Origin of the sequence: Pseudoalteromonas sp. SG43-8 (genome assembly GCF_014164245.1) — a bacterium.
Lineage (GTDB): Bacteria > Pseudomonadota > Gammaproteobacteria > Enterobacterales > Alteromonadaceae > Pseudoalteromonas > Pseudoalteromonas distincta.
In genome coordinates this window covers 57,672-98,713 of record NZ_JACJEX010000013.1, presented here as the reverse complement: position 1 = coordinate 98,713, position 41,042 = coordinate 57,672, and the positions used below count along the sequence as shown (strand labels likewise).

The 41,042-nt window shown below is 39.6% G+C and carries 46 protein-coding genes (1 of these 46 only partly in view); 32 read left to right on the top strand and 14 right to left on the bottom strand.

Going from position 1 to position 41,042, the window contains the following annotated elements; all coding sequences use genetic code 11:
* Positions 1 to 398: 398 nt before the first annotated feature.
* On the top strand, positions 399 to 992 hold the full coding sequence (locus H5122_RS17485) for a hypothetical protein (protein WP_182682748.1): 594 nt from the start codon (positions 399 to 401) through the stop codon (positions 990 to 992).
* A gap of 2 nt (positions 993 to 994) precedes the next feature.
* On the opposite strand, the gene H5122_RS17480 is transcribed toward H5122_RS17485, so the two are convergent.
* A complete protein-coding gene (locus H5122_RS17480; RefSeq protein WP_182682747.1) occupies positions 995 to 1,375 on the bottom strand; it encodes a hypothetical protein in 381 nt (126 codons plus the stop codon).
* 99 nt (positions 1,376 to 1,474) lie between these two features.
* On the opposite strand from H5122_RS17480, the gene H5122_RS17475 reads away from it, so the two are divergent.
* Positions 1,475 to 1,915 (top strand): TerB family tellurite resistance protein, encoded by a 441-nt coding sequence (locus H5122_RS17475; protein WP_182682746.1) that lies wholly within the window; start codon positions 1,475 to 1,477, stop codon positions 1,913 to 1,915.
* A 17-nt stretch (positions 1,916 to 1,932) separates the two neighbouring features.
* On the opposite strand, the gene H5122_RS17470 is transcribed toward H5122_RS17475, so the two are convergent.
* Positions 1,933 to 2,499, bottom strand: a complete 567-nt coding sequence (locus H5122_RS17470) for an NADPH-dependent FMN reductase (RefSeq protein ID WP_024605004.1) — start codon at positions 2,497 to 2,499, stop codon at positions 1,933 to 1,935.
* Positions 2,500 to 2,618: 119 nt separating this feature from the next.
* Between H5122_RS17470 and H5122_RS17465 the strand changes: the two genes are divergently transcribed.
* Positions 2,619 to 3,518, top strand: a complete 900-nt coding sequence (locus tag H5122_RS17465; protein WP_182682745.1) for a LysR family transcriptional regulator — start codon at positions 2,619 to 2,621, stop codon at positions 3,516 to 3,518.
* 32 nt (positions 3,519 to 3,550) lie between these two features.
* Here the strand turns inward: H5122_RS17465 and norR are convergent, their stop codons facing one another.
* Positions 3,551 to 5,107: a nitric oxide reductase transcriptional regulator NorR gene (norR, locus tag H5122_RS17460; RefSeq protein WP_182682744.1), complete on the bottom strand. Its 1,557-nt coding sequence runs from the start codon at positions 5,105 to 5,107 to the stop codon at positions 3,551 to 3,553.
* A gap of 160 nt (positions 5,108 to 5,267) precedes the next feature.
* Here norR and H5122_RS17455 point away from each other — a divergent pair, with 160 nt between their 5' ends.
* From H5122_RS17455 to hmpA, 3 genes are read left to right on the top strand one after another with little or no spacing between them, the layout of a single operon-like run.
* A complete protein-coding gene (locus tag H5122_RS17455) occupies positions 5,268 to 5,537 on the top strand; it encodes a hypothetical protein (RefSeq protein ID WP_033030275.1) in 270 nt (89 codons plus the stop codon).
* Positions 5,537 to 6,769, top strand: a complete 1,233-nt coding sequence (locus H5122_RS17450) for an NnrS family protein (protein ID WP_182682743.1) — start codon at positions 5,537 to 5,539, stop codon at positions 6,767 to 6,769. The genes H5122_RS17455 and H5122_RS17450 overlap by 1 nt, the downstream gene beginning before the upstream one ends.
* Before the next feature lie 21 nt (positions 6,770 to 6,790).
* Entirely contained in the window at positions 6,791 to 7,972 is a 1,182-nt protein-coding gene (hmpA, locus tag H5122_RS17445; protein WP_182682742.1) for an NO-inducible flavohemoprotein, read from the top strand.
* Between the two features lie 69 nt (positions 7,973 to 8,041).
* Here hmpA and H5122_RS17440 read toward each other — a convergent pair whose 3' ends face one another.
* From H5122_RS17440 to H5122_RS17430, 3 genes are all read right to left on the bottom strand, one after another.
* Positions 8,042 to 8,413 carry a hypothetical protein gene (locus tag H5122_RS17440; protein WP_182682741.1) on the bottom strand — a complete coding sequence of 124 codons (372 nt, stop codon included), beginning with the start codon at positions 8,411 to 8,413 and terminating at the stop codon, positions 8,042 to 8,044.
* Complete coding sequence (locus tag H5122_RS17435; RefSeq protein ID WP_182682740.1) at positions 8,413 to 10,020, bottom strand: S41 family peptidase; 1,608 nt, start codon at positions 10,018 to 10,020, stop codon at positions 8,413 to 8,415. Before H5122_RS17435 ends, H5122_RS17440 begins: the two co-directional genes overlap by 1 nt.
* Positions 10,021 to 10,120: 100 nt before the next feature.
* Positions 10,121 to 10,774 carry an endonuclease gene (locus tag H5122_RS17430; protein ID WP_029753119.1) on the bottom strand — a complete coding sequence of 218 codons (654 nt, stop codon included), beginning with the start codon at positions 10,772 to 10,774 and terminating at the stop codon, positions 10,121 to 10,123.
* Between the two features lie 231 nt (positions 10,775 to 11,005).
* On the opposite strand from H5122_RS17430, the gene H5122_RS17425 reads away from it, so the two are divergent.
* Together H5122_RS17425 and H5122_RS17420 are read left to right on the top strand one after the other, a co-directional pair.
* Positions 11,006 to 11,974 carry a DnaJ C-terminal domain-containing protein gene (locus H5122_RS17425; RefSeq protein WP_182682739.1) on the top strand — a complete coding sequence of 323 codons (969 nt, stop codon included), beginning with the start codon at positions 11,006 to 11,008 and terminating at the stop codon, positions 11,972 to 11,974.
* Complete coding sequence (locus H5122_RS17420) at positions 11,974 to 12,294, top strand: chaperone modulator CbpM (RefSeq protein ID WP_002959626.1); 321 nt, start codon at positions 11,974 to 11,976, stop codon at positions 12,292 to 12,294. Before H5122_RS17425 ends, H5122_RS17420 begins: the two co-directional genes overlap by 1 nt.
* A 62-nt stretch (positions 12,295 to 12,356) precedes the next feature.
* Here H5122_RS17420 and H5122_RS17415 read toward each other — a convergent pair whose 3' ends face one another.
* Complete coding sequence (locus H5122_RS17415; protein ID WP_182682738.1) at positions 12,357 to 13,082, bottom strand: hypothetical protein; 726 nt, start codon at positions 13,080 to 13,082, stop codon at positions 12,357 to 12,359.
* Positions 13,083 to 13,395: 313 nt separating this feature from the next.
* On the opposite strand from H5122_RS17415, the gene H5122_RS17410 reads away from it, so the two are divergent.
* Positions 13,396 to 13,776, top strand: coding sequence for a hypothetical protein (locus H5122_RS17410; RefSeq protein WP_024595094.1), 381 nt, complete (start codon positions 13,396 to 13,398; stop codon positions 13,774 to 13,776).
* On the opposite strand, the gene H5122_RS17405 is transcribed toward H5122_RS17410, so the two are convergent.
* Entirely contained in the window at positions 13,777 to 14,217 is a 441-nt protein-coding gene (locus H5122_RS17405) for a PaaI family thioesterase (protein ID WP_149603343.1), read from the bottom strand.
* A 167-nt stretch (positions 14,218 to 14,384) separates the two neighbouring features.
* Between H5122_RS17405 and lexA the strand changes: the two genes are divergently transcribed.
* From lexA to H5122_RS17380, 5 genes are all read left to right on the top strand, one after another.
* Positions 14,385 to 15,002, top strand: a complete 618-nt coding sequence (gene lexA, locus H5122_RS17400; protein ID WP_182682737.1) for a transcriptional repressor LexA — start codon at positions 14,385 to 14,387, stop codon at positions 15,000 to 15,002.
* Positions 15,003 to 15,486: 484 nt separating this feature from the next.
* Positions 15,487 to 16,629 carry a cytochrome c oxidase subunit II gene (coxB, locus tag H5122_RS17395; protein ID WP_024594300.1) on the top strand — a complete coding sequence of 381 codons (1,143 nt, stop codon included), beginning with the start codon at positions 15,487 to 15,489 and terminating at the stop codon, positions 16,627 to 16,629.
* Positions 16,629 to 18,221, top strand: a complete 1,593-nt coding sequence (gene ctaD / locus H5122_RS17390; RefSeq protein ID WP_007584944.1) for a cytochrome c oxidase subunit I — start codon at positions 16,629 to 16,631, stop codon at positions 18,219 to 18,221. Before coxB ends, ctaD begins: the two co-directional genes overlap by 1 nt.
* Entirely contained in the window at positions 18,221 to 18,751 is a 531-nt protein-coding gene (locus tag H5122_RS17385; protein WP_002959612.1) for a cytochrome c oxidase assembly protein, read from the top strand. Before ctaD ends, H5122_RS17385 begins: the two co-directional genes overlap by 1 nt.
* A 35-nt stretch (positions 18,752 to 18,786) precedes the next feature.
* The gene (locus H5122_RS17380) at positions 18,787 to 19,662 is read left to right on the top strand and encodes a cytochrome c oxidase subunit 3 (RefSeq protein WP_182672559.1); all 876 of its coding nucleotides are present in this window, start codon (positions 18,787 to 18,789) and stop codon (positions 19,660 to 19,662) included.
* On the opposite strand, the gene H5122_RS20300 is transcribed toward H5122_RS17380, so the two are convergent.
* On the bottom strand, positions 19,565 to 19,873 hold the full coding sequence (locus H5122_RS20300; RefSeq protein ID WP_165744785.1) for a DUF2909 family protein: 309 nt from the start codon (positions 19,871 to 19,873) through the stop codon (positions 19,565 to 19,567). The two genes, H5122_RS17380 and H5122_RS20300, sit on opposite strands and share 98 nt — an antisense overlap.
* Positions 19,874 to 19,887: 14 nt before the next feature.
* Here H5122_RS20300 and H5122_RS17370 point away from each other — a divergent pair, with 14 nt between their 5' ends.
* The 13 genes from H5122_RS17370 (at position 19,888) to H5122_RS17310 (ending at position 31,971) form a co-directional block, all read left to right on the top strand.
* A complete protein-coding gene (locus tag H5122_RS17370; RefSeq protein ID WP_182682736.1) occupies positions 19,888 to 20,628 on the top strand; it encodes an SURF1 family protein in 741 nt (246 codons plus the stop codon).
* On the top strand, positions 20,618 to 21,112 hold the full coding sequence (locus H5122_RS17365) for a hypothetical protein (RefSeq protein WP_024595087.1): 495 nt from the start codon (positions 20,618 to 20,620) through the stop codon (positions 21,110 to 21,112). Before H5122_RS17370 ends, H5122_RS17365 begins: the two co-directional genes overlap by 11 nt.
* Before the next feature lie 28 nt (positions 21,113 to 21,140).
* The gene (locus H5122_RS17360; protein WP_182682735.1) at positions 21,141 to 22,130 is read left to right on the top strand and encodes a heme A synthase; all 990 of its coding nucleotides are present in this window, start codon (positions 21,141 to 21,143) and stop codon (positions 22,128 to 22,130) included.
* 12 nt (positions 22,131 to 22,142) lie between these two features.
* Positions 22,143 to 23,072: a heme o synthase gene (gene cyoE / locus H5122_RS17355; RefSeq protein ID WP_182682734.1), complete on the top strand. Its 930-nt coding sequence runs from the start codon at positions 22,143 to 22,145 to the stop codon at positions 23,070 to 23,072.
* Entirely contained in the window at positions 23,069 to 23,686 is a 618-nt protein-coding gene (locus tag H5122_RS17350) for an SCO family protein (protein WP_182672562.1), read from the top strand. Before cyoE ends, H5122_RS17350 begins: the two co-directional genes overlap by 4 nt.
* 151 nt (positions 23,687 to 23,837) lie before the next feature.
* On the top strand, positions 23,838 to 24,110 hold the full coding sequence (locus H5122_RS17345; protein WP_182682733.1) for an STAS domain-containing protein: 273 nt from the start codon (positions 23,838 to 23,840) through the stop codon (positions 24,108 to 24,110).
* Positions 24,111 to 24,118: 8 nt separating this feature from the next.
* Positions 24,119 to 24,481, top strand: coding sequence for a response regulator (locus tag H5122_RS17340; RefSeq protein ID WP_002959593.1), 363 nt, complete (start codon positions 24,119 to 24,121; stop codon positions 24,479 to 24,481).
* Between the two features lie 10 nt (positions 24,482 to 24,491).
* Positions 24,492 to 26,582, top strand: coding sequence for a chemotaxis protein CheA (locus H5122_RS17335; RefSeq protein ID WP_002959591.1), 2,091 nt, complete (start codon positions 24,492 to 24,494; stop codon positions 26,580 to 26,582).
* Positions 26,579 to 27,064 carry a chemotaxis protein CheW gene (locus H5122_RS17330; RefSeq protein WP_002959588.1) on the top strand — a complete coding sequence of 162 codons (486 nt, stop codon included), beginning with the start codon at positions 26,579 to 26,581 and terminating at the stop codon, positions 27,062 to 27,064. The genes H5122_RS17335 and H5122_RS17330 overlap by 4 nt, the downstream gene beginning before the upstream one ends.
* A gap of 45 nt (positions 27,065 to 27,109) precedes the next feature.
* Complete coding sequence (locus tag H5122_RS17325; RefSeq protein WP_182682732.1) at positions 27,110 to 29,416, top strand: methyl-accepting chemotaxis protein; 2,307 nt, start codon at positions 27,110 to 27,112, stop codon at positions 29,414 to 29,416.
* A gap of 83 nt (positions 29,417 to 29,499) precedes the next feature.
* Positions 29,500 to 30,324 (top strand): protein-glutamate O-methyltransferase CheR, encoded by an 825-nt coding sequence (locus H5122_RS17320; protein ID WP_182682731.1) that lies wholly within the window; start codon positions 29,500 to 29,502, stop codon positions 30,322 to 30,324.
* Positions 30,314 to 30,931 (top strand): chemoreceptor glutamine deamidase CheD, encoded by a 618-nt coding sequence (cheD, locus tag H5122_RS17315; RefSeq protein ID WP_039489124.1) that lies wholly within the window; start codon positions 30,314 to 30,316, stop codon positions 30,929 to 30,931. Before H5122_RS17320 ends, cheD begins: the two co-directional genes overlap by 11 nt.
* Positions 30,932 to 30,939: 8 nt before the next feature.
* A complete protein-coding gene (locus H5122_RS17310) occupies positions 30,940 to 31,971 on the top strand; it encodes a chemotaxis response regulator protein-glutamate methylesterase (protein WP_024596107.1) in 1,032 nt (343 codons plus the stop codon).
* Here the strand turns inward: H5122_RS17310 and H5122_RS17305 are convergent.
* Positions 31,961 to 32,998 carry a polysaccharide deacetylase family protein gene (locus H5122_RS17305; RefSeq protein ID WP_182682730.1) on the bottom strand — a complete coding sequence of 346 codons (1,038 nt, stop codon included), beginning with the start codon at positions 32,996 to 32,998 and terminating at the stop codon, positions 31,961 to 31,963. The two genes, H5122_RS17310 and H5122_RS17305, sit on opposite strands and share 11 nt — an antisense overlap.
* Before the next feature lie 42 nt (positions 32,999 to 33,040).
* Here H5122_RS17305 and H5122_RS17300 point away from each other — a divergent pair, with 42 nt between their 5' ends.
* Positions 33,041 to 34,312 (top strand): MATE family efflux transporter, encoded by a 1,272-nt coding sequence (locus H5122_RS17300; RefSeq protein WP_259395786.1) that lies wholly within the window; start codon positions 33,041 to 33,043, stop codon positions 34,310 to 34,312.
* A gap of 9 nt (positions 34,313 to 34,321) precedes the next feature.
* Here H5122_RS17300 and H5122_RS17295 read toward each other — a convergent pair whose 3' ends face one another.
* Both H5122_RS17295 and nfuA read right to left on the bottom strand, forming a co-directional pair.
* Positions 34,322 to 34,591 carry a hypothetical protein gene (locus H5122_RS17295; protein WP_002959572.1) on the bottom strand — a complete coding sequence of 90 codons (270 nt, stop codon included), beginning with the start codon at positions 34,589 to 34,591 and terminating at the stop codon, positions 34,322 to 34,324.
* Between the two features lie 9 nt (positions 34,592 to 34,600).
* Positions 34,601 to 35,176, bottom strand: coding sequence for a Fe-S biogenesis protein NfuA (gene nfuA / locus H5122_RS17290; protein WP_002959571.1), 576 nt, complete (start codon positions 35,174 to 35,176; stop codon positions 34,601 to 34,603).
* Between the two features lie 146 nt (positions 35,177 to 35,322).
* Between nfuA and H5122_RS17285 the strand changes: the two genes are divergently transcribed.
* Positions 35,323 to 37,878, top strand: a complete 2,556-nt coding sequence (locus H5122_RS17285) for a M14 family zinc carboxypeptidase (protein WP_182682728.1) — start codon at positions 35,323 to 35,325, stop codon at positions 37,876 to 37,878.
* A gap of 223 nt (positions 37,879 to 38,101) precedes the next feature.
* Here the strand turns inward: H5122_RS17285 and H5122_RS17280 are convergent, their stop codons facing one another.
* A complete protein-coding gene (locus tag H5122_RS17280) occupies positions 38,102 to 38,779 on the bottom strand; it encodes a ComF family protein (RefSeq protein WP_024596110.1) in 678 nt (225 codons plus the stop codon).
* Positions 38,780 to 38,853: 74 nt separating this feature from the next.
* Between H5122_RS17280 and bioH the strand changes: the two genes are divergently transcribed.
* From bioH to H5122_RS17265, 3 genes are all read left to right on the top strand, one after another.
* Positions 38,854 to 39,591 (top strand): pimeloyl-ACP methyl ester esterase BioH, encoded by a 738-nt coding sequence (gene bioH / locus H5122_RS17275; protein ID WP_024596111.1) that lies wholly within the window; start codon positions 38,854 to 38,856, stop codon positions 39,589 to 39,591.
* A gap of 90 nt (positions 39,592 to 39,681) precedes the next feature.
* Positions 39,682 to 39,990 carry a hypothetical protein gene (locus H5122_RS17270; protein ID WP_002959563.1) on the top strand — a complete coding sequence of 103 codons (309 nt, stop codon included), beginning with the start codon at positions 39,682 to 39,684 and terminating at the stop codon, positions 39,988 to 39,990.
* Between the two features lie 4 nt (positions 39,991 to 39,994).
* Complete coding sequence (locus tag H5122_RS17265) at positions 39,995 to 40,849, top strand: putative metalloprotease CJM1_0395 family protein (protein WP_024596112.1); 855 nt, start codon at positions 39,995 to 39,997, stop codon at positions 40,847 to 40,849.
* Between the two features lie 72 nt (positions 40,850 to 40,921).
* Here the strand turns inward: H5122_RS17265 and H5122_RS17260 are convergent, their stop codons facing one another.
* Positions 40,922 to 41,042, bottom strand: the final stretch of a protein-coding gene (locus H5122_RS17260) for a Tex family protein (RefSeq protein WP_165724173.1). It continues 2,207 nt past the right edge of the window; the window shows 121 of its 2,328 coding nt (coding positions 2,208-2,328); its start codon lies beyond the right edge, outside the window; the stop codon is at positions 40,922 to 40,924.

The following is a 41,042-nucleotide window of genomic DNA, read 5'->3' as shown; positions in this document are numbered from 1 at the left end:
GTAGCATTTCACTGCGACTTTCTACCGCTGTGGGCACTACGACATCCTACTGCGTAGCGCACCGACTTCAAATCGTAGAGAGCCCGACTAGAAATAGTCGGGCTTTTTTACATCTGCAGAAAAGTAAAATGTGCGCAGTTAACACACACTCATACCAACACCCATCATGTAGGTCGGGTGAGCTTAGCGACTCCCGACGTTAAAATCACATCTAGGAGTGTGTAATTAATATTTATAAAAGTAGGATTGTTAATGAGTGCAGAGATATTTAGTCGTTAATCATTACATAAAATTTTATCTAGTTGTCCTGTTCTCATTTTTATATAGATACTTCTAATAAAGTACTTAAGAAAACTGTACTATTACAGGTGTTTTAAAATAACTATAACGAGAAATATATGAAATTATTAACTGCAGTAACTTTATTACTTGCTTCATCGACAGTCTTTGCACGCCCTGCACCGTTAGTGTCTATTCCTACTCATGATGCCTTTTTTAATAGTATTGCAGCGCATTGCGGTAAAGCTTTTGAAGGTGAAGTAGCGGTAGATAACGCGAAAGGCCCAAGCCCATTTACAGATAAAAAACTGGTTATGCATGTACGTAAATGTAGTGAGACTGAGTTACAAGTACCGTTTCATGTAGGAGGCGATGCATCACGTACATGGATCATAACTAAAACGGGTAGCGGCTTGAGTTTAAAGCACGATCATCGTCATAAAAATGGAACAGACGACGCATCAACTATGTATGGTGGCCATACGCTTGATGCAGGGTTTGCGCAAATGCAGTCGTTTCCAGCAGACCAATACTCTAAAGAGTTATTTGTAAAACAAGGTCTTGCGCAGTCTGTAGGTAATACATGGCAAATGTATATTTACCCAGAAGTATTTACTTATCGATTAATTCGTCAAGGACGTGAGTTTAAGGTGGATTTTGATTTAACTAAACCGATTATTCCACCATCAGCACCTTGGGGTTATAAAGACTAAGATTACTTACCCTTACTTGTATCTTCTTTCGTTTCGCATTGGAGTAAAACACTTAAATCTGGTTGGTAAGCACGTGGTTTTGTTGGAAAGCGTTCGTACTCTTGCACGCCTTCAAGTACTTTCAACATAAAGGTATTGCCGCGGCATAGACGGTCAGCATGACGTAACAAAAATACACTTTGATTGGTAAAGTGTTTGTAATCGTCTGACTGGATTTCTATTTTATAGTTGTCTTCGCCAATTTGTGTTTGGTAATAATGTACTTTGTTATCAAAGTCGTAGAGCTTCTCGGTTTCGACTTTTTCAGCAAGTGCAGTATTTGCACCCGAAAGGGCCACCAGCGTAGCGCCTATAAATAAGCGTGGTGTGTTTATTCCTTTCATAAAATGTATCCTTTAATTTGCGAACTTTATACCCATTAACAAGAGTAATAAGGTCGATTTCTTTACGTATTAGTCTAACACCCAAAAAGGGAAAGTGTGATGTTCAAACAAATAAAACAACTTTTTGCTGTATTCGATGAACAGCAGCCAAGTATGCAAGAGCACGATTTAAAAACAGCGGTTGCTGCATTATTAATTGAAGTTATGCGCGCAGATACCAAGCTTGAACATGATGAACAACGAACCCTGACTGTAACCTTAAAAAAGTACTTTAATTTAACAGACACTGAGGTTAATGAGCTTACTAATAACGCGGCAAGCAGCTTAGATGATTCGATAGATTACTTTCAGTTTTCAAAACAGATTAATGAGCATTGCAGCGCGGCGCAGCGAATAGAAATAATAGAGTTATTATGGCGCTTAGCGTATGCCGATGGAGAAATAGATCCCCAAGAAGACTACGTAATACGTAAAGTAGCAGGGCTTTTATATGTAACGCATACCGATTTTATCGCCGCAAAACTCGCGGCGACAAAGTAAGTAGGCGTGCGTACAAGTTATTTTAACTTACTTGCAACGCTTACTAACTGATGAGCGAGGGCTGATACTTTTTCAGCCGTTACAGGTTCATTTATTTGCCCATTTTCATTAAACAATGTGTGCACAGCGGGTACTGCAAGTTGATCGGCAAGTACTAACGATCCAATGCCGCTTAATATATCACGCACATGATTTAAACCGCGTAAGCCGCCAAGCCCACCAGGCGATGCTGCAAACAAAGCAACCACTTTATTACGAAAAGCAGGAACAGCACCTTGCTCTGTGCGCGATGCCCAATCAATCGCATTTTTTAGCGCTGCGGTAATAGAGCCGTTGTACTCTGGGCTTGCTAGTAAAATACCGTCGGCTGTACGTAGCTTGTCTTTTAAAAGCTGTACATCGCTTGGTGTACCTTGCGCTTCAATATCTTCGTTAAATAGTGGGATGTTTAATTCATTTAGTTTTATTACTTCTACTTCAGCACCTGTTTGTAGAGCAAAACGTGCTGCCTCATTAATAATTTTTTGATTAAAGCTTTCTTGGCGAAGGCTTCCAGCTAGGGCGATAATTTTTGGTGCTGACATGGTAGTGGCCTTTTAATGTTTTAAGTTACATGACTAATGTAGCAAAATTTCACTTGTAGAAAACCCTAATAAACGCAACACTTGTGTGCGTATATGCACATAAGTAAAAGGTAGGCAGCATGGCGATAAAATTTGAAGATTGGCAAGACGTTAAAGTTGCGTTTGAAGTGGCACGGTTAGGCACGCTAACAGCAGCGGCCGAGGAGCTTAATGTGCACCACAGCACAGTGCTTAGGCGAATTAATAATCTTGAAAAAAACTTAAATGCACGGCTTTTTCATCGCCATGCTCGTGGCTACAAGGTTACTGAAATTGGCACCAAGTTATTTGCAACAGCACAAACAATCCATAGCTCCTTAGAGCAGTTACATAACGATATAGTAGCGGCCGATAGCACCCTTAGAGGTAGTTTGTTGCTAACGACGGTAAGTGGCTTCATGGATGTCCTTGGTGATGTATGTGAGCAATTTCAGGCGCTACATCCACAAGTGCAGCTTGAGGTTATTTTAGAACAAAAAAGGCTAAGGCTCGATCACGGACAAGCACATATTGCAGTGCGTGCAGGCCCAAGACCTGATGAAGGCGATTATATTGCTCAGCATTTGGCGCAGCTTTCATCGGGTTTATACGCTAATAAACGTTACATTAATAAATACGGTATGCCTAAATTATTAATTGATTTACAACAACATAACTTTGTATCGGGCGTGGCAGGTTTTAATGCCCGCGTGCCTTATTTTGCATGGGCTGATGAGCACATTCCTGCATCGCAAATAAAGCTGCGAGTATCTGAAACTGCAGAAGCGACTCGTGCAATCATTAAAGGGCTAGGCATTGGCGGATTACAACATGACGTAGCGGCGCAATATTCTGATTTAGTACCTATATTACACAGTGAGTTAAGCTGGCCTACCGATGTATGGTTAGTCACGCATCACTTAGTGCATCGCACTGCTAAAGTGCAAGCTTTTGCAGGGTTGCTAAAAACACATTTTAGTAAGTTAGCTGCTAATCAATAGCTTTAGCAGCATTTTAGTTGTTTTTTAAATGATTATAGTGTTTTTTTTACTTCTATCCCTAGGCGTTTAGCCAAGCGTACTAAGTTAGCTCTATCTAATTCAAGTACTCTTGCTGCTGCTGACCAGTTGTAGTTATGCATCTTTAATTGCTCAGTAATTACATTGTATTGCAACGATTCTACAGCTTGTTTTAAAGGTTGGTTGATTAAGGCGTTGGTTGTACTTTGGCTCTCTGCTATAGGGGGTTGCAGCGCACTCGGTGTTAAATCACAGTGCTCGCTTGTAATGGTTATTATTGGATTTTGCCATTGGCTTTGTTTTGCTTTTAGGGCGCTGCGGCTAATGACATGTTCAAGCTCGCGAACGTTACCTGGCCAGTTGTACTGATTAAGCAATGCTTGCGCTTCGGGGCTTAGTTTTAATTGTTTTATCCCTAATTTACGGGCTGTTTGCTCAATAAAATAACCAGCTAAGAGTGTTATGTCGTGCTCGCGTTTACTAAGTGGTGGCACAGTAATAGGGTAGACACTGAGGCGATGGTATAAATCGGCTCTAAAGCGACCTTGAGCTACTTCTTCTTTTAAATTTCTGTTGGTTGCAGCAACGACGCGTACATCTACGTACTTTGGCGTGTCTTCTCCTACCGTTTGTATTTCGCCACTTTGTAGCACTCGTAATAGTTTACTTTGCATGGCCAGGGGCAGTTCGCCAATTTCATCTAAAAATAACGTGCCGCCATCAGCTAATTGAAATTTACCTTGGCGCGAATTTTGTGCGCCTGTAAAAGCCCCTTTCGCATGACCAAAAAATTCACTTTCAGCAAGGCTTTCGGGAAGTGAGGCGCAATTTAAGTGGATAAGCGGTTGATCTTTGCGAGCTGAATTTAAGTGAATATTACGCGCAACAAGCTCTTTCCCTACCCCTGTTTCACCTAATATAAGCACGCTAAAGTTAGATGCTGCAACGAGTTTAATGTCGCTTTTAAGTGTTTGCATTAGCGGACTTTGGCCAATAATTTCACCGCCGTCCCGTGTTAATGCTTCACGATTTAGTTCTTGTACTAATGCACTTGAGTGCTGTGCATGCTGTTTGTAATGGGCAAGTTCTAAGGCCGTTTTAAAGTGCGCGCTACACAGCGTTTGTAAGGTATTGAGTGTATCAGCGTTTATGCTGTTAAATGCATTGGCGTTAAGGCTATCAAACGTAAGTACGCCAAGTAGCGCGTTTTTATCATAAAGAGGTAAACCTAAACATGCATGTACCGGTATGTCGCCGGTTTTAGCTAATAGCAATCCGTCGTATGGATCGGGTAGTGGGCAGTCGTGCGCAAATTGCAGCGCGAGTGTGCTTTTGCAAATAGCTTCTAGGCGAGGGTGTTCTACTATTTTAAATCGTCTGCCTAAACTGTCGGGCATTAATCCTTTAATTGCCAGGGGTTTTAATTGTTCGCCCTGAAGCACTAATAACGCACTTGCATCACTAGGAATAACCCGCTCAACCGTTGCTAGTAATTGATCAAAGCTATGCTCGTGTAGTGTACTTTGAGCAAGCTCTAGAGCAACTTGTGTAAGGTTGAATTGCTGGTTCACGTCAAAATGACCTATTTATGTTTTTATGAGTTAATTTATAGTAGGTCATAAAGACTCATACTGTAAAGTGATTTAATTTAACTTATTGAATTTAATTAATTAAATTTGTTGGCACAGTATGTGTAATAGCTAAGTAACGTAGTTAGTTACAGAGATCGCTATGAACACACTAATGCTGAATAATCTAAATAATCAAACACAGTTTAGTTCACTGTACAAAACCGTATTATTTGCTGCCAATACTGCATTGGCTGTGAGTTTAGTGTGTATTACGGCAAGTATTTTAATTAGCTACCCGTTTGCTGAGTACTTTTCCATGGCGGTGCAAGTATCAGCTCATATTGGGACTATTGTTATTGCTGCTATTTTAAAAGTAAGTTACGTACTGCGCTGTGTTGCACAACATGGTTTAGGGCAGGAGGTACGATAATGCGCCCTATTAACTTAACTGAGCCAATGCCAGCACGCGTTGCTATTCATCAAGTATCTCAATGGCCGTTATGGATGCTAGCTTTTAGGCCTTTCTTTTTAGGCGGTGGCTTATTGGCATTTTTGTCAGTGGGGTATTGGCTACTTATTTTAACAGGCCATACAAGTTGGCACTTATCGATACCTGCGACATTATGGCACGCGCACGAAATGCTGTTTGGCTTTGCAGGAGTTATAGCTGTTGGCTTTTTACTTACCGCAGCACAAACGTGGACAGGCGTGCCGAGCATAAGTGGCAAAGCCCTTATGTGGCTTACGTTTATATGGCTTGCAGCGCGCTTAGCATTTTTTGTAGCACTGCCAGATATTACTCATTTTAATTTATATGCTGCACTTACATTACAAGTTATTTGGTGGCTAGGCGCCATAACCGCGTTGGCTAATATGTTATTAAAAGCCAATAGCAAAAGTAACTATCCGTTTTTAGCTATTTTAGCTGTGCTTTGTGGGCTCAATGTATTGTATTTAATACTTGTTTTACAACAAAACATGCAGCTTGCACTTGGTGTGGTTGATACCGCAGTACTGGTAATTACTTTACTAGTTGGCATTGTTGCGGGCCGCGTTTTACCATTTTTTACCGCTAAAGGTCTAGGTTTAGCCGCACAGGTTCGCACTCCTAAAATAGATAAAGCGGTGATGTATTTATCTATTGTGGCTATCACTTTATTTTTCATCAACAAGTTGTTTTTGAACACGATTAATCCTGCGTTAGTTGTTGCAACTGTTGCTGCGCTTCACCTGCTTAGGGCTGGTTGTTGGTGGGATAGCAAGGTATTGAGAGTGCCGTTGTTATGGTCTTTACATTTTTCCTACTTAGCGTTAGGCGTAGGGTTAATGATGGTTGCATTTAGCTTTTATAGCAGTGCAATGCAATTTAAAGATGCGCTGCACTTAATCACTATTGGCACAATAGGTATGATGATTTTAGCAATGATGACGCGTGTATCGCATGGTCATACAGGGCGTACACTCGCTATTCCTCATTACATGGCTGTTGCTTTTGCACTTGTGTTAGTAGCCGCTATTACTCGCTCATTACTCCCTTTTGTTATTAGGCCTCACCTTGCTTGGCAAATAAGTGCTTTGCTGTGGTTAGTGGCTTTTTCATTATTTTTAATTCACTGCACACCTATATTAACGCGGCGTCGTGTTGATGGGCGCCGTGGTTAGTTTACCTATAGGAAAACACATATGTTATCTGATAAAACCATTGAGATCGTAAAAAGTACTGTTCCGTTATTAGCGCAGGCGGGTACGGTTGTTACCAATCATTTTTATAAGCGTTTATTTAGTCATAATCCTGAGCTTAAAAATATTTTTAATATGGCGAACCAAGATACAGGTCGTCAGCAATTTGCACTTTTTAATGCATTGGCTGCGTATGCACAAAATATTGATAATTTAGTTGTATTAAAAGAAGCGCTAACACGTATTAATCATAAGCATACAAGCTTGAATATTTTACCTGAGCATTACCCTATTGTAGGTGCACACTTAATTGGTACGCTTAAAGAGCTTCTTCCTGAGCAATTTACTCCCGATGTTGAATACGCTTGGCGCGAAGCTTACGGCGTACTTGCTGATATCTGTATAACCGAAGAAGCTGCTTTGTATGAGCACAGTAAAAATAAACACGGTGGTTGGGCGGGAACTCGCCAATTTAAAATAACCAACAAACAGGCTGAATCAGAACTAGTAACAAGCTTTACACTTACGCCAGTTGATGGCGAAGCTGTTATTACACATAAACCAGGACAGTATTTAGGTATTAAAGTTAAGCCAGAGGGCGCTGAATATGAAGAAATTCGCCAGTATTCTATTTCGCAAAAAAGTAACGCTAAAAGCTACCGTATTAGTGTTAAAAAAGAGCTACAGCCAAAGCCTGGTATGGTGTCTAATTATTTACACTCATTAGAGCAAGGCACTATTGTTGAGTTATACCCGCCGGCAGGAGACTTCTTTTTACGCAATAACACAAACCCAGCGGTACTCATTTCAGCAGGTGTTGGGCAAACACCAATGCTGGCTATGCTTGAAACGTTATTAAGTGACAACTCTAATCAAGAGATTATGTATTTACATGCCTGCGAAAATAATCAGCAGCACTCGTTTTCAAAATATTTATATGATCTAACAGCACAGAATAACCGCTTGAAAACAATAACGTGGTTTAACCAAGCGGCAGAGGGCGCTGACTTTACTGGGTTAATGAACCTAAATGCAGTACAAGCACAGCTACCATTAAGTAATGGCGACTTTTACTTATGTGGTCCTGCCGGTTTTATGGCATTTATAAAAAACCAGTTACTTGAACTAGGTGTTAAAAACGAGCAGATTCATTATGAAGTGTTTGGTCCGCATGAAGACTTGTAATAACGCTTTAAAATAGAAAAAGGCGTGCAGCGATATGCTGCACGCCTTTTTTATAAACTTTAAAGTGCCTTATAACTCTTTACAGGTCACACCTTCAAGTACTGTAGTAAGCTCTTTTTTAGGATAGTAAAGCTCGCATTGGTTATTACGTAGTTGCAAAATAAACTTCTCAGATTTTATATTATGCGCGCCCATAATTACTCTGCCATCAGACCCTTTACTCATTGCATGATCAATTAGCAGTTCGCTACGTTTAGTAAATACGGAATCGGCAAGTGTTACTAATGCGCCTCCCTTAGCTTGTTGAATTGCCTGTTGTAGTGTTGCAATAACGCTGGGATTAACGCTCGTTAATATAGCGGGTTTAGCGGGCTCACTATTTACACTTTGGCATCCTCCCAAAGCGAATAAGGTAGCTAATGGGAGTAATAATTTAGCCATTACCTTTCCTCACTCAGTGTTGGCCAAGTTAAGTCCATATTACGCTGGGTAAATTGCTCAGGCATATTTAAAGGAATGAGAGATTCACGAGAGCTTGAAAAATTAGCTGGCTCTGCTTTTGCAGCAGCCGTTCTAATTGGGCAACTGCCATTTTCAACATGAAACAATGCGGTGGCTAAAACGGCCTCGTCACTGTCGCCTAACTGATGATCAAAGTCGTCCTCAATTTCACAACCTTGAACATCAGCATCAAATTGTGGCGTAGGGGTTGGTGTAAAACCCGCAGCGTATTCGCCAAATCCTTTGCTATTTACCCCACTAAATTGAATAGTGTAATAGGTTGTTGCGCAGTTATGAGTTGGGGTAAAGCCATAGGGCTTACCGCAGGTTGTATCGCCAATTAAAATAACTTCTGCGTCTATACCTTTTAAACCATTAATAAAAGCTTCTGATGCCGAACAGGTGCCTGATGTGCTTAATACATAAACCTTCGATAAGTTTAAATCAGGTAGGTTTTCACCTGTGCTAAAAAAAGTAGAGTAATCTATTTCTTCATCAATAAATGGAAAAGGCGAATCAACGGGTTGTTTATCGTTTTGTTGAGTTTGATAATAAAAGCGGTTGTTAACGTTGGCATTACCGGCAACCATATAAGCCAATTGTGCCGACAGTGCTAATAAACCACCACCGTTATATCTAAAGTCGATTACAAGCTCATCAATACCATCGGTTTTAAACTTATTTACTGCATCAATAAGCCCTTCTTGGGCAATGCTTATATGACTATTAAATTGCATGTAACCCACGCTTGAACCATTTGCGGTTGTAATCGTTTTAACATTTTGAACCGGTGTTTGTTCAATATTGCCAGCGGTTACATTAAATGTTTTTTCGGCGCCATCGTTACTGCGTACAACAATAGTATGTGAGTCGCCGTTAGTAGGACTAAATAAGCCTTCGTTAAGCGTATCTACACCCGACTGTGTATTGGTATTAATGCTAACACCGTCAACTGAAAGTACAGTATCACCACGTTGAAAGCCTATTTGGCTTGCAGGTGAATCATCTTCAAGATAAGCGACGCGTAAAATACGGTCGGCTGTATCGCCAATAAACGCCCAATTTATACCGTAACCAGAAGTAACGCCCGATTGCGCTTCTTGAAAGTAATCTTCAGTAGGTTCTGAAAAATGAAAGTTATCTTTTTTTGCCCCTGAGTCGGTAAGCTGCTCTGTTTTTAATTGGGCAAAATAATCGGCTACTGTGGCAAAGCTTTCAGGATCGTTATCGGCAATCTCATCATACCAAAGGTAGGTTTCGTCGCTCCAAGAGCGAAGCCAGAGTTTTTCGTAAAGGGCAGAACCGGCTTGATCTGGGTAAGGCTCGTTGTTATTAAAGGGATCGTTACCCGTACGCGGGGTTTCGCAAAAGTTTTTTAAATCGTTAGAGGGTTCAAATACACCCGCAGTCCATGTTGGACTGCTACTAACAGGTGTTGTAACTACAGGGGCTGAGTCGATGCCGCTACCACCGCCGCCACAACCGGTCAAAGCAAAGCCCGCAAATGCAGTGAAAATGGCAAGCGAGGTTTTATTATTTTTAAACATAGGTAAGGGCTTTTTTGTAAATAAGTTGTTTAAAATATTACAACACTCGCTCGTTTATTCAACATTTATAACTTTGATTTATGTAAATGAGTGTTAAAGCTTAGAGCTTACTCGCACTACTTGTATCTGCGAATGCTTGCTTTTGCCATGCATTAAATAACTTTTGCTGTTTATCAGAGATTTTTAAACCGTATGTTTTTTGCATGTAAGCGTAGGTGTCAGCTATACGTTTTCGTGCATAAACAGGCGGTTCAACTACACGTTGCTTAAAGTTTACTTTTACTTCGCAACGACCATATTGTGTGGCGTTTTCGCTAAGCATACCAAAACGATAATTAGAGCGATCGGCATTAATTTCGCCAATAGCTGGCGCTAAGTTATTTATATCAGCTTCCATTTTTCTAAATTTAGCACTTACTTTACGGCAGTTTTTACGCCCGCCATCTTGCCAGCATTGTAGCTGGTGACCAAATTCCCACGCCGGAACAATGTGCTCCCACTCAATGCGTAGTGCTCGCACATTTACTTTGCCTGAGCGTGTAAGGGTATTTCGAGGAATGTAACCACAGTTAGACGGATCAGGAACGAGTTTTTTGCCTTCTTTTTTAATGTCGCAACCGCAGTAAATGCTTTTGGCGTTGTCAGGTAGGGTTTTAATTAAATGTCTTTTAGCCGTTGAAAAACGGGTAAATTGTTCGGCTGATACCGAAGCGCACACACAACAAGCCAATAAGGCCAGAATAAATCGAGTCATATCCATCACAAATGTGAACTACAGGAATAGGCAGTTTAAAGCCTTGAAGATAAAAGATAAAGTTAACTTAAGGCCTACGCTTATATTACTAAAAAGTGCCTGATTAATTTTTTACTCAAAGTTATTTTCACTATTCATTTATTTCTCACTATTTATCGTATTTTAACCACACAAGGTTACCCGTTAAGGAGTATGCTTAAAGCTTACTCAATATGAGGATTTGGATTGCAAATGAAATTTGTTGATTATTATGCAGTGCTTGGAATATCGCCTGATGCAGATGATAAAGCGGTTAAAGTAGCTTATAAAAAGTTAGCCAGAAAATATCACCCAGATGTAAGCAAAGAGTCTCAAGCAGAAGATAAGTTTAAAGAAATAGCAGAAGCTTACGAAGTCATTCATAACAAAGAAGAACGTGTAAAATACGACGAGTTACGTCGTCACCAACAAAATCGTGCTCGTCAACAGCAAGGCCATTATGGTGGTAACAATGCCTCTTCGCAAAGTAATTACCAGCAAAGCGATCCTCAAACCGACCAAGAGTTTTCTGACTTTATTAATTCAATGTTTGGCGGGGCTGGTGGATTCGATCGTTCTGGGCAAAGCAGAAGTAACGCCGCTCGCGCGCAAAAAGGACAAGATGTGGAAATAGAGTTCCTAATTTTTCTTGAAGAGACTTTAGTTGATACCGTGAAGCCTGTTGAGTTTATGTTACCGCAGCGAGACAGCAGTGGCCGTGTTACTGAAATTAAAAAATCACTTAAAGTGAAAATTCCTGCAGGCTCAGTAAATGGCGAGCGAATTCGACTAAAAGGGCAAGGCGGGTTAGGGTCAGCGAATGGGCAAAATGGCGACTTGTATTTACAAATTAGTTTAGTGCCTCACCCATTATTTGATGTTGAGGGTCATAACCTAAATATAGTTGTCCCTCTTGCACCATGGGAAGCGGCTCTTGGTACAAAGCTAAATTTACCTACGTTGACAGGTAATATCCAATTAACTATTCCTTCTAATAGTCAGTCTGGTCAACGCTTGCGTATTAAAGGTAAGGGATTAATGAGTAAAAAAGCTAAAGGTGACTTATTTGCTGTGCTTAAAATTGTTAATCCAACATCTGTTGATGATACCAGTAAAAAACTGTGGGAAGAATTAGCCGAAAAAGCTCACTTTGATCCCCGTAATAACTGGAGCAAGCCATAATGCAAATTATCGTGACACAAAAAGACGATTTACTTACTAGCAAAGAGCTATGTTTGAGCAGTGATATTAGCGAAGCAATTTTATATGAGCTAGTTGAGCATAATATTGCGGTTCCAATTGAGGGGGAGCATGTTACGCAGTGGCAATTTACGGTATCTGCAGTGACCTTAGTTAAAAAAGCGGCCCGTATCCAGCATGACTTTTCGTTAGATTGGTCGGCAATAGCTTTAGTTTTACAATTGCTGGATGAGCGTGATGAGTTGATTTTCGAAAACGAAATGTTAAAGCGACATTTGAGTCGATTTAAGCACTTGGAATAAAATAAGCCCTAGGCTTATTTACTCTTTGATAAGTGGGCGCTAGCTCTCAAAAACCAATATGACTACTTTGATTTATTCTTATTTTTAATTCGGATAAATCGTTTTAGTCGTATATTTTGTATAAGTAATAATATTCCACTTAAACAAAAAAGTACGCTGGTTGCTGCAAAACTAATAAGCAGCGGATTATTAAAATCCTCTCGCTCATCGTAATCCATAATATGTAACATCCAAAAAAAGTCGAATATTCGCCATAGCGTGCTGCGAACGGTGACAACTTTGCCGTTATTTTCTGACAAGTACAGTGTTGTGTTAAATGTGTCGTCAAATTGTACCTGCCAAACATTGGTTTTATATCCAACTTCTCGCGTACCTTGCTTTAGTAGTACAGCGCTTGTTACTTGAGCATCAATAAGTAAGTGTGCTTTAGCATTTGCGGTAATTTGTATTTTAGTTGGCGGTTCAAATGGTCGGCCTGTTATGCCATTGAAGCTTTGCTGCTCGTTATTACTAAAGACAGTAATAAGTGGTGTAGTTAAGAAGTTCTCAAAAATTATTTGTGTTGGATTAACCACCTGAGAGGCAATATCGTCAAGGGAAGCAATATAATCAGCCTGCGTAAATGGATTATTGAGAGTACGTGTAGCAAGATGCTCCCCATGAACTTTATCAAGAGGGATTGCACTCATAATTAAACCACCTAGTAACCATGCTAAAATTTGTAGTGCTAATAAATAACCTAACCATTTATGTAACTTGCGAGCATGCTTAAATATTTTTTTATTCATGTTTTAGTCTTATTATTTTTAGAGGCTAGTTTATTACATTAATAGGATAAGTTACTGCGACATTTTGTCGCAGTTTAAACTATAGCTTACTGTAATCATTTAAAAATAAAAAAGATTACACTTAAATTCCTAACATGACTTATCTGTTTAATTGAGCTGAATATTTGATATCCAGCTAGCTTTAAATGCTAAAAAATACTTAAAAGCTGCGAAATATCCATATAAAGTGGTTAATAGAGCATAGTTGATTTGGTATAACGGTAAAACTGCGTTAAAGTTTGCAATGAAATTATTAGAGGATAAATACGAAACGATGTCGGAAATTCAATTTTTAAATGTAGATCTTGAGCTTGAATCAAAGCAAGATATTAGTTTGCTAGTGGCGGACTTGAAAAAAGTCGCGACGATTTTACATTATGACAAAGACGAATACCGTCAACTAGCGCGTATTGAAGCTACAGGTGAGGTGAGCACACCTGATAAAGCCATAAACCATATATGTGAGCTTATTGAATCGTGTTCGCGTAATGCGCTAAAGCAATGGTTAAGCTGTTCACGTAGAACGTTTGATATTGGTTTTGAATCAGGGACTTCTCCTAAGTGCTTTAATCAAGCCTTAGATGCAGATACATTATTGCGTATATCTGCGATTGGTGCGGGTATGGAAATTACCATTTACCCAATCGAAAAGTAACTATCTTCGCTCTACGACTGCTGCGGTCATTTTTGATACGCAGCACAGCTCATTGCGGCTATTTGTAATTTTTATTTCCCATACTGAACTACGTTTGCCAATATGAAACGCTCTTGCCGTTGCTGTTAAAGTGCCGTTGCGAGATGCTTTTAAATGACTTGCGCTAATTTCCTGCCCTACACAGTAAAATTTAGTAAAATCGACAACAAAGTTAGCGGCATAGCTGGCAACTGTTTCGGCAAGTACAACGTTAGCACCGCCGTGAACCATGCCCATTGGGTTATGATGCTCAGGAATTGCCGGCATTGTGGCAACCAAATAATCATCGCCAATTTCTGTGACTTCTATCCCCATAGTTTTCATTAATGTTCCTTGGCCATTAATGCCTTGTTCTAACTGCTTGCACAGCTCTAAGGTGATGGGCTGGTACCAAATACTCATAATGTCTCCTTTGCATTTTTAATCATTTATAAACTTAGCTTTAGTTATATCCCTAAAATGTACACAAGTGAAATTACTTTAGCTATTTTAAGGCTTAATTTAAATTTGCGATTTTTATTTAACTGTATATACTCACAGTTAAATGTACTGTATGGAAAACCAGTTGTATGCGACCATTAACGAACCGCCAAGCTCAAATACTCGAACTAATTAAAGTTTTTATTAAAGACACTGGTATGCCTCCTACACGTGCTGAAATAGCGCAAACATTAGGTTTTAAAAGTGCCAATGCTGCTGAAGAACATTTAAAAGCACTTGCTAAAAAAGGCGTAATTAAGATGAAACCAGGTGCAAGCCGTGGTATTCAATTAATTGAAGAAGAAGAGCCAGAACAATTAGGTTTACCGCTTATAGGGCGTGTTGCTGCTGGTTCACCTATTTTGGCGCAAGAGCACGTTGAAAGTCACTGCAAAATCGATCCATTAATGTTTAAACCGGCTGCAGATTTTTTACTACGCGTTAACGGTATGAGCATGAAAGATATTGGTATTATGGATGGTGATTTACTTGCTGTACATCGTACTCAAACCGCTGAAAATGGACAAGTTGTTGTTGCTCGCCTAGACGAAGACGTAACTGTAAAACGTCTTGAGAAAGCGGGTCGTAAAGTATTACTTCATGCTGAAAACGACGATTTTGACTCTATTGAAGTAGATCTTGAGAATGAGTCTTTTAATATTGAAGGCTTAGCCGTTGGCGTTATAAGAAACGCTGATTGGATGTGACTTTAAAAATAGCTTTTAAACAAGCAGCTTTATAAATGCGTACTAATTAGTACGCATTTTTGTTTTAAAATTTGTACTAAAAAATAGGGCGTAAACAGCCCACTGACTATTTAAGCTGTAAACTTTTTTGCACTTATATTTTCCCCCTCCGAATGCGTTAAACCCCTTTGTTTTGCTCATATTTTGAACTTCCTGTTGCCCAGTTGATTACCGATTTTTTATTAATTATTCAATATCACCTGATTGTTTTTTATACTAAAACTTGCTTGTTGTTCGTTTTTTAGCTAATTGTTAATGTGCTGAGCTAATAATAACTCACAGCTTTTTAGTTTTGAGAACACACAATATACACAAACTCGTTGTTGGCGCAGCAAAACCAATCAATATTAAATAAGATTGGCTAAAAAAATAAAAATAACGAATTGGCGTTTAAGCCGTATGCCTCTTCGCTTTGCATTCGCAATAGCATCAAAGGAGCCGTCACATGGGTAAACTGACCTCTACCTTGTGGCTTATATTATGTGTTTTTTCGCACCCAGTTTTGGCTAACAGCCAATACAATATGCGCAAAGGCGTAACCGATATAAGCAATAATGTATATCAGCTGCACATGACCATATTTATAATATGTTGTGTGATTGGGGTGATAGTGTTCGCAATTATGTTTTGGGCACTTATTCATCACCGTAAATCTAAAGGGGCTGTACCTGCCCAATTTCACGAAAGCACTAAAGTAGAAATACTTTGGACTGCAATTCCGTTTGTTATTTTAATTGCTATGGCAGTACCAGCCACTAAAACCCTTATTGCAATGGAAGATGCCAGCAAAGCTGATCTCACTATTAAAATTACGGGTTCGCAATGGAAATGGCATTATGAATATATGGGCGAAGATGTAGAGTTCTACTCTATTTTATCTACCCCGCAAGATGAAATAGCGAATCTTGCAGATAAAAACCCTAACTACTTACTTGAGGTTGATAAGCCTCTTGTACTGCCAATAAATCAAAAAGTACGATTTTTAATGACTTCTGATGATGTTATTCACTCTTGGTGGGTACCTGATTTTGCAGTTAAAAAAGATGCGAACCCCGGCTTTATAAATGAAACATGGACGAACATAAACGAAGAAGGTACTTACCGAGGCCAATGTGCTGAGTTGTGTGGTAAAGACCATGGCTTTATGCCCGTTGTGGTGGTCGCTAAATCTGAAGCTGATTTTAAAACATGGCTTGCAGATGCAAAGCAGGCTAAACAAAAAGCAGCATTAGCAGATGCCGCATTACTTGATAAAACCCTCCCAAAAGAAGAGTTAATGACTTTAGGCGAACAAGTATATATGGCTAATTGTGCAGCGTGCCATCAGCCTACGGGCATGGGGTTACCGGGTGTATTTCCTGCACTTAAAGGCAGCCCGATAGTGCTTGGCGATATAAAAGATCACATTGATGTAGTTATCCATGGACGACCCGGTACGGCAATGCAAGCATTTGCCAAACAGTTATCTATAAAGCAATTAGCTGCGGTTATTACTTATAAACGTAATGCGTGGGGTAATGATACGGGTGATGTTATTCAACCGAGTCAAATACAGGCAGCTCTTGATGCCAAAGTGGAGGCGAACTAATGAGTAGCATAGTAGAACAACCTAACGCCAATGAAGCTCATCATGCTCATCACCCAGCTAAAGGTTTTAAACGCTGGCTTTACACAACTAATCATAAAGATATAGGTAGTTTATATTTAATTTTTTCGCTGACCATGTTCTTAATTGGTGGTGGAATGGCCATGGTGATCAGAGCTGAATTATTTCAACCAGGTTTACAGTTGGTCGACCCTCACTTTTTTAATCAAATGACCACAGTGCATGGTTTAATTATGGTGTTTGGTGCGGTTATGCCAGCCTTTACAGGCCTTGCTAACTGGATGATACCACTCATGATTGGCGCGCCAGATATGGCATTGCCAAGAATGAATAACTGGAGCTTTTGGATTTTACCGTTTGCGTTTTTAATCCTATTGGCATCGTTATTTATGCCTGGTGGGGGTCCTGCATTTGGTTGGACTTTTTATGCACCACTGTCCACAACATACAGTAATGACAATACTGCATTGTTTGTATTTGCCGTACATATTATGGGGATTAGCTCAATAATGGGCGCAATCAATGTGATTGTGACCATAGTGAACTTACGTGCCCCCGGCATGACATGGATGAAGTTGCCCTTATTTGTATGGACGTGGTTAATTACTGCCTTTTTATTAATAGCGGTAATGCCTGTACTTGCAGGAGCGGTAACTATGGTGCTTACCGATAAGTACTTTGCTACCAGCTTTTTTGATGCTGCAGGCGGTGGCGACCCGGTGATGTTCCAACACATTTTTTGGTTTTTTGGTCACCCTGAAGTATACATAATGATTCTTCCTGCCTTTGGCATTATATCTACAATAGTACCTACCTTTTCTCGTAAAAAACTTTTTGGCTATGCCTCAATGGTATACGCCACATCCTCTATAGCACTATTGAGCTTTATTGTTTGGGCTCATCATATGTTTACCACTGGGATGCCGGTCGCTGGCGAGTTGTTTTTTATGTACGCGACCATGCTTATATCGGTACCTACTGGAGTAAAAGTATTTAATTGGGTTGCCACAATGTGGAAAGGCTCAATAACTTTTGAGGTGCCAATGCTTTTTAGTATTGCGTTTATTGTGCTGTTTACCTTGGGTGGTTTTTCGGGATTGATGCTGGCAATTACACCTGCTGATTTTCAATATCACGATACTTATTTTGTAGTGGCGCATTTTCATTATGTATTAGTAACAGGGGCTGTATTTTCGATAATGGCAGGGGCTTATTACTGGCTGCCCAAATGGACAGGCAACATGTTTAATATCACGTTAGCTAAATGGCATTTTTGGCTATCGCTGGTGAGTGTGAACGTACTGTTTTTTCCTATGCATTTTGTGGGGCTTGCCGGTATGCCGCGTCGAATTCCCGATTACGCTCTTCAATTTGCCGACTTTAACGCAATCATAAGTATTGGTGGGTTTGCCTTTGGCTTATCGCAATTGTTGTTTGTAGCTGTGGTAATTAAATGCGCGCGTGGCGGTGATAAAGTGCCTGCAAAAGTATGGGAAGGGGCAGAAGGCCTTGAGTGGGAAGTTGACTCTCCAGCGCCATATCATACTTTTTCTACGCCGCCGGTTATTAAGTAATGACACACGCACCGCTACTCAAACGTTTGGTACTTATTTGCATAGGCATGTTTGCCTTTGCCTTTGCTTTAGTACCATTATATGACGTGTTTTGTGATGTAACAGGGCTTAATGGGAAGCCTTCGCTTGAGCAAGCAGAGCAAAGTACACAAATAGTACAAAACCGAGAAGTTGGCGTTAGCTTTACTACTCACGCACAAAGTGGTGCACCGTTTGAAGTTAAATCAAAAGAATACAGTGTAGTGGTAAAACCCGGTGCAATGCGTGAAGTAATGTTTAGTGCTAAAAATAATAGCAATCTGGATAAAGTAATGCAGGCTGTACCATCAGTCTCGCCAGGTAAAGCGGCAAAGTATTTACATAAAATAGCTTGTTTTTGCTTTGATCAGCAACCTCTAAAAGCAGGGGAAGAGCTTGAATTTAAATTGCTTTTTTATGTTGATACCGCACTGCCAAGCGACATTGAAGAATTAACTTTATCTTATACCGTATTTGATATTAGTGAACAGCTGGTGGCAAGTAATAACTAGCTTTTTAAACTAGTGTGAAACTAGGAGTAAATAAAATGAATCAAGAATCTGAGCATTATTACGTACCAGAGCAAAGCCCGTGGCCTATTGTAGGTGCTGTTGCATTGTTTTTTATTGCAGTAGGGGCAGGCTTGACTGTTATGAGTGTAGGTAAAGAAGGTGGTAGCGGGGTTTATCTGCTTTATGCCGGTATTGCTGTGCTTGTGTATATGCTGTTTAGCTGGTTTAAAAATGTAATTAGTGAATCGGACCAAGGTTTGTACTCAGCACAAATGGATCGCTCTTTTAGACAAGGTATGAGCTGGTTTATTTTTTCTGAAGTTATGTTTTTTATGGCCTTTTTTGGTGCGCTTTTTTATGCACGCGTATTGTCGGTACCTTGGCTTGGAGGTGCAGGCAATAATGCAATGACTAACGAGGTATTATGGCCTACTTTTGAAGCCGTTTGGCCGCTTGTTTCAACACCTGCTGGCGAAACTACTCAAGCTATGGGCTGGCAAGGCTTACCACTTATAAATACCTTAATACTGCTTACCTCCTCAGTTACTTTACATTTTGCCCACGTAGCGATGGAAAACAATAAACGCACTCCACTTAAGGTTTTTTTAGGCGCTACTATTTTATTGGGCGTTTGCTTTTTAGGGCTGCAAGTTGAGGAGTACATGCATGCATATAATGACCTTAATCTAACGCTAGATGCGGGTATTTACGGTAATACGTTCTTTTTATTGACTGGTTTTCATGGCATGCATGTAACGCTAGGAACCGTACTTTTATTTGTAATATTTTTACGGATATTAAAAGGGCACTTTACTAAAGATAAGCACTTTGCTTTTCAAGCAGCTGCTTGGTATTGGCACTTTGTTGATGTGGTGTGGCTGTGTTTGTTTGTATTTGTATATGTGCTGTAGCGTTTATTGGCGAATTATTTGCTTTAATAAAACCAAGTTTAAGCGCTGCAATAACAACAACTAAAACAACGATCGAAAACAATACGCGACGACCTAAAAAGTGAGACATAGGTCGTCCCCCTGTTTTCCCTGACACCATAATAAACAATGCTCTAAATAAGTTAAAAAGTATAAATATTAACAACAGTACGATAATAATTTTAATAATCACTGAGTTGACCCTTTATGCAGTTAGTTTTATGGCACAAACAAAAGCTTAGCTCACTAATCACACTTTGTATGGTTGTGGTTGTTGTACTTGTGTGTGTGCGATTAGGGTTTTGGCAGTTGGAGCGAGGTGAGCAAAAGCAGCAACAGCTAACCGCCATAGCTAAGCAACAGACTCGTGGTGTGATGAGCTGGTCTCAATTACTTAACTTGCCTGATAGCTGGAACAAAACTGGTGTATTGGTTGAGTTAAAAGGGCGGTTTGTACAAAACCAATATTGGCTTTTAGATAATCAAGTTTATAACGGACAAGTAGGGTACGACCTACTTGCTTTACTAAAGCCAGATAGCGAAGAAAAAGTGATTTTAGTTAATTTAGGATGGGTAAAAGCGCCTATATCTAGAGATACACTGCCAAAGGTTACTCTGCCTACAGGTGTTTTTATTCTTAAAGCGCAAATAAAAGAAAATAACCTAAGTAGCTTTACGCTTGAAGATAAAACTACAAATAACGACTTACCTACAAGAATCCAATCTATCGAATTGAATATGCTGAGCACCCAAAGCCAGCAATCATTAATTAATTTTATGGCTTACAGACAAGGTACTGGTGATGAGATTGCAATACCTCATTATGAGGCCGTTGTTATGAGCCCTCAAAAGCATAATGCCTACGCCTTGCAATGGTTTTTAATTGCTGTTGCATGTGCTGTTGTGGCTATTTTTGCGAGTAAAAAAAGGACACATAATGAAAAATAATCCCCTTTTATTGTTTGTGGGTTGCTGCGCTATCCCATTAATTTTGGCATATGGCGCATTAAAGTTTGATTGGTTGCCTACTGCAATTACTAATAATGGCGAGTTTTTAAGCCAAGAAATAAAACTTAAAAATTGGCCGCAAAATAATCCCAAACAATGGACTATCGCACTTAATTATTCAAACGAATGTAACACCCCATGCAGCGAACAACTCAATGCACTTAATAACTTATATGTGGCACTTGGTAAAAACCAAGGCAAGGTTGATATGGCTGTAATGGGAAGCCCCGACAATAAAAATCTACCATGGAAAATTATTACCGAACAACAGAGTTTAAATCCTGCAAGTTTATATTTAATTGATCATATGGGGTTAGTGGTACTTGAATATCCCTTTAAGGTCGAGCCACAAGAAAACCGTTTAGTACAAAAAGGGTTATTAAAAGATCTAAAAAAATTACTTAACTATTCTCGTTCTAGCTAACTAAGTTGAGCTTAAGTTGGAGTATCTGATGTATAAAAATTATAAAAACTTAGTATTAATAACAGGATTACTCGCTTTGATTGTAGTTGCTTTAGGTGCGTACACCCGCTTAAGTGATGCAGGATTAGGGTGCCCCGATTGGCCTGGTTGTTATGGCTTTTTAACGGTACCTAAGCATGAGGCTGACATAGCCTTAGCAACTCAAAGCTACCCCGATATGATGTTCGAAACCGCAAAAGCGTGGAAAGAAATGATTCATCGCTACTTTGCAGGTGCTTTAGGCTTACTTATTTTAGGTTTATTTGTGTTGGCTTTTTTAAAACGCCAATATCCAACTACGCCAGTTAAATTGCCTTTGGCTTTACTTCTACTCGTGGTATTTCAGGCTGCCCTTGGTATGTGGACAGTAACCATGAACCTTCAGCCGCTTATTGTAATGGGCCACTTATTAGGTGGCTTTAGTATTTTGTCACTTATAACGCTTTTATATTTACGGCTAACCGCAAAACCTATTATGGGTGGCGATAGCGGCGCAAAACGCTATTTTGCTTTAAGTTTAGTAGCGCTCAGTGTATTAATTATCCAAATTGCACTAGGTGGTTGGCTGGCTGCAAATTACGCCGCTCCTCATTGTAGTGGTTTGCCATTGTGTAATTACGCACAACCGTTTTCATTGAGTAGCGTATTTCAATTACCACTTGAGCACAGTAATTATGAGTTTGGTGTGTTATCGCAGCAAGCGCGTATGTCTATTCATTTATTACACCGCATTTGGGCACTGGTTACTTGCATCGTTCTGGCGCTAATTATGTGGAAAATATACAGCCAAGCGTACTCTAAAAAAATTAAAAATTGCGTGGTGAGTGTATTACTTGTTCTGCTTTGCCAAATTAGCTTAGGGCTTATTTTAGTACATTGGCATATTCCGTTGGGAGTTGCATTGGCGCATAACTTGATGGCTGCCATACTATTATTAAGCATGGTTAGGTTGTGTTATTACCTAAAATCACGCACATAAAGGGGAAATATAATGGCACTTATAATTGATAAAAAAATACTGCTACCCGTTAATGCTCAATCGCTAATTTCGCGTACTCATAATTTGCTACAAGACTACTTAGCAATTAGTAAATTTAAAGTGGTAGCCATGCTGGTACTAACAGCTTGGGTTGGTTTAGCGCTGGCTCCTGATGTAGGGCGAGGTATGGCTGTACAGTTTATTAGCTTGTTAGGTATAGGGCTACTTTCTGCTGCTGCAGCGGTTATTAATCATGTGGTTGATAGTGAGATAGACTCAAAAATGGCAAGGACTCGTCATCGCCCTGTGGCTAAAGGGCGTTTAAGTAAAACACATGCGCTTTGTTTTGCAGCTGTTATTGGGGTTGCGGGTTTTATTATGCTGATGGTGTGCGCTAATACCTTAACCGCTATATTAACGTTATTTGCATTGGTAGGTTATGCATTTGTTTATACATCATTTTTAAAGCGTGCAACGCCGCAAAATATTGTTATAGGTGGGTTGGCTGGCGCAATGCCTCCATTATTAGGTTGGGTGTCAGAAACAAACCAAATGGCAGCAGCCCCTTGGTTACTCGTAATGATAATATTTACCTGGACTCCGCCACACTTTTGGGCGCTGGCTATAGCACGAAAAAGTGATTATGAACGCGCTAAAATTCCTATGTTACCAGTAACCCATGGAATCGACTTTTGTAAAACGTGCGTCGTTGCCTACTCCGTTTTACTCGCTGTAGTTTGCGTATTACCTTATTTAATTGGTATGTCTGGATTAATATATTTAATAGGTGCGTGTGTATTAAATGCAGTGTTTATATATAAAGCCGTCAAATTAAAAATTGCTGGAAATGATGAGACTGCAATGGACTTATTCCGTTTTTCGATTATTCATTTAATGGTACTCTTTGTAATCTTATTTATAGATAAATGGCTCCCTTTATGAAGCAGTTATGGCTTGGATTAATTGTTGTTTTAGTTTTGTTTTTATCAGCATGCTCAAATGAAAATAGTCCGCCAGATGTAGATGCATTAGTTTACGAAAATGCAAAGCCACTGTCTGATTTTACGTTAAATGATCAGCGTGGTGAATTAGTGACTAAGCAACAATTTGTAGGACAGTGGAATTTAGTATTTTTAGGCTACACAAGCTGTCCAGATATTTGTCCATTAACACTTGCTAAGTTAAATGCTGTTTATAAAAACTTACAGGCAGATTATCCGCTACAAATTTGGTTTTTATCGGTTGATCCAAAACGCGATACACCAGCTAAACGAAAGCAATATATAGATTACTTTAATCCTGACTTTTTAGCTGTATCAGGGGAACATAAACACCTTTTTCCTGTTGTTAGAGAGCTTGGTTTAATTTACGCGATTAGCGATAGTAGTGAATCAGAATATGCAGTTGATCATAGTGCTTCGGTCGCTATGGTTGATCAAAATGGAGCCGTTAGAGCTATTTTTAAACCAGAATTTAAACAAGGTAGTGTGCCATTAATTAACGCGACGATTTTAACGCAAGAGTTTAAAAAAATAGCCGATTACTACAAAAACTAGTTTTTACTTTTTACCAATTTGAAAGGAGCTTTAGGCTCCTTTTTTTGTTTTTTAACGACGATTTAAATTTAATTAAGCATTTTATGGCAATTTTAATAACTAGGGCTAAGCTTTTGTTATGAATTGAATTGACAGGGAATGCACCTACAAAATGCTAAAACTTCCGAGCGAACTTGTTATTACGCAAGTTGAAACACTACATCAAGATTTACTGCACGAACTCAATAGCAACGATGATATCTGTCTTGATATTAACGATGTAATTTCTGCTGATACTGCCTCAATTCAACTTTTATGCGCCTTACAAAAACACCTACTTACCATACAGCACAAAATCATTTGGGTAGGCAGTAGCGAGGCCTTAACACATACAATCAATAAACTTGGCTTAAGCCAATACTTAACAACCGAAAGTAAAAGTTAGGGGTATATATGAAAAGAATTTTAGCGGTTGATGACTCAGCATCGATGCGTCAAATGGTGAGCTTTACATTAAAAACCGCAGGGTTTGATGTAACCGAAGCTAAAGATGGCAGTGAAGCTCTCGCTATTGCCAAGCAGCAAGACTTTGATGCCGTGATCTCAGATGTAAACATGCCAATAATGGATGGAATTACATTAATACGAGAGCTGCGTACTTTGCCTAGTTATAAATTTACACCATTACTGATGCTTACAACTGAGTCGGGTTTAGAAAAAAAAGTAGAAGGTAAAGCTGCTGGGGCAACAGGCTGGATTGTTAAACCATTTAATCCCGATCAGCTACTAGCGGTAATTAAAAAAGTTATTCGCTAAGGAGCGCAGTGTGAGTATAGATTTAAGTCAATTTTTTGAAGTTTTCTTTGAAGAGAGTTTTGAAGGCCTAGATACCATGGAGGCTGAGCTATTAAACTTAGTGCCAGGTGAGGAAGATTTAGAAACTATCAACACTATTTTTAGAGCTGCTCACTCAATAAAAGGAGGCAGTGGGACATTTGGTTTTAGCTCCGTTGCTGACTTTACTCATGTACTTGAAACATTACTCGATCAAATTCGCCAAGGTGAACGAGAGCTTAGTACCGAGCATGTTAATTTGTTACTCAAAGCTGTGGATTGCTTACGCGCTTTACTTGCTGCACTTCAAGGTGAACAAGAGCCAGATTTAACCGAAGCAGATTTGTTAAAAGTACAATTTGAACATGTACTTGGAATGAAAAATGAAACACATGAGAATAAACCTCAAAGCTGTGAAGAGCAAACAAGTAGTAATACCTATCAAATAGACTTTAAACCTCATCATCATTTATTTAAAACAGGAAACGAGCCACTGTATATGATCAGTGAGCTTGAAGAGCTAGGTGAGTTAGAAACCACAGTATTTTACGATGAAGTTCCAGAAATCACCGATTTAAGTAGTGATGAATGTTTTTTACATTGGCGCTTTTTTTTAAGCACTAGCCATGATGAAAAAGCCATAAAAGAAGTGTTTGAATGGGTTGAAGACGATGCCGATATAAAAGTTGAATTATGTGGCGGCTTATTTGGTAATGATGAGCCAATTCCACCTAATCAAGATGAGATACCTAAAGCTGTTGAGCTTGAAGAACCCGATTCAATAAAAGTAGCTGAGTTACCAAGTAAGCCACAGCAACCCGTTGCTAATAAAGATAAAAAACCTGCAAGTACACCAGAGTCTACCTCTATACGTGTTGGCATTGATAAAGTTGATTCGTTAATAAATATGGTAGGTGAACTTGTTATTACACAAGCCATGCTAAATCAACTCAGCGAACAAGAAATCACACCAGCCACAATCACTTTACTACAAGAAGGCTTAGCACAACTTGCACATAATACGCGTGATTTACAAGAAAATGTGATGCGTATTCGTATGCTCCCAATTAATTTTGTATTTAGTCGTTTTCCTCGATTGGTGCGAGATATAGCGCAAAAGCTAAATAAGCAGGTTGAGCTAAAGCTGATCGGAGAGCAAACCGAGCTTGATAAAACAGTAATGGAAAAAATATCTGACCCTATGGTGCATTTAGTAAGGAACTCACTTGATCATGGGTTAGAGACTGTTGAGCAAAGACTGGCGGCAGGTAAAGATCCCGTTGGCACAGTAACCTTAAATGCATTTCATCAGGGTGGAAACATCGTTATTGAAATAATGGATGATGGACAAGGGTTAAATACAAAAAAAATAAAAGAAAAAGCCATCGCTAACGAATTAATCTCAGCTGATAACCATCTCAGTGACGATGAAATAAATGAGCTTATTTTTATGCCGGGCTTTTCGACAATGGATGAGGTAAGTGACTTATCTGGACGTGGAGTTGGGATGGATGTTGTTAAGCGAAATATCCAATCATTAAATGGCTCAGTGGAAGTAACCTCAGCGCCCGGTGTTGGTTCTACGTTTACTATTAGATTACCCCTTACTCTCGCTATTTTAGATGGGCAATTAGTTAAGGTGGCTCAGCATACTTATATTATTCCGCTCATTTCTATTGTGGAGTCACTGCAAATTGATATTGCAAAAGTGAGTCGAGTGGGTAAAAGCCTTGATGTATTGAGGCTTCGAGACGAATACATTCCTATTTTAAGGCTTTACGATATTTTTAATCATAAAAATGCTATTGAATCACTCGATAAAACGCTGCTTGTTGTTGTAGAAACAGATAACCAAAAGGTGGGTTTATTAGTTGATGATTTACTGTCTCAACAGCAGGTTGTTATTAAAAGTTTAGAGGCAAACTACCATAAAGTGGATGGCGTATCGGGAGCCACTATTTTAGGAGATGGGCGTGTATCGCTGATTGTGGACATTAGCGGCTTGATAAAGCTCTCAGGCTTAAAAAAGCCAGGTAGCCAAGAACTAACTATTGAAACGCAAGCCACTTTGGAGGCGTTATGAGCTCAGATCAAAGCCAGTTAAGTAACCAATTAAATCTTCAGCAACAGCAAGGTGTAAAACAGTTTTTAACTTTTATTATGGCTGATGAAGAATATGGCGTTGATATTTTAACAGTACAAGAAATTCGCAGTTGGGAAGAAATTACAGTACTGCCCAATGCACCTGAATTTGTAAAAGGCGTTATTAATTTACGCGGAACAATAGTGCCAATTATTGATTTACGGTTACGCTTTGGATTACCAAGTGTCGACTATGGACCATTAACGGTGGTTATCGTTGTCAAAATAGAATTTGAACTAGGTAGTAAAATTATAGGTGTTGCTGTTGATGCCGTCTCTGATGTTTACAGTATTGCGGAGCAAGATGCTAAAGCAGTTCCTAGTTTGTCTGAATCGAGTAATTGTGAATATGTAGCTGGGTTGGTGAATGTTGGTGAAAAAATGGTAGCGCTAATTGACCTGCAAAAAACAATGAATATTTAGCAAATAGAAACTAAATGAATAATAAACTTAAAGGTGGTGATGAGCATGGGATGGTTTAGTAATCCAAAGCAGTCAAAATCAAGTAATGATTTAATTGTAGACGCATTGAATAAATCATTAGCGGTGATTGAATTTGAACCTAACGGAAAAATAATTACTGCAAATATGAATTTTCTAAACGCGATGGGCTATCGTCTTGAGGAGGTTCAAGGCCAGCATCACTCGATGTTTGTTGACCCAGATGAAGCTCAGGGCAACGATTATAAAAACTTTTGGCAACGCCTGCGTAATGGCGAGTTTATCTCAGATGAGTTTAAGCGTAATGCAAAAGGTGGAGCTGAGGTATGGATCCAAGCAACTTATAACCCAATTGTTGATGAGCAAGGGCAAGTATTAAAAGTAGTTAAGTTTGCCACCGACGTGACTGAGCAAAAGTTAATAACAGCAGAAGCTTCAGGGCAAATTAGTGCTATAAGTAAATCTCAAGCGGTTATCGAATTTAATTTAGATGGCACTATTATTGATGCCAATGATAACTTTTTAAATGCGCTTGGCTATCAACTTAGCGAGATTAAAGGCCAGCACCATAGGCTTTTTATTGATCCCGAACATGCAAATAGTATCGAATATAAAGAATTTTGGGCCAAACTAGGTCGCGGTGAATTTGATTCTGGGGAATATTTAAGAATAGGAAAGCAGGGTCAGGAGGTTTGGATTCAAGCATCTTATAACCCAATTTATGATATGAACGGCAAGCCGTTTAAAGTGATTAAATATGCATCTGATATTACTGAACAAAAAGAGCTTGAAAAAGCATCTCGCAAAGCAGCCGATTTAGCAAATGCGCTTAAAGTTTGCCAAGCAAACGTAATGATTGCTGATGAAAACCTTAAAATAGTATTTGTGAACGACCGTGTTCAGCAAATGCTAAAAGTCCGCGAAAAAGAATTACAAACCGTATTGCCAAGCTTTTCTGTTGATAATTTAATTGGCACCTGTGTTGATGATTTTCATAAGCACCCTAATCATCAACGTGATTTATTAAAAAACCTAGATAAGCCCTATAAAGCCGAGCTACTGTTAGCAGGTGTCACTTTTACCTTGATTGCTTCACCTTGGATCAGTCAAGACGGAAAGCATTTAGGCACCATTGTTGAGTGGGAAGATAGAACCAATGAAGTTGCGCTTGAAAAAGAAATCGCTGAGCTTATTGGCGCTGCAGGTAATGGCGAATTAGATACAAGAGTAGCGGAAGATGGGAAGGAAGGGTTCTTTTTACGTTTGACCCAAGGGTTAAATAGCTTAGTTAAAATAGTTGATGATGCCGTTGCCGACACTGGCAATATGCTCGATGCGATGGCAAGTGGTGATTTATCAAAACGTATTGAAAAAGAATACAAAGGTTCTTTTGATAAGCTTAAACGCGACGCAAATGCAACGGCAGATAAATTAACAGAAGTGATTAATCGCATTAATTCATCGGCAACGTTAGTAGCCAGTGGTGCAGAGGAAATCTCTCAAGGTAATGCTGATTTAAGCCAACGTACAGAAGAGCAAGCCTCGTCACTTGAAGAAACCGCTTCAAGTATGGAGGAAATGACCAGTACCGTTCGTCAAAATGCTGATAACGCAAAAGTAGCAAACGACTTAGCAGAAGAAACCTGTGAAAAAGCGATTCAAGGTGGTGAAGTTGTTAATAGAGCAGTTACGAGCATGTCGGCAATTAATGAGTCGAGCAAAAAAATTGCAGATATTATCGGTGTAATAGACGAAATAGCGTTTCAAACGAATTTATTAGCGCTTAATGCCGCAGTGGAGGCAGCAAGAGCCGGTGAACAAGGTCGAGGCTTTGCGGTTGTTGCAGGTGAGGTTCGTAACTTAGCGCAGCGCTCTGCGGGCGCAGCGAAAGAAATTAAAGAGTTAATACGAGATAGTGTAGGCAAAGTAGCTGATGGCTCTCAATTAGTTAATGAGTCGGGCGCTACACTTAAAGAGATTGTTGTGTCGGTGCAAAGAGTGACGCAAATGATTTCTGATATTACAGAGGCATCTGAAGAGCAAAGTGCAGGTATTGAACAAGTTAATAAAGCTATTTCTCAAATGGACGAAATGACGCAACAAAATGCCGCTCTAGTAGAGCAAGCCTCTGCTGCTGGTGAGTCTATGGCTGAGCAAGCTAATGAGATGCGCCGATTACTTAACTTTTTCTCAGTAGATCAGCAAGAGATGATAATGATGTCATCAACTATGCGAACCCCTGAACTATCTCATGAGCCGCAAAGTCGTTTTGTGAGTAATAAGCCCAGGGGCGATAACTTTGTAGACTCAGCTGATGAGTGGGAAGAGTTTTAATATTTAGCCTTTTTATGCCTCGTCTAATAAATAGTTACAGCGAGGCACTACTTGTTAGCGTTAGGTTTAATTGAGAGCGAACAATGAAAGAGTTTTTGTGTACCGACCGCGACTTTAAGGAAATTGCCAGCTTAGTTTACAGCGCATGTGGAATTGTATTAGGGGATCATAAGCGAGAGATGGTTTATTCACGCTTAGCAAGACGTATTAGGGAGCGTAAATTAACTGATTTTAAAGATTACTTAGAGTATCTGAATAGTCATAAAGATCAGGAGTTTGATGCCTTTATTAATGCGATAACAACGAACTTAACGTCTTTTTTTCGTGAAATACATCACTTTGAATTTATAAAATCTGAGCTTGTTCCTGCTCTTTTAAAGGCAAATAAAAACAGTAAGCGAGTAAGAATCTGGTCTGCAGGTTGCTCCACAGGGGAAGAGCCTTACAGTTTGGCGATGACTTTAAATAACGCATTTCCGAGCAATTGGGATGTAAAAATACTAGCAACCGATTTAGATTCTAATGTATTGGCAAAAGCACAAAAAGGTATTTACACCGCAGCGAATGTTAATGGCTTAGATGACGTGCAACTTAAGCGTTGGTTTTTAAAAAGCAAAGACGGTGAAAATTATAAAGTTAGAGATAAACTAAAAGAGTCTATTTCTTTTAAGCGTTTAAACTTATTGCAAGACTGGCCAATGAAAGGATCATTTGATCTTATTTTATGTCGTAATGTTGTTATTTACTTTGATAAAGAAACAAAAGATCAGCTTTTTAAGCGCTACGCTAATATATTAAATGAACAAGGTTATTTGTTTTTAGGTCACTCAGAAAGTATGGGTAAAGAGCATTCACAATTCAAAAACTTAGGGAAAACTATGTACCAAAAGGGACAAAATGCACGCTGAGTTTAGGCCGGTATTACCTAACTTTGAACACATTAAACGATATTGGGATTCGGGCCGAGGTAGCGTTGTAGCTAAAGTACTTCCGGGTGAGTTTTATGTTTCTAAAAATAATGAACTGATCTCTACAGTTCTGGGTTCGTGTATTGCGGCTTGTGTATACGATGAAGTACTTGGTATTGGCGGGATGAATCACTTTATGTTACCAATTCAAAAGGGAGTAGAACTTAAAAATGCGCATAGTTTAAGTTGTCGGTACGGTAATTGGGCTATGGAGTATCTTATAAACGAAGTTTTAAAAAATGGCGCGTCTCGGTGTAACCTAAAAGTAAAACTTTTTGGCGGGGGGAAAATTATTAGTGCGATGACTGATATAGGGTTGGGTAATATTAGTTTTGCAGCAGCGTATATTAAAGAAGAGGCATTAAATCTAGTTGCCCATGATATGGGGGGGCCGTGGCCGCGGAAAATATTTTTTCATCCGAATACCGGTAAAGTTCATATGAAAAAACTTAAAAACCTACATAATAATACGATTGAAAAACGCGAAGTCCGTTACTTACAAAACCTTAAAAAGCAAGAAGTAGTAACCGATATAGAGCTGTTTTAGGAGTATGCATGATTAAAGTATTAATAATTGACGACTCCCCTTTAATTAGGCGTTTACTCACTGAAATATTACAACAAGCTAAAGACATTACAGTAGTGGGGAGTGCTGAGGATCCCTATGAAGCTCGCGAAATGATAAAAAAACTCAGTCCTGATGTATTAACGCTCGACGTAGAAATGCCAAAAATGGATGGTATTAGTTTTTTAAAAAACCTAATGCGATTAAGACCAATGCCAGTAGTGATGATTTCAACACTGACACAAAAAGGCTCTCCTATCACACTAGAAGCACTCGAATTAGGGGCTGTTGATTTTATAGCTAAGCCTACTAATAACGTAAGAGAGCAATTGAGCCAATATGCATCACTTGTTCAACAAAAGGTGCGAATAGCTGCTGGAGCAAGAGTAAGAAGCTATAAAAAAACGGTCGTCACAAATGAGCCTATTAATACTCATTCTCAGTTTTTACTTAATAAAGTAATAGCGATAGGTGCTTCAACGGGAGGGACTGAGGCTATAAAAGAAGTACTTATTAAAATGCCACAAAATTGCCCGCCAATTGTAATTACTCAGCATATTCCTCCAGTGTTTAGCGCTTCATTTGCTGAGCGAATGAATCGTACATGCACGATAAATGTGAAAGAAGCTGAACATGGCGATAAGCTTAGCGCGGGCTGGGCTTATATAGCACCGGGTGGGTTTCATTTAAGTATTAAAAAACGAGGTGTTAGCTTATATTGCCAGCTTGATGATGGCGAGCCGGTGAACAGACATAAACCTGCGGTAGATGTGTTGTTTAACTCATTAGTTGAAACTGGGGCTAAAAACGTAGTTGCAGCCATACTAACAGGAATGGGGAGTGATGGCGCAAAAGGGTTACTTGCACTAAAACAAAACGGTGCACATACCTTGGCTCAAGATGAGTATTCGTCTGTGGTATGGGGTATGCCTAAAGCAGCTGCTGAGCTAAATGCAGCTGACGAGATAGTTGCGCTGGATAAAATAACCCAGCGGCTTTTACATCAGGCTGTTAAGGTTTAGGCGCTTCTATTACCCAAGGCTGCGAAAACCAAAAGTAATCACCAGGGCTTGAAATAGAAGGGGCCGTGCAATTAAAACGAGAACGCCCTTTATTAAGCACCTTTGGTGAGGTTATTTCGACAGTATTTTTAGTTATCCATTTTAAATCTGCTTGGCCTACGCTTGATACATAACAGGCAAATTGGCTCTTATGAAAATCACCCATCTTAAATTCAATTGTGAGCGTGGGTGGATTTTGCTGTGTAACGCTATCTTGATAAGTTAAATTGGTGATATTAAACGCGCGTGAGTTAAGCTTAGTAATAAGGGTTTCTAGTTTACTGTAAAAGCCTGATGCTGGAAAACGCGGTAAGCGGCTAAAATTAGAATCTTTATTTACAGCGCCTGAGTGCTGGCCAATACCTACAAAACCAAGCTCTTTCACGAGTGCTTGCAGCTCGTTATTAAACTCACCATACGGGTATGCTAAGTATTTATAGTCGTGGCCTATTTCTTCTTTTATGCGCTTTTGAGAGCTAAGAATATCTTGCTTAATACGTGATTGCCATTGTGCATCGGTTTCGTTTTCAAGCTTAAGGTGTAAGTAATCATGTTGTCCGCTATGATTGGCTATTAATGCCCCTTTTTTAGATAACTCTTTAAGCTTATCCCACCCCATTACGTAATTCATGCCTTCGTCTATTAATTTAGGATTTACGAAGATAGTGTACGGGTAGCCAAACTTTTCTAAAATAGGCGCAGCTTGTTCATAGTTATTGTTATAACCATCATCAAAGGTGATGGCGAGTGTTTTATCAGGTAAAGTTTCACCTTGTTGAAGCGCGCTAATTAACTCATTAAGAGGAATAACGTTAAAGTTGTGCTCTTTTAAATAGCTTAAATGCTCCGTAAATGTATTTGCGCTAACGCTCGTGACAGCGGGTAGGGTTTCACTAACATGATGATACTGTAAAATAACGGCTGCTTGAGCCCGTACAGATACACTAATGAGGATAAATAACACTAAATGAAACAATTTCTTATACATAATAAGGCACACCATAAAAGCTTGCTGTTGTTAGCGGGTCCGATGATACTATCAAATATCACAGTGCCGTTGTTAGGAATTGTTGATACTGCTGTAATTGGGCACTTAGGAAGCGCTCATTACTTAGCGGGTATTGCCCTTGGCTCTGCAGTTATATCTATTTTATTTTGGCTTGCTGGTTTTTTAAGAATGAGCACCACGGGACTCGTGGCACAAGCATACGGAAAAAACGATTTAACCCAACTTGCCGCTTTACTTAAACGAAGCTTATTACTTGCAAGCGCAGTGGCTGTGCTATTAATTGTGTTATCCCCATTAATAAAGCACGCTATAGCTTACCTCTCCGCCGCCAATGGCGACGTACTTGCCCAAGCTTATCAGTATTTTAGCATTCGTATTTTTAGTGCTCCAGCAGCATTATGTAATTTAGTGTTACTGGGGTGGATGCTTGGTGTGCATTATGGTCGAGGTCCATTTTATTTATTACTCGTCACTAATATTGTTAATATAGTGCTCGATATTTATTTTGTTGTTTATTTAGATTGGGCAGTTGCAGGCGCTGCATGGGCGTCACTTATTGCTGACTATACAGCACTAGTATTTGCGCTGTTTTTAGTAGTTAAACTAGCTAAAAAACAAGGCGTTGAGCTAAATGTACCGAATTGGTTGAGTATTAGCAAAATGGCTGAATTATTGAGTTTGAATAGAGATATATTTATTCGCTCTTTAACACTGCAATTATGCTTTAGTTTTATGACATTTTACGCAGCCCGTATAGGCGAAACCACATTAGCTGCTAATGCTGTTTTACTTAACTTTTTAATGTTGGTGAGCTTTGCTCTTGATGGTGTTGCTTACGCCTCTGAGGCAAAAGTAGGGCAAGCTAAAGGCCAAGGAAGTGTTAAAAATATAGAGCTGTGGGTTAAAATAAGCGTATTCTGGGGTATGCTTTTTGGTGTGTTATATAGCCTATTTTTTGCATTATTTGGCAATACCATAATCAAGCTTTTAACTAATGTGCCAGAGGTTATTCAAGAAGCAACGCATTATTTACCATGGATAATAGTATTACCAATTTTAGCCATGAGCTGCTTTTTGTTTGATGGTGTTTTTGTAGGGCTTACGCGAGCAAAGAACATGCGTAACAGTATGATACTTTCAGCTGGAGTTGGCTTTTTTGGTGTATTTTGGGTGTTTATAGACTGGCAAAATAACGGGTTATGGCTGGCTATGAGCTGTTTTATGTTAATGCGCGGGGTTACATTGATAATTAAATATCACCACTTAAAAATAAATAATCAGCTATTAGATTAAATAAATGATTTATTTCCAGAGATCGGGGTCGTGGTGTTTAGGGCCCATATCTTTTAAAACTTGTGAAAAACGATTAGCAAAAATACCGCAGTAGCCCCAACCGGCAAAAAATAGTGCTGGGAGTAAAATTATAACGCCAATTATTTGTAAGCTGTAGTGGGTGTAATACCCAATAGATATGAATATCACGGCTAGCACAAATAGTGCTAAGCCGCGAAAAAAGCGCTTTAAGCTCAGCTTAGGATTGCTCCCTAAGCGATAGATAAGCTGCTTTAGCATTTACAAGGCCTAATAGTAAGAGTGATCGCCCGCTTCGTGTTCTGTTATATCAGCAACACCGGTGATTTCTTCAAACTTAGCTATCATTTCTTTTTCAATGCCTTCTTTTAGTGTTACATCGATCATAGAGCAACCGTTACAACCACCACCAAACTGAAGTATAGCTATACCTGCAGCTGTAATCTCAACAAGGCTTACTTGACCACCGTGGTTAGCAAGTTGTGGATTTACTTCGGTTTCTAGCATGTGCTGTACACGTTCGTTTAACGATGCATCGTCACCTATTTTACGCGCCTTTGCATTTGGTGCTTTTAGCGTTAACTGAGTACCCATTTTGTCGGTAACAAAATCGATTTCAGCTTCTTCTAAAAATGGCGCACTTTCTGCATCTACAACGGCATCAAAACCGTTAAAGTTTAGGCGAATATCGCTCGCTTCTACAGCGTCTTCTGGACAATAAGACACACCACATTCCGCTTGTGATGAACCAGGGTTTACAACAAACACACGAATATTGGTTTGTTGTGATTGATCTGCTAATAGTTTAGCAAAATGCGCTTGCGCTGTTTCGGAAATAGAAATCATAAAACCATCTATACTTGACTAAATTACTCGGATACTGCGTATCATACTCCGCTCATCGTGTTGCGGCTAGTGTTGAGCGTAAAAAGTTGGCATCTATTTTAAGCAATGGTAGCGTGCAAACAACGAACATTTTTTGAGTGATTTATATGCGTTTGGTATTAACATTAATGGTGGTGTTGCTTAGCTTTTCAAGTGTAGCTAAGCCACTTTCGTATTATTTTGAACAAGATGTAAAATTTGACCCTTCAATTCCTACCCCTGAGCAAGTACTCGGTTACGAAGTAGGAGAGTGGCATGTGAGGCACGATCAGCTAGTACGTTATATGGAAATACTTGCTGATAAAAGCGACCGTATAAATTTTGAAGTGATTGGCCGCACACATGAACAACGCCCACTTGTCATGCTAACAATTACAGCAGCTGACAAGTTATCAAGCATAGAGCAGACACGCCAAGCTCACTTAGCACGCTTAAGTAACGATGGATCAGATGCTAATTCTACAAAACAGCCTGCCGTTGTATGGATGGGATACAGTGTGCATGGTAATGAGTCATCAGGTAGTAACTCATCTTTGCTGGTGGCATATTACTTAGCTGCTGCACAAGGTACTGAAATAGATGAGTTATTAAATAACACGGTTATTTTACTCGACCCTTCGCTTAATCCTGACGGACTTGCTCGTTTTGCTAATTGGGCTAACAGTAACCGAGGTATGAACTTATCAAGCGACCCTAAAACCCGTGAACATGTTGAAAACTGGCCAAGTAGCCGTACCAATCATTACTGGTTTGATTTAAATCGTGACTGGTTATTACTACAACATCCTGAATCGCGCGCGCGTATTGCTAAATTTCATCAGTGGAAACCAAATGTCTTAACAGATTTTCATGAAATGGGACCAAACAGCAGTTACTTTTTTCAGCCAGGTATCCCTAGTCGTAAGCATCCTATAACACCGGATGAAAATGTAACGTTAACTAAAGCGATTGCTAACTATCACGCAAAAACGTTAGATGAAAACAACGCACTGTACTTTACCGAAGAAAGCTTTGACGACTTCTATTACGGTAAAGGTTCAACCTATCCCGATGTAAATGGTGGTGTAGGTATTTTATTTGAGCAAGCCAGTTCTCGCGGGCATATCCAAGACACCATAAATGGACCTTTGAGCTTTCCCTTTACTATTAAAAATCAACTATTAACGAGTTTATCTACCTTTAAAGCCGCTGTTGATAACCGCCAAGCATTACTTGATTACCAAGCTAAGTTTTATAATCAAGCTACTGATTTAGCCAGTGATGAAAGCTTTGAAGGTTATGTAATTGAGGGCGCGGATGACAACACTCGTATTAAAGATTTTTTAGGGTTGTTAAAACAGCATCAAATAGATGCTTTTTCGCTTACTAAATCACTCAAGGCAAATGGCAACAACTATACAACCAATAGCTACTTTGTGCCCTTAGCCCAGCCACAGTACCGCCTAATAAAAGCTATTTTTAGCGAGCAAAAAAACTTTGCTGATAACACCTTTTATGACGTATCTGGCTGGACTTTAGCGCATGCGTTTAACTTACCTTTTGCAAAAGTAAAAAGCAGTTGGGGTTTAGAGGTTGCAAGTAAACCGTGGCAAAAAGCGGTAAAACCTTCTTTTGCTTCACTTGAGCAAGGCTATGCGTTTGGCTTTTCGTGGGATGATTACCTAGCACCTAAAATGCTAAACAGCCTGTTAAAGCAAGGTATTAAAGCGCGTGTAGCGCTAAGCCCATTAACAGCCAAATCAAACTCAAGTGAAGTAAGCTTTGATGCTGGTAGTATTATTGTGCCAGCAGGCTTACAAACGAATAATGATTGGGTGGGAATATTAAATAAAGCACAAAACGAGTTTGGAATTGCAATCAAGCCTATTAACTCAGGGCTTACAAGCAAAGGAGCCGATTTAGGGTCTCGTACAATGGCGGTTGTTAGCGAGCCAAAAGTATTATTGGTAGGTGGTAAAGGTGTAAGCCAGTACGAAGCTGGGGAAGTATGGTATTACCTCGATCGCTTTGTAGGTGTTGCGCCAACAATTGTTGAAATGGAGCGTTTAAACTCTATTGAACTCAGTAATTACAGCCATATAGTACTTGCTCATGGTAACTACAATAGCTTATCTGATACCGACAAAGTGGCTATAAAAAGCTGGGTAAGAAAAGGCGGCGTTATTTGGGGCCATAAAGGCGGTGCTAAATTTTTAGCTGATCAGCAATTACTCAAAGCAAGCTATCTATCACGACAAGATGTAGCGAGTGCATTTAAAACAAAAGGTTTAAGCTACGCCGATAAGGACCATTTAGCAGGGCGTCAACGCATTGCAGGAGCTATTTTTAATACTAATGTAGATTTAACTCACCCACTTACATTTTCACTTAAACGCAATACATTGCCCGTATTCAAAAACAGTACTTGGTTGCTAGAAGCTTCCGATGCGCCATTCGTAAATGTACTTACCTATACTAAAAAGCCATTGTTAGCGGGTTTTACCGATGCTGTTAATGTTGAGCAAGTTGCTGGTGGTGCTGGCTTAATTGCGCACTCATACGGGCGAGGTACAGTGATAGGTATGACCGACGACCCTGTATTTAGGGGTTACTGGTATGGGACTAGTCGACTACTAAGCAACGCTTTATTTTTTGGCCATACGTTTCGTGCAAATGGCGAATAATACCAATTAGCTTAATTAAGTAATCTATTTTGAGGATGGAAAAACGTGTTGATAGCTAGGCAAAAAATTCGCTAATTAGTTGTTCTCGGCAATTGCTCCTGGATTGCTCTACCTTCTGCATCCATGCAGTCGTAAATGAGAATTTTTTAACACAGGTAGCGACACGTTTAGCCCCGCAAAATGATTAAGTATTATTGCGGATTGGTTTAATACTTTTTAATAATTAAATAGGCGTTAAGCAAGTTGTAAAAGCCCACACTTGTTTAGCGCCTGCTTGTTTTAGTGCACTAGTAGCTGCGTTTAATGTTGCCCCTGTCGTCATCACATCATCAACAATAGCGACTGTTTTACCTGCCATGTCTTGTGTACAAATAAAGGCATTTTTTAAGTTTCTTATACGCTTTGCTTTGGATAGCTCCGACTGAGCTTGTGTTTTTTTATCGCGAATAAGAACATTACTTAGTGGGGCGTAATTAGCTAAACAGGGTTGCCATACTTGGCTTACCTGATTAAATCCGCGAGTAATAAAGCGGCTTTTATGAAGAGGTAAAATAATAAAGGTATCTGGCAAATTAGGGCTTTGCTCAAAAAACTGCGTTAACTGTTTTTGTATAATTTGCTGCAATGCCTTTTTATAATGAATTTGATTATTAAATTTTAGCCTTTTAAGCCAATGCTCAAAGGGAGGTTGATAAAAAGCGCATGCAAATAATTTATCAAACTCGCAATTAGGAAACATCTCAATAATATCAGGTCGATGCAATAAGCTCGTATGCTTACTAAAATCAAACAATGGTAAATCTTCAAGGCAATAATCACATAGCCCTAAAGAGGTCGTAATCGAGTTTTGACACTGCACGCAATAAGAGGGAAATAACCAATTTAAAACGGCTTGTTTCACAGACTCGCTCCTTGCATTGCAATCGCCTTTCTAAACGTTATGATGAGCCTAAGTTTGGTAAAGGTTAGGCAAATATGCAAAATGAGTTAGTGTTATTACATGGTTGGGGAATGAATCAGGGCGTATGGCAGTTAGTACAGCCAGAACTTGAGTTTTTATATTCAGGAAATGTACGTAGCCTTGACCTACCTGGGTTTGGTAATAGCGATGTGTGCCCAAGCCCTTATACTTTGCATGATGCAGCAGAAATTTTAAGTAAGCAATTAAAGCCAAAGAGCATTTTAATGGGATGGTCGTTAGGTGGATTATTTGCACTTTATATTGCGAAGCATTGGCCTGAAAAGGTATCTAAAGTTATTTTAATAGCATCGACTCCTTTTTTTGCAGAGGCAGATAATTGGCCTGGAATAAAAGCGAATGTATTGGCGCAGTTTAAAGAGCAATTAGTTAATCATCGAGAAAAAACAATAGAGCGCTTTTTAGCTATTCAAGCAATGGGTAGCGAGTCGGCGCGTGATGATATAAAGCAGCTTAAACAATTACTAAATCAGTACAGCGCACCCCAAAGCGATGCCCTGAGTGCTGGTTTAGATATTTTACAAAACGACGATTTACGTGACTTATTTACTCATTGCCCAGTCCCTATTAGAGGAGTATTTGGCCGCCTTGATGCTTTAGTACCTTATAAAGCTATTAGCAAAATGTCAGCACTAAATGCTGAGTTTGAATATGAAGTACTAGATAAAGCGTCCCATGCACCATTTATTTCTCATAAAAGTGAGTTCTTATCTGTCGTTAAATCAATGCTTTAAAATAGAGCTAAAAATAGCGCTGTTTAAAGCTTTATTTTGAGCAGAACCTGAGCGATAATTAAACAATGTTTATTTGGTGGAGGTTTTAATATGCCAATCGGATCAGTATTTAATAGTGGTATAGAAGGGTTTAACCGAGCTAGCCAAGGTATTGAAAAAGCCAGTGCTGAGATTAACCGTGCCAGTATAGAACAACAAGATGACGCGCAATTAGCGCAGCAACGTCAGCTTACGGCAGCACGCCCTGAAGAAGCGATTACTGCACCAGTAGCACAACCAGCTCGTGTTGATGAAGCGCTTGTTAACTTAAAAGTTGAAGAGTTTAATGCCAAGGCAAATACGCAATCAATTCAAACGGCCGATGATGTACTTGGCACGTTAATCGATATTAAAGTTTAGTATTATGAATATTGTCACGCCATTTCCGTCTATTAATATAAACACCGCAAATGTTTATACGGAAACCGCACGGCGTGACAACCAACTACGCGAAGTTATTCCGGCTCCCGCATCTAGTAGCGCAAGCAACACAGAAACCAAAGCGCAAAGTGATGCTGAAAAAGCAAAATTGCCAGGCAGTAGCGATGGTGCGACGTATAACGCAACGGGAAAAATAGCAGACGAAAAGTCAGTTCAGCAGCGCGATGGAAACCCAGAAAATCCAGAGGGCACTGAGCAAGAAAGTGAAGCAATCGAGAAAAAAGAATCTGAGCAAGAAGAGCTGCAATTAGAACAAGAACAACAACAAATTACAGAGCTAAAAGCACGGGATACTGAAGTACGAATACACGAACAAGCACACGCTTCTGTAGGCGGGCAATATGCTGGCTCGCCAAGCTATGAATATCAACGTGGCCCAGATGGTACTAACTACGCAGTTGGCGGAGAAGTACAAATAGATGTATCAGAAATTCCGGGTGACCCGCAAGCGACTATAGACAAAATGCAAACGGTACGCGCTGCCGCATTAGCGCCTGCAGAGCCTTCGGGAGCTGATCGCTCTATTGCTGCAGATGCTACGCAAAAGCTAGCAGCGGCTCAAGCTGAGCTTGCACAACCTGAAAAAGAAGACGACGAAGACGCAAAAAGTAAACTTGAAGCGTCATTCTCTAGCGATGAAAGCAGCGATACAAAAACAGCTAAAAGTGATGAGCAAACACGTGATGCCGATGTTGAGGCACGGGCGGGGCGTATTGCTAACTTTTATCAAATGGCTACATCGCCAGCGAGCCAAAGTAGTTTTTCAGCGTTAAGTTAATAATTTAGCAAAACATAACCACAAAAAAACCGCTTACGCGGTTTTTTTCGTTTTAGCTTAGTTGTACAAGTATTATTTTTTTACTTTAGCATTAGCGAACGCATCGGCAAATGCATTGCCCATTAACGCATTACCGTTGTCACGTTTAGGCTTTGCAGCGCGAGGTTGCGAATTATTAGCACGTGCTTGTGGC

Coding starts and splice junctions, on each gene's coding strand:
- H5122_RS17385 (WP_002959612.1), top strand. CDS start 18,221: ATGACACACGCACCGCTACTCAAACGTTTGGTACTTATTTGCATAGGC.
- H5122_RS17475 (WP_182682746.1), top strand. CDS start 1,475: ATGTTCAAACAAATAAAACAACTTTTTGCTGTATTCGATGAACAGCAG.
- H5122_RS17345 (WP_182682733.1), top strand. CDS start 23,838: ATGCTAAAACTTCCGAGCGAACTTGTTATTACGCAAGTTGAAACACTA.
- H5122_RS17430 (WP_029753119.1), bottom strand. CDS start 10,774: ATGACTCGATTTATTCTGGCCTTATTGGCTTGTTGTGTGTGCGCTTCG.
- H5122_RS17485 (WP_182682748.1), top strand. CDS start 399: ATGAAATTATTAACTGCAGTAACTTTATTACTTGCTTCATCGACAGTC.
- H5122_RS17415 (WP_182682738.1), bottom strand. CDS start 13,082: ATGAATAAAAAAATATTTAAGCATGCTCGCAAGTTACATAAATGGTTA.
- H5122_RS17425 (WP_182682739.1), top strand. CDS start 11,006: ATGAAATTTGTTGATTATTATGCAGTGCTTGGAATATCGCCTGATGCA.
- H5122_RS17330 (WP_002959588.1), top strand. CDS start 26,579: ATGAGCTCAGATCAAAGCCAGTTAAGTAACCAATTAAATCTTCAGCAA.
- H5122_RS17310 (WP_024596107.1), top strand. CDS start 30,940: ATGATTAAAGTATTAATAATTGACGACTCCCCTTTAATTAGGCGTTTA.
- H5122_RS17420 (WP_002959626.1), top strand. CDS start 11,974: ATGCAAATTATCGTGACACAAAAAGACGATTTACTTACTAGCAAAGAG.
- H5122_RS17320 (WP_182682731.1), top strand. CDS start 29,500: ATGAAAGAGTTTTTGTGTACCGACCGCGACTTTAAGGAAATTGCCAGC.
- H5122_RS17265 (WP_024596112.1), top strand. CDS start 39,995: ATGAATATTGTCACGCCATTTCCGTCTATTAATATAAACACCGCAAAT.
- H5122_RS17285 (WP_182682728.1), top strand. CDS start 35,323: ATGCGTTTGGTATTAACATTAATGGTGGTGTTGCTTAGCTTTTCAAGT.
- H5122_RS17370 (WP_182682736.1), top strand. CDS start 19,888: ATGCAGTTAGTTTTATGGCACAAACAAAAGCTTAGCTCACTAATCACA.
- cyoE (WP_182682734.1), top strand. CDS start 22,143: ATGGCACTTATAATTGATAAAAAAATACTGCTACCCGTTAATGCTCAA.
- nfuA (WP_002959571.1), bottom strand. CDS start 35,176: ATGATTTCTATTTCCGAAACAGCGCAAGCGCATTTTGCTAAACTATTA.
- H5122_RS17365 (WP_024595087.1), top strand. CDS start 20,618: ATGAAAAATAATCCCCTTTTATTGTTTGTGGGTTGCTGCGCTATCCCA.
- H5122_RS17325 (WP_182682732.1), top strand. CDS start 27,110: ATGGGATGGTTTAGTAATCCAAAGCAGTCAAAATCAAGTAATGATTTA.
- H5122_RS17470 (WP_024605004.1), bottom strand. CDS start 2,499: ATGTCAGCACCAAAAATTATCGCCCTAGCTGGAAGCCTTCGCCAAGAA.
- H5122_RS17455 (WP_033030275.1), top strand. CDS start 5,268: ATGAACACACTAATGCTGAATAATCTAAATAATCAAACACAGTTTAGT.
- H5122_RS17360 (WP_182682735.1), top strand. CDS start 21,141: ATGTATAAAAATTATAAAAACTTAGTATTAATAACAGGATTACTCGCT.
- H5122_RS17440 (WP_182682741.1), bottom strand. CDS start 8,413: ATGGCTAAATTATTACTCCCATTAGCTACCTTATTCGCTTTGGGAGGA.
- H5122_RS17465 (WP_182682745.1), top strand. CDS start 2,619: ATGGCGATAAAATTTGAAGATTGGCAAGACGTTAAAGTTGCGTTTGAA.
- coxB (WP_024594300.1), top strand. CDS start 15,487: ATGGGTAAACTGACCTCTACCTTGTGGCTTATATTATGTGTTTTTTCG.
- H5122_RS17435 (WP_182682740.1), bottom strand. CDS start 10,020: ATGTTTAAAAATAATAAAACCTCGCTTGCCATTTTCACTGCATTTGCG.
- H5122_RS17295 (WP_002959572.1), bottom strand. CDS start 34,591: ATGCTAAAGCAGCTTATCTATCGCTTAGGGAGCAATCCTAAGCTGAGC.
- ctaD (WP_007584944.1), top strand. CDS start 16,629: ATGAGTAGCATAGTAGAACAACCTAACGCCAATGAAGCTCATCATGCT.
- H5122_RS17305 (WP_182682730.1), bottom strand. CDS start 32,998: ATGTATAAGAAATTGTTTCATTTAGTGTTATTTATCCTCATTAGTGTA.
- H5122_RS17380 (WP_182672559.1), top strand. CDS start 18,787: ATGAATCAAGAATCTGAGCATTATTACGTACCAGAGCAAAGCCCGTGG.
- H5122_RS17480 (WP_182682747.1), bottom strand. CDS start 1,375: ATGAAAGGAATAAACACACCACGCTTATTTATAGGCGCTACGCTGGTG.
- lexA (WP_182682737.1), top strand. CDS start 14,385: ATGCGACCATTAACGAACCGCCAAGCTCAAATACTCGAACTAATTAAA.
- bioH (WP_024596111.1), top strand. CDS start 38,854: ATGCAAAATGAGTTAGTGTTATTACATGGTTGGGGAATGAATCAGGGC.
- hmpA (WP_182682742.1), top strand. CDS start 6,791: ATGTTATCTGATAAAACCATTGAGATCGTAAAAAGTACTGTTCCGTTA.
- H5122_RS17340 (WP_002959593.1), top strand. CDS start 24,119: ATGAAAAGAATTTTAGCGGTTGATGACTCAGCATCGATGCGTCAAATG.
- H5122_RS17350 (WP_182672562.1), top strand. CDS start 23,069: ATGAAGCAGTTATGGCTTGGATTAATTGTTGTTTTAGTTTTGTTTTTA.
- H5122_RS17450 (WP_182682743.1), top strand. CDS start 5,537: ATGCGCCCTATTAACTTAACTGAGCCAATGCCAGCACGCGTTGCTATT.
- H5122_RS17300 (WP_259395786.1), top strand. CDS start 33,041: ATGATACTATCAAATATCACAGTGCCGTTGTTAGGAATTGTTGATACT.
- H5122_RS17270 (WP_002959563.1), top strand. CDS start 39,682: ATGCCAATCGGATCAGTATTTAATAGTGGTATAGAAGGGTTTAACCGA.
- cheD (WP_039489124.1), top strand. CDS start 30,314: ATGCACGCTGAGTTTAGGCCGGTATTACCTAACTTTGAACACATTAAA.
- H5122_RS17410 (WP_024595094.1), top strand. CDS start 13,396: ATGTCGGAAATTCAATTTTTAAATGTAGATCTTGAGCTTGAATCAAAG.
- H5122_RS17405 (WP_149603343.1), bottom strand. CDS start 14,217: ATGAGTATTTGGTACCAGCCCATCACCTTAGAGCTGTGCAAGCAGTTA.